This is a genomic window from Nocardioides sp. (genome assembly GCF_024509035.1).
Lineage (GTDB): Bacteria > Actinomycetota > Actinomycetes > Propionibacteriales > Nocardioidaceae > Nocardioides.
Genome location: NZ_JANINT010000093.1, coordinates 994 through 44,766, shown reverse-complemented (window position 1 = coordinate 44,766; position 43,773 = coordinate 994). Strand labels below are relative to the sequence as shown.

At 71.9% G+C, this 43,773-nt stretch carries 41 protein-coding genes and 1 tRNA gene; 29 read left to right on the top strand and 13 right to left on the bottom strand.

What is annotated here, in order from left to right; genetic code table 11:
* Nucleotides 1–96: 96 nt before the first annotated feature.
* From Q0L15_RS07885 to Q0L15_RS07830, 12 genes are all read left to right on the top strand, one after another.
* Nucleotides 97–1,476, top strand: a complete 1,380-nt coding sequence (locus Q0L15_RS07885; RefSeq protein ID WP_296603449.1) for a UTP--glucose-1-phosphate uridylyltransferase — start codon at nucleotides 97–99, stop codon at nucleotides 1,474–1,476.
* Nucleotides 1,469–2,707 (top strand): gephyrin-like molybdotransferase Glp, encoded by a 1,239-nt coding sequence (gene glp, locus Q0L15_RS07880; RefSeq protein WP_296603448.1) that lies wholly within the window; start codon nucleotides 1,469–1,471, stop codon nucleotides 2,705–2,707. Before Q0L15_RS07885 ends, glp begins: the two co-directional genes overlap by 8 nt.
* Nucleotides 2,708–2,709: 2 nt before the next feature.
* Nucleotides 2,710–3,192, top strand: a complete 483-nt coding sequence (moaC, locus tag Q0L15_RS07875; protein ID WP_296603446.1) for a cyclic pyranopterin monophosphate synthase MoaC — start codon at nucleotides 2,710–2,712, stop codon at nucleotides 3,190–3,192.
* Between the two features lie 2 nt (nucleotides 3,193–3,194).
* The gene (locus Q0L15_RS07870; RefSeq protein ID WP_296603453.1) at nucleotides 3,195–3,665 is read left to right on the top strand and encodes a MogA/MoaB family molybdenum cofactor biosynthesis protein; all 471 of its coding nucleotides are present in this window, start codon (nucleotides 3,195–3,197) and stop codon (nucleotides 3,663–3,665) included.
* A gap of 22 nt (nucleotides 3,666–3,687) precedes the next feature.
* Entirely contained in the window at nucleotides 3,688–4,287 is a 600-nt protein-coding gene (locus Q0L15_RS07865; RefSeq protein WP_296603444.1) for a GNAT family protein, read from the top strand.
* Nucleotides 4,288–4,348: 61 nt separating this feature from the next.
* Nucleotides 4,349–5,230, top strand: coding sequence for a hypothetical protein (locus tag Q0L15_RS07860; RefSeq protein WP_296603442.1), 882 nt, complete (start codon nucleotides 4,349–4,351; stop codon nucleotides 5,228–5,230).
* A 105-nt stretch (nucleotides 5,231–5,335) separates the two neighbouring features.
* Nucleotides 5,336–5,411, top strand: a tRNA-Ala gene (locus tag Q0L15_RS07855).
* A gap of 403 nt (nucleotides 5,412–5,814) precedes the next feature.
* Nucleotides 5,815–6,162: a VOC family protein gene (locus tag Q0L15_RS07850; protein WP_296603441.1), complete on the top strand. Its 348-nt coding sequence runs from the start codon at nucleotides 5,815–5,817 to the stop codon at nucleotides 6,160–6,162.
* A gap of 54 nt (nucleotides 6,163–6,216) precedes the next feature.
* Entirely contained in the window at nucleotides 6,217–6,645 is a 429-nt protein-coding gene (locus tag Q0L15_RS07845) for a Fur family transcriptional regulator (RefSeq protein ID WP_296603440.1), read from the top strand.
* Nucleotides 6,646–6,674: 29 nt separating this feature from the next.
* Entirely contained in the window at nucleotides 6,675–8,966 is a 2,292-nt protein-coding gene (katG, locus tag Q0L15_RS07840; RefSeq protein WP_296603439.1) for a catalase/peroxidase HPI, read from the top strand.
* 360 nt (nucleotides 8,967–9,326) lie between these two features.
* Nucleotides 9,327–10,790 (top strand): sucrose phosphorylase, encoded by a 1,464-nt coding sequence (gene gtfA / locus Q0L15_RS07835; RefSeq protein WP_296603438.1) that lies wholly within the window; start codon nucleotides 9,327–9,329, stop codon nucleotides 10,788–10,790.
* 8 nt (nucleotides 10,791–10,798) lie between these two features.
* Nucleotides 10,799–12,208, top strand: a complete 1,410-nt coding sequence (locus Q0L15_RS07830) for an FGGY family carbohydrate kinase (protein WP_296603436.1) — start codon at nucleotides 10,799–10,801, stop codon at nucleotides 12,206–12,208.
* Here Q0L15_RS07830 and Q0L15_RS07825 read toward each other — a convergent pair.
* From Q0L15_RS07825 to Q0L15_RS07810, 4 genes are read right to left on the bottom strand one after another with little or no spacing between them, the layout of a single operon-like run.
* The gene (locus tag Q0L15_RS07825; protein WP_366939555.1) at nucleotides 12,147–12,911 is read right to left on the bottom strand and encodes an amino acid ABC transporter ATP-binding protein; all 765 of its coding nucleotides are present in this window, start codon (nucleotides 12,909–12,911) and stop codon (nucleotides 12,147–12,149) included. The genes Q0L15_RS07830 and Q0L15_RS07825 overlap by 62 nt on opposite strands.
* 8 nt (nucleotides 12,912–12,919) lie before the next feature.
* Complete coding sequence (locus tag Q0L15_RS07820; protein ID WP_296603434.1) at nucleotides 12,920–14,395, bottom strand: ABC transporter substrate-binding protein/permease; 1,476 nt, start codon at nucleotides 14,393–14,395, stop codon at nucleotides 12,920–12,922.
* A 46-nt stretch (nucleotides 14,396–14,441) separates the two neighbouring features.
* Nucleotides 14,442–14,606: a hypothetical protein gene (locus Q0L15_RS07815; RefSeq protein WP_296603433.1), complete on the bottom strand. Its 165-nt coding sequence runs from the start codon at nucleotides 14,604–14,606 to the stop codon at nucleotides 14,442–14,444.
* A gap of 44 nt (nucleotides 14,607–14,650) precedes the next feature.
* Nucleotides 14,651–15,070, bottom strand: a complete 420-nt coding sequence (locus Q0L15_RS07810) for a TIGR03618 family F420-dependent PPOX class oxidoreductase (protein ID WP_296603431.1) — start codon at nucleotides 15,068–15,070, stop codon at nucleotides 14,651–14,653.
* A 40-nt stretch (nucleotides 15,071–15,110) separates the two neighbouring features.
* On the opposite strand from Q0L15_RS07810, the gene mgrA reads away from it, so the two are divergent.
* Entirely contained in the window at nucleotides 15,111–16,169 is a 1,059-nt protein-coding gene (gene mgrA / locus Q0L15_RS07805) for an L-glyceraldehyde 3-phosphate reductase (protein ID WP_296603429.1), read from the top strand.
* Here the strand turns inward: mgrA and Q0L15_RS07800 are convergent.
* Nucleotides 16,138–17,127 (bottom strand): phosphatase PAP2 family protein, encoded by a 990-nt coding sequence (locus Q0L15_RS07800; protein WP_296603427.1) that lies wholly within the window; start codon nucleotides 17,125–17,127, stop codon nucleotides 16,138–16,140. The two genes, mgrA and Q0L15_RS07800, sit on opposite strands and share 32 nt — an antisense overlap.
* 22 nt (nucleotides 17,128–17,149) lie before the next feature.
* On the bottom strand, nucleotides 17,150–18,289 hold the full coding sequence (locus tag Q0L15_RS07795; RefSeq protein WP_296603426.1) for a dienelactone hydrolase family protein: 1,140 nt from the start codon (nucleotides 18,287–18,289) through the stop codon (nucleotides 17,150–17,152).
* A 126-nt stretch (nucleotides 18,290–18,415) separates the two neighbouring features.
* Here Q0L15_RS07795 and Q0L15_RS07790 point away from each other — a divergent pair, with 126 nt between their 5' ends.
* Nucleotides 18,416–20,101: an ATP-binding cassette domain-containing protein gene (locus Q0L15_RS07790; RefSeq protein ID WP_296603424.1), complete on the top strand. Its 1,686-nt coding sequence runs from the start codon at nucleotides 18,416–18,418 to the stop codon at nucleotides 20,099–20,101.
* The gene (locus Q0L15_RS07785; RefSeq protein ID WP_296603423.1) at nucleotides 20,098–21,120 is read left to right on the top strand and encodes a GNAT family N-acetyltransferase; all 1,023 of its coding nucleotides are present in this window, start codon (nucleotides 20,098–20,100) and stop codon (nucleotides 21,118–21,120) included. The genes Q0L15_RS07790 and Q0L15_RS07785 overlap by 4 nt, the downstream gene beginning before the upstream one ends.
* A gap of 117 nt (nucleotides 21,121–21,237) precedes the next feature.
* Here the strand turns inward: Q0L15_RS07785 and Q0L15_RS07780 are convergent, their stop codons facing one another.
* The gene (locus tag Q0L15_RS07780) at nucleotides 21,238–22,551 is read right to left on the bottom strand and encodes a trypsin-like peptidase domain-containing protein (protein WP_296603422.1); all 1,314 of its coding nucleotides are present in this window, start codon (nucleotides 22,549–22,551) and stop codon (nucleotides 21,238–21,240) included.
* Nucleotides 22,552–22,628: 77 nt separating this feature from the next.
* Complete coding sequence (locus Q0L15_RS07775; RefSeq protein WP_296603420.1) at nucleotides 22,629–23,156, bottom strand: MarR family transcriptional regulator; 528 nt, start codon at nucleotides 23,154–23,156, stop codon at nucleotides 22,629–22,631.
* Between the two features lie 64 nt (nucleotides 23,157–23,220).
* Here Q0L15_RS07775 and Q0L15_RS07770 point away from each other — a divergent pair, with 64 nt between their 5' ends.
* Nucleotides 23,221–24,447, top strand: coding sequence for an MFS transporter (locus tag Q0L15_RS07770; RefSeq protein ID WP_296603451.1), 1,227 nt, complete (start codon nucleotides 23,221–23,223; stop codon nucleotides 24,445–24,447).
* Between the two features lie 112 nt (nucleotides 24,448–24,559).
* Entirely contained in the window at nucleotides 24,560–27,079 is a 2,520-nt protein-coding gene (locus tag Q0L15_RS07765) for a choice-of-anchor A family protein (RefSeq protein WP_296603419.1), read from the top strand.
* A 12-nt stretch (nucleotides 27,080–27,091) separates the two neighbouring features.
* Here the strand turns inward: Q0L15_RS07765 and Q0L15_RS07760 are convergent, their stop codons facing one another.
* Both Q0L15_RS07760 and Q0L15_RS07755 read right to left on the bottom strand, forming a co-directional pair.
* Nucleotides 27,092–27,715 (bottom strand): HAD family hydrolase, encoded by a 624-nt coding sequence (locus Q0L15_RS07760; protein ID WP_296603418.1) that lies wholly within the window; start codon nucleotides 27,713–27,715, stop codon nucleotides 27,092–27,094.
* A 97-nt stretch (nucleotides 27,716–27,812) separates the two neighbouring features.
* Nucleotides 27,813–29,102: a citrate synthase gene (locus Q0L15_RS07755; RefSeq protein WP_296603417.1), complete on the bottom strand. Its 1,290-nt coding sequence runs from the start codon at nucleotides 29,100–29,102 to the stop codon at nucleotides 27,813–27,815.
* 324 nt (nucleotides 29,103–29,426) lie between these two features.
* Here Q0L15_RS07755 and rplM point away from each other — a divergent pair, with 324 nt between their 5' ends.
* From rplM to Q0L15_RS07725, 6 genes are all read left to right on the top strand, one after another.
* A complete protein-coding gene (rplM, locus tag Q0L15_RS07750; RefSeq protein ID WP_296603416.1) occupies nucleotides 29,427–29,870 on the top strand; it encodes a 50S ribosomal protein L13 in 444 nt (147 codons plus the stop codon).
* Nucleotides 29,871–29,905: 35 nt separating this feature from the next.
* Entirely contained in the window at nucleotides 29,906–30,406 is a 501-nt protein-coding gene (gene rpsI, locus Q0L15_RS07745) for a 30S ribosomal protein S9 (RefSeq protein ID WP_296603414.1), read from the top strand.
* Between the two features lie 8 nt (nucleotides 30,407–30,414).
* Complete coding sequence (glmM, locus tag Q0L15_RS07740) at nucleotides 30,415–31,761, top strand: phosphoglucosamine mutase (protein WP_296603411.1); 1,347 nt, start codon at nucleotides 30,415–30,417, stop codon at nucleotides 31,759–31,761.
* 17 nt (nucleotides 31,762–31,778) lie between these two features.
* Nucleotides 31,779–32,687, top strand: coding sequence for an ATP-binding cassette domain-containing protein (locus tag Q0L15_RS07735; RefSeq protein ID WP_296603410.1), 909 nt, complete (start codon nucleotides 31,779–31,781; stop codon nucleotides 32,685–32,687).
* Nucleotides 32,684–33,487 carry an ABC transporter permease gene (locus tag Q0L15_RS07730; protein WP_296603409.1) on the top strand — a complete coding sequence of 268 codons (804 nt, stop codon included), beginning with the start codon at nucleotides 32,684–32,686 and terminating at the stop codon, nucleotides 33,485–33,487. The genes Q0L15_RS07735 and Q0L15_RS07730 overlap by 4 nt, the downstream gene beginning before the upstream one ends.
* Nucleotides 33,488–33,909: 422 nt before the next feature.
* On the top strand, nucleotides 33,910–34,659 hold the full coding sequence (locus Q0L15_RS07725) for a hypothetical protein (RefSeq protein ID WP_296603407.1): 750 nt from the start codon (nucleotides 33,910–33,912) through the stop codon (nucleotides 34,657–34,659).
* Here the strand turns inward: Q0L15_RS07725 and coaA are convergent.
* The gene (gene coaA / locus Q0L15_RS07720) at nucleotides 34,547–35,536 is read right to left on the bottom strand and encodes a type I pantothenate kinase (RefSeq protein ID WP_296603405.1); all 990 of its coding nucleotides are present in this window, start codon (nucleotides 35,534–35,536) and stop codon (nucleotides 34,547–34,549) included. The two genes, Q0L15_RS07725 and coaA, sit on opposite strands and share 113 nt — an antisense overlap.
* Nucleotides 35,537–35,577: 41 nt before the next feature.
* Between coaA and glmS the strand changes: the two genes are divergently transcribed.
* Both glmS and Q0L15_RS07710 read left to right on the top strand, forming a co-directional pair.
* Nucleotides 35,578–37,422: a glutamine--fructose-6-phosphate transaminase (isomerizing) gene (gene glmS / locus Q0L15_RS07715; protein WP_296603404.1), complete on the top strand. Its 1,845-nt coding sequence runs from the start codon at nucleotides 35,578–35,580 to the stop codon at nucleotides 37,420–37,422.
* Between the two features lie 8 nt (nucleotides 37,423–37,430).
* Complete coding sequence (locus tag Q0L15_RS07710) at nucleotides 37,431–37,781, top strand: holo-ACP synthase (RefSeq protein ID WP_296603402.1); 351 nt, start codon at nucleotides 37,431–37,433, stop codon at nucleotides 37,779–37,781.
* Here the strand turns inward: Q0L15_RS07710 and Q0L15_RS07705 are convergent.
* Nucleotides 37,776–38,741, bottom strand: a complete 966-nt coding sequence (locus Q0L15_RS07705; protein WP_296603401.1) for a hypothetical protein — start codon at nucleotides 38,739–38,741, stop codon at nucleotides 37,776–37,778. The two genes, Q0L15_RS07710 and Q0L15_RS07705, sit on opposite strands and share 6 nt — an antisense overlap.
* A 135-nt stretch (nucleotides 38,742–38,876) precedes the next feature.
* On the opposite strand from Q0L15_RS07705, the gene Q0L15_RS07700 reads away from it, so the two are divergent.
* The 4 genes from Q0L15_RS07700 to tsaE are packed head-to-tail and all read left to right on the top strand — an operon-like array spanning nucleotide 38,877 to nucleotide 43,471.
* Nucleotides 38,877–40,256, top strand: coding sequence for an NAD(P)H-hydrate dehydratase (locus Q0L15_RS07700; RefSeq protein ID WP_296603399.1), 1,380 nt, complete (start codon nucleotides 38,877–38,879; stop codon nucleotides 40,254–40,256).
* 16 nt (nucleotides 40,257–40,272) lie between these two features.
* Nucleotides 40,273–41,412 (top strand): alanine racemase, encoded by a 1,140-nt coding sequence (alr, locus tag Q0L15_RS07695; RefSeq protein ID WP_296603397.1) that lies wholly within the window; start codon nucleotides 40,273–40,275, stop codon nucleotides 41,410–41,412.
* Nucleotides 41,409–42,446, top strand: a complete 1,038-nt coding sequence (locus Q0L15_RS07690) for an alpha/beta hydrolase (protein ID WP_296603395.1) — start codon at nucleotides 41,409–41,411, stop codon at nucleotides 42,444–42,446. Before alr ends, Q0L15_RS07690 begins: the two co-directional genes overlap by 4 nt.
* Complete coding sequence (tsaE, locus tag Q0L15_RS07685) at nucleotides 42,443–43,471, top strand: tRNA (adenosine(37)-N6)-threonylcarbamoyltransferase complex ATPase subunit type 1 TsaE (protein ID WP_296603394.1); 1,029 nt, start codon at nucleotides 42,443–42,445, stop codon at nucleotides 43,469–43,471. Before Q0L15_RS07690 ends, tsaE begins: the two co-directional genes overlap by 4 nt.
* Here tsaE and Q0L15_RS07680 read toward each other — a convergent pair.
* Nucleotides 43,429–43,773 (bottom strand): stealth conserved region 3 domain-containing protein (locus Q0L15_RS07680; RefSeq protein ID WP_296603392.1); only part of this gene is annotated, 345 nt, incomplete at its 5' end. The genes tsaE and Q0L15_RS07680 overlap by 43 nt on opposite strands.

Here is a 43,773-nt window from a genome sequence, read left to right as displayed (position 1 = left end):
TGGCGGGTGACCCGGTGGGTGGTTGCCCGGGTGATTGCCCGGGTGATTGCCCGGGTGATTGGGAGCCGGTCACAGGGGAAGCCTACGATCGTGAGCATGGGAAGCCCTGCCTTGAAACGGGCGCGCGACAAGATGGTCGCGGCCGGTGTGGACGAGGTCGCGATCGAGACGTTCGCCCACTACTTCCGACTGCTCGAGCACGGCGAGACCGGCATGATCCCGGAGTCGTCGATCGAGCCGGTCGACATGGAGTCGCTCGCGTCGGTGGAGGTCGCCGACGACGTCGCCTCCGCCGCGATCCGCAGGACCGCGGTGATCAAGCTCAACGGCGGCCTCGGCACGTCGATGGGCATGGACCGCGCCAAGTCGCTGCTCTGCGTGCGCCGGGGGCTGTCGTTCCTCGACATCATCGCGCGCCAGGTGCTGCACCTGCGCAAGCACTACGACGCCACCTTGCCGCTGATCTTCATGAACAGCTTCCGCACGTCCTCGGACACGATGGCCGCGCTCGCGCGCTACGAGGACCTGCCGGTCGAGGGCCTGCCGCTGGAGTTCCTGCAGAACAAGGAGCCCAAGCTGCTGGCCAAGGACCTCTCGCCGGCGAGCTGGCCCAAGGACCCCGACCTCGAGTGGTGCCCGCCGGGTCACGGTGACCTCTACACCGCGCTGCGCGGCACGGGCCTGCTGGAGCGGCTGATCGAGCAGGGCTACGAGCGGGTCTTCGTCTCCAACTCCGACAACCTCGGTGCGGTCCCCGACGCCCGGGTCGCCGGCTGGTTCGCCGCCTCCGGCGCGCCGTTCGCGATCGAGGCCGTCCGGCGCACCCCGTCCGACCGCAAGGGCGGCCACTTCGCCCGCCGCAAGATCGACGGCCGGATCGTGCTGCGCGAGACCGCTCAGACGCCCGACCAGGACAAGGACGCGCTGGCCGATCTCGACCGCCACAAGTTCTGCTCCACCAACAACCTGTGGTTCGACCTCGCCGCGATGAAGCAGGCGCTCGACGTGCGCCAGGGCATCCTCGGGCTGCCGCTGATCCGCAACGTCAAGACCCTCGACCCCGGCGACCCGGCGACCCCCGAGGTGATCCAGGTCGAGACCGCGATGGGCGCCGCGATCGAGGTCTTCGAGGGTTCCCGGCTCATCGAGGTGGGCCGCGAGCGGTTCGTGCCCGTCAAGACCACCAACGACCTGCTGGTGCTGCGCTCGGACGTCTACGACATCGGCCAGGACTTCGTGCTCGACCAGACCGCTCCGGAGCTGCCGTTCGTCGACCTCGACACCGACTACTACAAGCTCGTCGGGGAGTTCGACAAGCGCTTCCCCGACGGTGCGCCGTCGATGAAGCGGGCCAGCTCCCTGCGCATCGAGGGCGACTGGACCTTCGCCCACGGTGTCGAGGTCGTCGGAGACGTCTCCCTGGAGGCGACGTCGGCCCAGCGCGTCGAGGCCGGCACCGTCCTCGCCGATGGCTGACCCGGCTGGGCAGTCCGAGGCGCTGATCTCGGTCGACGACCACGTCGCGCGGATCCTCGAGGCCATCGAGCCGCTGCCGGACTTCCCGCAGCCGCTCATGGACGCGCTCGGGCTCGCCGTGGCGGAGGACGTGGTCGCGCCGATCGGGCTGCCGTCGTTCGACAACTCCGCGATGGACGGCTACGCCGTACGCCACGAGGACGTCGTGAGCGCTGCCGAGGACAGCCCGGTCCACCTCCCGGTGGTGGGGGAGATCGGCGCCGGCCAGGCGCAGCTGCTCGCGATGTCGCCCGGCACCGCCGTCAAGATCATGACGGGTGCCCCGATGCCCGCCGGCGCGGACAGCGTGGTGCCCTACGAGTGGACCGACCGCGGCGTCGCGCGGGTGCGCATCGAGCGCGCCCCGTCACCGCGCCAGCACGTGCGGCCGGCGGGGGAGGACGTCTCGGCCGGCGACGTCGTGGTCTCCTACGGCACCGTGCTGGGTCCGCGTCACCTCGGCCTGCTGGCCTCGGTCGGCCGCGCGGCGGTCCGGGCGCGGCCCCGCCCGCGGGTCGTGGTGATCTCGACCGGGTCGGAGCTGCGTGAGCCGGGCACCGAGCTCGGCCACGACTCGATCTACGACGGCAACTCCTTCCTGCTCGCCGCCGCCGCTCGCGCCGCCGGCGCGATCGCGTACCGGGTCGGGATCGTGCCCGACGAGCCGCGTGCCTTCCTCGACGCGCTCCACGACCAGCTGGTCCGCGCGGACATCGTCGTCACCAGCGGCGGGGTGTCGCAGGGCGACTTCGACGTCGTGAAGGAGGCGTTGCGTCCGCTCGGGACCGTGTGGTTCGGAGGCGTCGCGATGCAGCCCGGCAAGCCGCAGGGGTTCGGCCACGTGGGCGAGGACCGCACGCCGGTCTTCACGCTGCCGGGCAACCCGGTCTCGTCGTACATCTCCTTCCAGCAGTTCGTGCTGCCCGCGATCCGCAAGCTGATGGGCCGTGCGCCGTACGCCCGGCCGACGGTCACGGCGCGCCTCACGCACGCGATCGGGTCGCCGCTGGGCAGGCGCCAGTTCGTGCGCGCGGAGTGCGGCGGCGGCTCGGTGACGCCGGTGGGCGGACACGGTTCCCACCTGATCGGCGATCTGGCATCGTCCGACGCACTGGTCGTGGTGCCGGAGGAGGTCGTCTCCCTCCAGGCGGGCGAGCTGGTCCAGGTCCTGAGGCTCGACGAGGAGTTCTAGTGATGGCCGAGCGGCTCACGCACGTCGACGAGTCCGGCGCCGCCCGCATGGTCGACGTCTCCGGCAAGGACGTCACCGCGCGGACGGCGACCGCGTCGGGCCGGGTGCTGGTCTCGCCGGAGGTCGTCGCGCTGCTGCGCGGCGACGGCGTGCCGAAGGGCGACGCCCTGGCCGTCGCCCGGATCGCGGGGATCATGGGCGCCAAGCGGACGCCCGACCTGGTCCCGCTGTGCCACCCACTGGCGATCTCGGGCGTCACCGTCGACCTCTCCGTGACCGACCATCCTCAGCCAGCGGTGGAGATCGCCGCCACGGTGCGCACCACCGACCGCACCGGTGTCGAGATGGAGGCGCTCACCGCCGTCTCGGTGGCGGCGCTCACGGTGGTCGACATGGTCAAGGCGGTCGACAAGGGCGCGGTGATCACCGACGTGCGCGTGGAGACCAAGACCGGGGGCAAGTCCGGCGACTGGAGCCGCTCGTGACCATGCGCGCCGAGGTCGTCGTCGCCTCCAACCGCGCCGCGGCGGGCGTCTACGAGGACGCCACCGGGCCGCTGATCGTGGAGGCCCTCCGTGAGCTCGGCTTCGCCGTCGGCGCGCCGGTCGTCGTGCCGGACGGCGAGCCCGTCGGCGCTGCGATCGCCGCGGCCGCCGAGGGAGGCGCGCGGGTCGTGCTGACCACGGGTGGCACCGGGCTGACGCCGACCGACCGGACCCCCGAGGTGACCCGTCCACTGCTCGACCGTGAGGTTCCCGGCATCGCCGAGGCGATCCGGGCGTACGGCGTGGCGCAGGGCGTCCCGACCGCGATGCTCTCCCGCGGCCTCGCCGGAGTCGTCGGCAGCTGCCTGGTGGTCAACCTGCCCGGCTCGCGCGGGGGAGTGCAGGACGGGCTCGCCGTGCTGCGGCCGGTCCTCGTGCACGCGGCCGAGCAGGTCGTGGGGAGCGACCATTGAGGCGGAGCGTCGGGAGCGACCATTGAGCGGGTGGCCGGCACGGCTGAGCTCTGAGGAGATCACCGTCCGGCCGTTGGCGGCGTCGGACGCGCGGGCCTGGCGCGACGCCCGCCGGCGCAACGCCGCGTGGCTGCGGCCGTGGGACGCCACCGTGCCTCCGGGCTCGGACTCCCGGCCCTCGACGTTCGGCCAGCTGGTCCGGCGGCTGCACCGGCAGGCCCGCGCCGGCACGACGTACCCGTTCGCGGTCGAGGTCGACGGCCGGTTCGCCGGCCAGGTGACGGTCAACAACATCGTGCGCGGCTCCGCGCAGTTCGCCTCGGTCGGCTACTGGCTCGATCGCGAGTACGCCGGGCGCGGGGTGATGCCGCGGGCGGTGGCGATGGTCATCGACCACTGCTTCGCCAGCGCCGGGCTCCACCGCATCGAGATCGCGATCCGCCCGGAGAACTCCAACTCCCTGCGGGTGGTGGAGAAGCTGGGCCTGCGCGAGGTCGGCTGCGCCCCGAAGTACCTGCACATCGACGGTGCCTGGCGCGACCACCGGCTCTACGCCGTGACCGCCGAGGAGTGTCCCGACGGGCTGCTTGCCCGAGTCAGATCACAGGAGTCACACGAGTGAATTTGCGACACACCTGTGGACATCCGAGGTCGGCTGCGCTATCGCTCCTACCCTCTGACCTGTGGACCTGAGCGCTCTGATCTTCGTCGCCCTCGCCGTGGCGTGGGCCGTCTATCTCGTCCCGAAGGCGCTCCGTCACCATGAGGACGTGGCGCGCAGCCGGTCGGTCGACCGGTTCTCCCACACCATGCGCGTGCTGGCGCGCCGCGAGCCGGTGGACACGCGCAGCGCCCGGCTCGTGACGCCCGGCCGTCCCGCCGCCGAGGCCACGCCCGCCGACAAGCCCGCCGACAAGCCGGCCGACAAGCCGGCCGACAAGCGCAGCGAGGCCGCGCCCGTCCAGCTCACCCCCGCCCAGCTGCGGGCCAAGCGCGCAGCGGCCAAGCGCGCCACCAAGCGCCGTCGCAACGTGCTCGCGCTCATCCTGGTCGCCATCCTCGCGGTGGTCGCAGTCGCGGCCTTCGGGGTGATCTCCTGGTGGTACGTCGCGATCCCCGTCGGCCTGCTGGTCGCCTGGCTGGTCGCCTGCCGGGTCATGGTCAAGGGCGAGCGCAGGATCCTGGTCCCGGCCGCCCGGATGCCGATCGACGTGCCCGCCGAGCGACCGGTCGACGGAGAGCCGGTCGAGGCCCCCGCGAGCCGGACCCTCACCGAGGATGGCGATGGCGCCGAGGTGGACCCGCTCGCCGACACGTCGGCCGGCATGGCCGCCATCGTCGACCCGGCCCTGTGGGACCCGGTGCCGGTCACGCTCCCGACGTACGTCAACAAGCCGGCCGCCGCGCGCCGCACCGTGCGCACCATCGCCCTCGACGACACCGGCGTGTGGACCTCCGGCCGCACGGACGCCGACGCCCAGCTGGCCCGCGAGGCCGACGAGGCCGAGCGCGCCGCCCGCCAGGCCCGCACCGACGGCGACGAGCACCGCGCCGTCGGCTCCTGACCGTTCATTCGGGAGTTCTGCCCGTTGAGTCGGGAGTTGTGGGAGCCGATTCGGTGCACCCGTGAGGCTGGTGCTAACGTTTCCCACCGCGTCGTAGGACGCACTGGGGCTGTGGCGCAGTTGGTAGCGCGTCTCGTTCGCAATGAGAAGGTCAGGGGTTCGAATCCCCTCAGCTCCACCAAGAGTTGGGCCGGTTCGCAGCGCAGAGCGCTGGGAGCCGGCCCTTCGAGCGTGTGGACCGAACCACCGAGTCGGGCTCTTCTGACTGATGTGTGGGTGCCCTGGGGTGGGTCGGCGGCCTCCCGGTGCTCGATCGTCCGTCCCGGCCGGTGCCGCCCGGAACTGGAAGGACGCACCTGTCGGGATGCCGCCGAGGTGTGGTCGCAGGACGTCATACGTCCCGGGCAGGCGGCTGCTCCATCCGCATGACGTCCCGTGAAGGCGACCACAGGCCGGCGACCACGGCGTGCGTCGGGCGCACCTGCAGACGCGCCGACTCGGCGGGGGTGGCACCTGCAGACGCGCCGGCTCGGCGTGGGAGGGTGCAGTCGGACGACCGACACCGACCAGCTGAGGAGACGCCGATGAGCGGCCACGAGGTGCGCCAGATCGTGCTGAGCACCGAGGATCTCGACGAGTCGATCCGGTTCTACACCGAGACCCTCGGGTTCACGCTGAAGTTCCGCGACGGCACCCACTACGCCGCACTCGACGGGGGCTCGATCACCGTCGCGCTGGCCACGGCGCTCGACCACCCGCTCCCGGGCAAGACCGTCGTCGCCGTCCGCACCGACGACGTCGACGCGCTGGCGCGCTCGATCGAGGAGAGCGGCGGGGCGATCGTGACCCCGCCGTACGACGACGCCCACGAACGCCGCGCCGTCGTCTACGACAACCAGGGCAACGGCCTGGTGCTCTACAAGGCCCGCTGAGGATTCACCTACCGTTTCTTGACTCGTTCAAGAAAAGCGAGCAGGATGCGGGGCATGCCCACGCCACCGGACTACCCGCAGATGCTGCGGGGGGCGGAGCTGCGCGTGACCCGGCCGCGAGTGGCCGTGCTGGGTGCCGTGCACGCCCACCCGCACGCCGACACCGAGTCGATCATCGGCGCCGTGCGCGAGGACCTGCCCGAGGTGTCCCACCAGGCCGTCTACGACTCGTTGCACACCCTGGCGGCCGCCGGGCTCGTACGCCGCATCCAGCCGGCGGGCTCGGTCGCGCGCTACGAGGCGCGCATCGGCGACAACCACCACCACCTCGTGTGCCGCTCGTGCGGCACCGTGGCCGACGTCGACTGCGCGGTCGGCGCGGCCCCCTGCCTGCATGCCTCCGACGACCACGGCTTCACCATCGACGAGGCCGAGGTCGTCTTCTGGGGCCTGTGCCCCGCCTGCTCACCCACCCGTTCGTGACCTGTGAACAACCGCCCGGAAGGAAGATCATGACCGACAGCCAGGACAACGTGACCACCCCCAGCGAGGAGGGCACCAGCCCGCAGGGCGTGGACCGCAAGGCCGAGGGTGGGTGCCCCGTCGCGCACGACAGCGCCACGGCCCAGGGCAGCGAGAGCGAGAACCCCGCGATCGACTCGCCGACCCCCAAGAACGGCGGCCGCCCGCACACCAACAAGGACTGGTGGCCCAACCAGCTCGACCTCTCGCCCCTGCGCACGCAGTCGTCGAAGACCAACCCGCTCGGCTCGGACTACGACTACTCCGAGGAGTTCAAGAAGCTCGATCTCGCCGAGCTGCGCCGCGACGTCGTCCGGGTGCTCAACACCTCGCAGGACTGGTGGCCGGCCGACTTCGGGCACTACGGCGGCCTGATGATCCGGCTGAGCTGGCACGCCGCCGGCACCTACCGCATCTACGACGGTCGCGGTGGCGCCGGTGACGGCAGCCAGCGCTTCGCGCCGCTCAACAGCTGGCCCGACAACGCCAACCTCGACAAGGCCCGGCGCCTGCTGTGGCCCGTCAAGCAGAAGCACGGCAGCAAGATCTCGTGGGCCGACCTGCTCGTCTACGCCGGCACCGTCGCGCTGGAGGACATGGGCTTCCAGACCTTCGGCTTCGGCTTCGGTCGCGAGGACATCTGGGAGCCCGAGGAGGTCATCTGGGGTCCGGAGGACACCTGGCTGGGCGACGAGCGGTACGCCGAGGAGCGCACGCTCGACGAGATGCTCGGCGCGGTCCAGATGGGCCTGATCTACGTCAACCCCGAGGGCCCCAACGGCAACCCCGACCCGATCGCGTCGGCCAAGGACATCCGTGACACCTTCGCCCGGATGGCGATGAACGACGAGGAGACCGTCGCCCTCATCGCCGGTGGCCACACCTTCGGCAAGACCCACGGCGCCGGTGACGCCGACCTGGTCGGCCCCGAGCCGGAGGCAGCACCGCTCGAGCAGCAGGGCCTGGGCTGGAAGAGCTCCTACGGCTCCGGCAAGGGCGCCGACACCATCACCTCGGGCCTCGAGGTCACCTGGACCACCACGCCCACGCGGTGGAGCAACGACTACTTCAAGATCCTGTTCGGCTACGAGTGGGAGCTCACGAAGAGCCCGGCCGGTGCCCACCAGTGGGTCGCCAAGGACGCCGAGGACATCATCCCCGGCCCGACGCCGGACTCGCCGAAGCGCAAGCCCACGATGCTGACCAGCGACCTGGCGCTGCGCTTCGACCCCGAGTACGAGAAGGTCTCGCGCCGCTTCCTGGAGAACCCCAACGAGTTCGCGATCGCGTTCGCCAAGGCCTGGTACAAGCTGCTGCACCGTGACATGGGCCCGGTGTCGCGCTTCCTCGGCCCGTGGGTGCCCGAGCCGCAGCCGTGGCAGGACCCGGTCCCGGCGCACGAGGGCGAGCTGATCGGCGACGCCGACATCGCGACGCTGAAGTCCCGGGTGCTCGAGTCCGGCCTCACGGTCTCCGAGCTCGTGTCCACCGCGTGGGCCTCGGCAGCGACGTTCCGCTCCACCGACAAGCGCGGCGGTGCCAACGGTGCCCGGATCCGCCTGGAGCCGCAGCGCAGCTGGGCGGTCAACCAGCCCGAGCAGCTCGCTGCCGTGCTCGACAAGCTCGAGGCGGTCCGCTCGGAGTTCAACGCGGCCGGCGGTGCCCAGGTCTCCCTGGCCGACCTGATCGTCCTCGCGGGCAGCGCGGCGGTCGAGAAGGCCGCCCAGGACGCCGGCGTCGACATCACGGTCCCGTTCCACGCCGGGCGCACCGACGCCTCGCAGGAGCAGACCGACGTCGACTCCTTCCGCGTCCTCGAGCCGCGGGCCGACGGGTTCCGCAACTACCTGCGCTCCGGTGACAAGCTGCAGCCGGAGAAGCAGCTGGTCGAGCGCGCCTACCTCCTGGGCCTGACGGCCCCGGAGATGACCGCCCTGGTCGGCGGCATGCGTGCGCTCGGCACGAACGTGGGCGGCACCGCCCACGGCGTCCTCACCGACCGCACCGGCGTGCTGAGCAACGACTTCTTCGTCAACCTGCTCTCGCCCGGCACGGTGTGGAAGGCCTCGGAGTCGGAGGAGAGCGTCTACGAGATCCGCGACTACGCCACCGGCGACCTCTTGTGGACCGCCACCGCGGTCGACCTGGTGTTCGGCTCCAACTCCGAGCTGCGGGCGCTGGCCGAGGTCTACGCCAGCGAGGACGCCCGCGAGAAGTTCGTGCGCGACTTCGTCGCCGCGTGGGTGAAGGTCATGGAGGCCGACCGCTTCGACCTCGCCTGAGCCACTCGGCACTGCCGTACGACGGCGCGCCACGTCCCGGTCGGCCCTCGGGGTCGGCCGGGACGTGCTGTGTCAGGAGGCGGCGCGCAGCGCTGCGGCGATCGCCAGCACGATCAGCACGAGATAGACGGCGTTCCAGCTCATGGGTGAGCCAATCGATGATGCGAGATGGGGACGGGACAGGGCAGCCGCCCCCCGGTGCCACCTGGTCCGAGGCTAGACCTCCGACAGCCCGCGCCGCCGCCTCCGGCTCGACCGGTCCAGACGAGTCCGTGAGGACCTGCGGTGCCGTCGCGCCGCCGCGAGTGCCATCGTGGACTCCGACGGCCGGCCGGTCGTCAGGTGATCGAGGAGGACACGGTGGAGGAGCCCGCAGAGGGACGTCGCAACGGCGTGCACCTGCTGACCTATGCGGACCGGTTCGGCGGCGACCTCGCGGGGCTGCGGCGGCTGCTGACCGAGGGGCCGCTGGCCGTGTTCGCCGGCGTGCACATCCTGCCGTTCTTCACGCCCTACGACGGCGACGACGCCGGGTTCGACCCCGTCGACCACGCCACGGTCGACCCGCGCCTGGGTGACTGGTCCGACGTCGTCGCGCTGCGCGAGGCCGGGCTCGAGGTCACCGCCGACGTGATCGTCAACCACGTCTCGGCCGACTCCGCCGAGTTCCGCGACTGGCTGGCCCACGGCGAGGAGTCGGCGTACGCCGGCATGTTCCTCACCTTCGACACCGTCTTCCCCGATGGCGGCACCGAGGCCGGCATCACCGCGATCTACCGGCCGCGTGCCGGGCTGCCGTTCACGCCGTACGGGATGGCCGACGGCACCCGCCGCCTGGTGTGGACGACGTTCATGCCCTCGCAGGTCGACCTCGACGTCGCCCACCCGGTGGCCCGCGACTACCTCAGCCGGGTGATGCGCACGCTGGCCGACGGTGGTGTGCGGACGGTGCGTCTCGACGCGGTGGGGTACGCCGTCAAGACGGCCGGGACCGACAGCTTCATGACCGACCAGACGCTGGAGTTCGTCAGCGAGGTCACCGACCTCGCGCACGCCGAGGGCCTCGAGGTTCTCGTCGAGGTGCACGCCCACCACAGCCAGCAGCGGGCGGTCGCGGCGGTGACCGACCTCGTCTACGACTTCGCGCTCCCGCCCCTGCTCCTGCAGGCGCTCGAGACCGGTCGGACGGACCGGCTCGCGGAGTGGCTGGAGATCCGGCCGGCCAACGCGATCACCGTGCTCGACACCCACGACGGCATCGGCGTGATCGACGCCGGGCCGGCGCGGGAGTGGCCCGGGCTGATGGATCACGACGAGATGGCCGCGGTCTTCGAGGCGGCCGCCCGGCGAACCCGGGGCGAGTCGGCCCGGTTCTCGACGCCCGTGGCGTGGGCCGCGCTGCCGCACCAGGTCAACTCGACGTTCTACAGCGTCCTCGGCGAGGACGACGACGCCTACCTCACCGCGCGCGCCTTCCAGCTGTTCACGCCCGGGCGGCCCCAGGTCTACTACGTCGGCCTGCTCGCCGGCAGCAACGACGTGGCGCTCGCCGAGCAGACCGGGGTGGGTCGCGAGATCAACCGGCACCGCTACACCGCCGAGGAGATCGAGGCCGCGCTGGAGCGCCCGGTGGTCCGGACGCAGCTCGAGCTCATCCGCCTGCGTGCCGCCCACCCGGCGTTCGACGGCGAGTTCACCTGCGCCCATGAGGAGGACGGTGTCCTCGTGCTCACCTGGACCCACGGCGAGCACCGGGCCGAGCTGCGAGCGGATCTCGCATCCCGCACCCACACGGTGTCGGCCACCGACCACTCCGGCAGCTGAGGCCCGGCGTGCGCGTCCTGGGCCTCGACATCGGGACGTCGTACGTCAAGGCGGTCTGCGTCGAGCTGCGCCCCGGCGCGGATCGCCCGGTGACGCTCGCCGGGCTGCGCCGGAAGCCGACTCCGAGCAGCGCGCACGAGCTCGTCGACCTCGCGCGCCTTCTGCTCGACGAGGTGGGCGCCCACGGTGCGGTGGCGGCGATCGGGATCGCCTCGATGGCCGAGACCGGGGTCCCGCTCGACCACTCCGGCGAGGCGTTGACCCCGCTGCTCACCTGGGACGGCGCGCGCGCACGGAGTGCCCTGCTCGACGGCCTCGACCCGGGCCCGCTGTTCGCCCGCACCGGAGTGCGGCTCTCGCCCAAGGTGCCGCTGGCCACCTGGGCCTGGCTGGCCGAGGCGCACCCGGAGGTGCACGAGCGCCTGCACCGCTGGGCCGGGGCCGCCGACCTCGTCGCGCTCGCGCTCACCGGGCGGCTCGTCACCGACCACACCCTCGCCGGGCGCACCGGCGCGTACCTCCTCGACCGGGACGGCTGGGCGGACGACCTGCTCGACCTGGTGGGGCTGCGTGCCGGCGTGCTGCCAGAGGTAGCCGCCCTCGACGAGGTCGCCGGCCACGCCGGCGGGGCGCCGGTGGTCGTCGCCGGCCACGACCATCAGGTCGGTGCGCACGCGTGCGGGGTCCGCCGGCCCGGCGACACCGCCGACTCGCTCGGCACGACCGAGGTGCTGCTGCGCGTGCTGGACGGCGATCCCGATCGCGAGGGCGTGCGCGTGGCCGGGATGAGCCTGGTCCGCACCGTCGGCGGCCGCGCGCGGGCCCTCGTCGCCGGCAACAGCGCCGCCGGCTCGGCGTACGCCACGTGGATGGAGGAGCACCCCGCGGTCGACGACCTGCCGGCTGGGCCGACCCAGCTGCTCGTCCTGCCCTACGTGCGCGGACGCCAGTCACCCGAGCCCGACCCCGACGCGACGATGCGCGTGGTCGGCGACGTCGACGGGGCAACGCCCGGCGCGCTGACCAAGGCGGTGCTCGAGGGCCTGTCCCTGCAGGCGCGCTGGATGTACGACGTCCAGCGGCGCCTGGATCCCGGCCACGCCGACGGCCCGGTCGTGCTCCTGGGTGGCGCCGGGGTCCGCAACACGGCCTGGACCCGGGTCAAGGCCGAGGTGTTGCCCCGCCCGTTGCACGTCGTCCACCAGGACGAGACCGTCGCGGTGGGCGCGGCCATCGTCGCGGCCGAGCGCGCCGGACTCGTCGAGCCGGGCTCCGTCGTGCTCCCTGCGTCACCGGTCGCGCGGCACGCGGGCGATCCCTACCGCGAGCTCTACGCCGCGTTCGTGCGCGAGGCGGTCAGCCCGCGTCCAGCACCCGCTGCAGGAAGCGGCGGGTCCGCTCCTCGCGCGGATCGGTGAGCACCTCGGCGCCGCCGCGCTCGGCGACGACACCCTCGTCGAGGAACAGGGCCTGGTCGGCGACGTCCCGCGCGAACCGCACCTCGTGGGTGACGATCACCAGCGTCTGACCCTCCGCGGCCAGGTCGCGGATCACCGCCAGCACCTCGCCGACCAGCTCGGGGTCGAGCGCCGAGGTCGGCTCGTCGAGAAGCAGCACCTCGGGCCGCAGGGCGAGCGCGCGAGCGATGCCGACCCGCTGCTGCTGGCCACCGGAGAGCTGACCGGGGTAGGCGTCCTCGCGGCCGGCCAGCCCGACCTGCGCGAGCAGCTCGCGCGCCGCGCTCATGGCCTCCTCCGGGTCGCGGCCCTGCACCTGCACCGGTCCCTCGACGAGGTTGCCCAGCACGGTCTTGTGGGGGAACAGGTTGTGGGCCTGGAAGACCATGCCGCTGCGCATCCGCAGCGCCTTCACCGCGCGGCGGTACGCCGACTTGTCGGCCGGCGGGTCGGAGAAGTCGATGCTCGCGTCGCTGATCCGCACCAGGCCGGCGTCGGGTGTCTCCAGCACGTTGAGCGAGCGCAGCACGGTCGTCTTGCCGGAGCCCGACGGGCCGAGCAGGACGGTGACGGTGCCGGCCGCCGCCGTGAAGTCGACTCCCTTCAACACCCGGTGCTCGCCGAAGGACTTCGTCAGTCCGCGGACCTCGATCAGATCACTCATGGGGGTGTTCATGCCAGGTGCCTGCTCAGTCGTCGTTCGAGGGGCCCCTGCGCCAGGCTGACGAGGTAGCACAGCACCCAGTAGTAGAGGGCCGCCATCGTGTAGAGAGGGAGGTACTCGAAGGTGTTGGCCGCCGTGATCTGCGCCTCGCGGAACAGCTCGGGCACCAGCACCAGGGAGGCCAGGGCGGAGTCCTTGATCAGGGACAGCAGCGTGTTGGACAGCGGGGGCACGGCGATGCGCGTGGCCTGCGGCAGCACGATGCGGCGCATCGACTGCCAGTAGTCCATGCCGATGCTGGTGGCCGCCTCGTACTGGCCGCGGGGGACCGAGAGGATCGAGGCGCGCACGATCTCGGCGGCGTACCCGCCCACGTTCAGGCTGAACGCGATGCACGCGGCGACGAACGGGTCGAGCTTGATGCCGATCTGCCCGAGCCCGAAGAACACGATGAACAGCTGCACGAGCAAGGGCGTGCCGCGGATGATCGAGATGTAGACCCGGGCCAGCCAGTCCAGCGGCCGGATCGAGGAGAGCCGGGCGAGCGCGGCCGCCACCGCGATCACCAACCCGGCGGCGAAGCTGACGAGGGTGAGCGGGATGGTTCCCTTCAGCATGCCCCGGAACATCGGCCAGGCCGTGTCCTGCAGGACCTCCCAGCGGCTCCGCGCGTCGGAGGCCCCGACCGCGACGTCCGTCGAGCCCTCGCGCTGGGTGACGTCGGCGCCGAAGTACTTCTCCGAGATCCTCGCCAGCGTCCCGTCGTCGGTGAGCCGCTGGATCGCCGCGTCCGCCTCGTCGCGCAGCTCCGGCTCGTCCTTCGTGAACGCCAGCGCTTGCTCCAGTACTTCGTCCCCGGCGTCGCCCGCGATCTTCACCTGGTCGTTGCCGGACGTCGCGAGGTAGTCGAGGACCGCGATGTTGTCGTTGACGATCGCGTCGACGCGCCCCTGCGCCACCAGAGCCACACCAGGGCCGAAGTCCTGGACGTACTTGACCTTGGCGCCCGCGTCCTTGGCCACCTGGGCCCAGTTGCTGCTGGCGGTCTGGGCGGCGGTGCGGCCCTTCAGGTCGGCGAGCGTGGTGATGTCGTCGGTGTCGACGGCGGTGACGATCACGCCGTGCGAGTAGGTGTACGGCGTGCTGAAGAGGTACCGCGCCTTGCGCTCGTCGTTGATCGTCACCTGGTTGGCGATCACGTCGAGCCGCCCGGAGTCCAGTGCGGGGAACAGCGAGTCGAACGGCGCCTCGACGAACTGCACGTCCCAGCCGGCCTCCTCGCCGATCGCTCGCACCACCTCGACGTCGAAGCCGGTCAGCTCATTGGTGTCGGGGTCGCGATAGGTGAACGGCGGATAGACGCCCTCGGTGCCGACCCGGACCACCCGCTCGCTGTCGGCTCGCGCCGGCTCTGCGACCGGGCCGAAGAGGCCGAGGAGCACGCCGCAGGCCGCGGCGAGGAGGAGCAGCCGGGACGCGCGCACGCCGATGCGGTACCCCGACGCATCCCGGGCACGCCCCGTCGCGCCCTCACGGGGTCGGCGCATCGTCCTCGCCCTGGTTGGACGGGCACTCGGGGTTCGTGCACACCCGGTCGTCGACGGTGTCGTCCGGCTCGTTCAGCACGAGGCGTTCGTGCGGGCGCAGCTCGACTGCGGCGCCACAGACATCGCACGGCCGGTTGTCCGAGTACATGCCCGCCACGCTAGACGACGCCGGGTGGGCCACCCGGTCGCGTCTCAGGCGACTTCGACGTCGCCCCAGACGTTGCCGACGAACCTGTCGACCTCGATGCGGATCGCCACGCGGGCCGGGTTGGGCCGCGGCTGGCGGTAGCGCAGCGCATAGCGCTCGACCGCGCGAGCGACGGACGCCTCGTCCTCGCGGACCTCGCCGCGGCCCTCGAGTGTCGACCAGCGGCGCCCGTCGACCTGGCAGGCAGCAAGCACCGGGTTGCTGCGCAGCTGCCGCACCTTGACCGACGTGCCGGAGGTGATCACCCAGGCGCAGCGCTCCTCGACGTCGACGGTGACGCCGACCGGGACCACGTGCGGGGTGCCGTCGGCGCGCAGCGTCGTCAGCGTGCACAGGTGCCGCTCGGTCCAGAAGTCGAGCAGCTGCTGGGAGAACGCTTCCCAGCCCGGTCGCCATGAGGTCACCGGCCGATCCTGTCACGGGGTGCGGTGGCAGGATCGGGGCATGACCTACACGGCAGCCGACCACCGCTACGACACCGAGGCCACGGGCATGCGCTACCGGTTCACCGGTCGCAGCGGCCTGCAGCTGCCGGTGATCTCGCTCGGCCTGTGGCAGAACTTCGGTGAGGACCGGCCCGAGGAGACCCAGGGCGCGATCCTGCGCCGCGCCTTCGACCGCGGCGTGACGCACTTCGACCTGGCGAACAACTACGGCCCGCCGTACGGCCGGGCGGAGGAGAACTTCGGGCGCTACCTGCGCGAGGACTTCGCGGCCTACCGCGACGAGCTGATCATCTCGACCAAGGCCGGCTACGACATGTGGCCCGGTCCGTACGGCCAGGGCGGCGGCTCGCGGAAGTACGTGCTGGCCTCGCTCGACCAGTCGCTGGGGCGGATGGGCCTCGACTACGTCGACATCTTCTACAGCCACCGCTTCGACCCCGAGACGCCGATCGAGGAGACGATGATGGCGCTCGACCACGCCGTGCGGCAGGGCAAGGCGTTGTACGCCGGCATCTCGTCGTACTCCGCCGCGAAGACCAACGAGGCCGCCGCGATCGCCCGCGACCTCGGCACGCCGCTGCTGATCCACCAGCCCTCGTACTCCATGCTCAACCGCTGGATCGAGGCCCCTGATGGTGGGCAGAGTCTCCTCGACGAGCTCGAGGAGCAGGGGATGGGCTGCATCGTCTTCTCGCCGCTGGCCCAGGGGCTGCTGACCGACCGCTACCTCGACGGTGTCCCGGCCGACTCGCGGGCCGCGCGGCAGGGCTCCTCGCTCCCGGGCGACCACCTCGACGAGAGCACGCTCACCCACGTGCGCCGGCTCAACGACCTCGCCCAGGCACGCGGCCAGAAGCTCGCCCAGCTCGCGCTGCAGTGGGCCGTGCGCGACCCGCGGGTGACATCGGCGGTCATCGGCGCGAGCTCGGTCGAGCAGCTGGACGCCAACCTCGACGCGCTGAGCTTCCCCGACCTCACGGCCGAGGAGCTGAACGCCATCGACGACCATGCCGTCGAGGCGGGCATCAACCTGTGGTCGCGCTCGACCGCGGAGTGACCGCGCGGTCGCGGCTGTTCTCCCACCGCTGACAGCCGACCAGCACCACGGCCGCCAGCACGCCGCCGGCGAGGATGTCGATGACGTAGTGCTCGGCGTTGTAGACCAGCGCCGTCGACATCGCGAGCGGGTAGAGCGCGAGCAGCCACCGCCAGCGGCTGCGCAGGCGCTGGATGCCGTAGAGCGCGATGAGGAACGTGATGCCGGCGTGCAGGGAGGGCATCGCCGCGACGGGGTTGCCGACGCCCTGGAGGATCAGGTCGACGCGGCCCAGGCCGATGTCGTGCCAGCCGCGGGCGGTGATGCGGGTGACGTCGGCGTCGAGCCAGCCCTCCTCGGAGGCCATCCACGGCGGCGCCATCGGGTAGGCGATGTAGATCGCGAGCGCCCCGAAGTTGATCACCAGGTAGCGACGCATCCACTTGATCCACTCGGCACGCTGCCGCACCCACAGCACCGCCGCGATCGTCAGGCCGGTGAGGAAGTGGGTGGCGTAGACGGTGGTGAAGAGCAGGTCGTACCAGCGCGGCTCGCTGTCCTTGAGGCACGGGGTCCCGCACCACGCCTCCTGGAGCCGGGCGGTCGGGATCTCGCCGTCGGCCAGCCAGGAGTCGGCGTGGATCGGCATCATCGTGTGCACGGGCAGGCCGAGCTCGTCGGTCAGGCCCCGGCTGTAGAAGTAGATGACGAGGCCGACGACCGGCAGCCACCAGTCCTTGAGGAAGTTCAGGTGGTAGCTGGGGCGGGCCTCGATGTTCCACGCGATCGTCCCGAGCCAGAGCCACAAGAAGACCTGGACGGTGTCGTTGGGGATGCCGAGCAGCTCTGACCAGGCAGTCAGCGCACCGGCGTACGCCGCCATCGCGAGCGCGCGCACCCGTCGACGGGTGCCGGGGTAGGGGGCGGGACGGAGGGTGATGGAGACGGAGGTCTCCGGCTCCTCCACGCCCCGTGTCATGGGGCCGAGTCTAGGCCGCCCTCTATCCGTCGCTCCGGCTGTCGGTGACGACACCGGGGTAGGCCTCGACCAGGCCGTCGAGGGCTGCGTCCGTGCGGTCGATGCCGAAGACCGAGCGCAGGTGGGCGACGACGACGTGCTCGATCGCCGGCCAGGCCTGGGTCGCGGGCAGCACCGGGTCGATGCACCCGTCGGTCGCGAGCGGGACGAGCGACGCCGGGATCGGCACACCGAGCAGCTCCGCGAGAGCGATCAGCCCGCCGTCGGACGCGCCCACCTCGCACAGGTCGCTGAAGGCGAGGTGCCCGGCGCCGCCGAGCAGCACGAGGCGCTTGGGCGCGGACATGGCGGCGTACGCCTGCTCCATGCGGTCGAGGGTGACGATCGTGTCCGCGGTCCCGGCCATCAGCAGCCCGGGCTTGTCCGGCACGGCCGGAGCCGCGTCGTCGAGCGCACCGACGGAAGCGCCGGCCAACCCGACGAATGTGTCGACGCGACGGTCGACGGCCGCGAGGTTCTCCACCGCCCGGCCTCCAGCGGAGTGGCCGACGGCGCCGATGTGGCGCAGGTCGAGGCGGTCGTGGAGCCAGCTGCGTCGGGGGGCGTTGCGCTTGGCGAGCAGGGTGATCGTGGCCTGCAGGTCCTGCACGTCCGTGGTCTGGCCCGCGGGTCCGCCGAGGACCTTGGTGAGGTTGCGGCTCGGGTGGTCGGGCGCGGCGACCACGAACCCCCACGACGCCAGCGCCGAGGTCAGGAACGTCGACTGGTCGCGGAATCCGGCGAAGCCGTGGCTGAAGACGACCAGGGGGAACTGCTTCCGCACGACGGGTACGGCGCGCACCCCACCGCTCGGGTAGGCGACCGAGGCGCCCTCGGGGACCAGCTGGGCGAGGAGGTCCGGCAGCCAGTCGACGACGTCGTAGGTGCCGACCGGCTGACCGGCGACCGCTGCCTTGCGCGCGGGGTACCAGACCTCGACCCGCGCGCCGGAGGGCAGCTTGAGGGTGCGCTCGCCGACGCCGTACGGTCCGGGGTGCGCGTAGGACGTCGGGCCCGGGTCGGCCGCACGGTGCGCCGACGCGGGTGCGGCGAGACCGGTGGCGGTGAGGGCCAGGACGGCGAGCAGGAGGACGGCGGCCCTGAGGCGTGTGAGGTCGGTCACGAAGGCGACGCTAGACGTCCGGTGTGGTGCGCGCTGGCGAAACCGGTCAGGTCGCGCCGGTGGTCCACGCCGCCGGCGCGCTAAACCGGATGCCCCGCGCATCGCGATGGCGGAGAATCGTCCCCTGTGGGACACGTGGACGTGGCCGGGGTGCGCTATGAGCTGCCCGACGGGCGAGTGCTGCTGGACGACGTGTCGTTCCGGGTCGGCGAGGGGGCGAAGGTCGCGCTGGTCGGCGCGAACGGCGCGGGCAAGACGACCCTGCTGCGCATCATCACCGGCGACCTGACCCCGCACGCGGGCGTCGTGACGCGCTCGGGCGGATTGGGCGTGATGCGGCAGATGGTGGGTGCGGGGCTCGGCGAGGCACCGACCGTCGCCGACCTGCTGCTCAGCGTGGCGCCGGCCCGGGTCCGCGCGGCGGCGTACGACGTCGACGCCTGCGAGCGGGCGCTGATGGACACCGACGACGAGAAGTCGCAGATGGCCTACGCGCACGCGCTCTCGGAGTACGCCGACGCCGGTGGCTACGACCTCGAGGTCACCTGGGACGTGTGCGCGACCGCGGCGCTGGGGGTGTCCTTCGACCGGGTGAAGTACCGCGAGCTCAGCACGCTGTCGGGCGGCGAGCAGAAGCGGCTGGTGCTGGAGTACCTGCTCCGCGGGCCCGAGGAGGTGCTGCTGCTCGACGAGCCCGACAACTTCCTCGACGTGCCCGGCAAGATCTGGCTCGAGGAGCGCATCCGCGAGTCGGCCAAGACCGTCCTGATGATCAGCCACGACCGCGAGCTGCTCAACAACACCGCCACGCGTGTGGTGACCGTCGAGCTCGGCTCGGCCGGCAACACCGTGTGGACGCACCCCGGGGGCTTCGCGTCCTACCACCAGGCCCGCGCCGACCGCTTCGCGCGCTTCGAGGAGCTGCGCCGCCGCTGGGACGAGGAGCACGCCAAGCTCAAGCAGCTGGTGCTGCACTACAAGATCAAGTCCGAGTACAACGACGGCATGGCCTCGCAGTACCGCGCGGCCCAGACCCGGCTGCGCAAGTTCGAGGAGGCCGGCCCGCCGATCGAGCAGCCCCGCGAGCAGCAGGTCACGATGCGCCTCAAGGGCGGACGCACCGGCAAACGTGCCGTGGTCTGCGAGCAGCTCGAGCTCACCGGTCTGATGAAGCCCTTCGACCTCGAGGTCTGGTACGGCGAGCGCGTGGCCGTGCTCGGCTCCAACGGGTCGGGCAAGTCGCACTTCCTGCGCCTGCTCGCCGCGGGCGGCACCCGGCCCGACAAGGAGCACGAGCCGGTCGGCGACGTGGAGATCAAGCCGGTCCCGCACCGGGGCCTGGCCAAGCTCGGCGCGCGGGTGCGCCCCGGGTGGTTCGTGCAGACCCACGAGCACCCGGAGCTGGTCGGCCGCACGCTGCTGGAGATCCTGCACCGCGGCGACGAGCGCCGCGACGGCATGGGCCGCGAGCAGGCGAGCCGGGTGCTCGACCGCTACGAGCTCGCCCACGCCGGCGAGCAGCGGTTCGAGTCGCTGAGCGGCGGGCAGCAGGCGCGCTTCCAGATCCTGCTCCTCGAGCTCTCCGGCGCGTCGCTGCTGCTGCTCGACGAGCCGACCGACAACCTCGACGTCCAGTCCGCGGAGGCGCTGGAGGAGGGGCTCGAGGCGTTCGAGGGCACGGTGCTGGCGGTCACCCACGACCGCTGGTTCGCCCGGGGCTTCGACCGCTTCCTCGTCTACGGCGCGGACGGCGAGGTCTACGAGTCCGACGGTCCCGTGTGGGACGAGGGAAGGGTGCAGCGCGTCCGATGAGCGAGCAGCAGATCATCGAGGTCGACCCGTTCGACCCCGGCCGGTTCGACCCGTGGCACCACGCCTACCTGATCGCCGAGCTCGCGGCGCCACCGGGTGTGACGTCGCCGTGGCAGCTCGAGGAGGTGCGGGCGATGATGCAGGACCAGGGCACCCGCCACCGGCTGATCGGCTACGCAGGAGTGGTCGACGGGCGCGTGGTGACGTCGGGGTTCCTGCGTCTGCCGCAGCTCGACAACACCGACGCCGCCGAGCTCATGGTGCACGTGGTGCCCGACGCCCGTCGCCGTGGCTACGGCTCCGCGATGCTGGCCCACCTCGAGCAGGTGGCGAGCGAGCACGGCCGCAGCGTGCTGCAGGCCGAGTCGTCGTGGCCGTACGACGCCGGGCACGACGGCGCCGGCGAGCCGGGGCCGTCGTTCGCGGCCGCTCGGGGCTACGCCCTGGCGCTCGGCGACGTGAAGCGGGTGCTCCACCTGCCGGTGCGTGCCGAGCTCCTCGACACCCTGGCGGCCGAGGCAGCCGAGCGGCACGAGGGTTTCACGCTGCGGTCGTGGGCGGGCCCGGTGCCCGACGAGCTGGCCGAGGGCTGGGTGCGACTGACGTCCACGCTCGGCGTCGAGGCGCCGACGGGGGAGATGCACCGCGAGGCCGAGGCGGCCGACGTGGCTGTTCTGCGTGAGGCCGAGGCCAACCAGGCCGAGCAGGGCAGGACGAAATACAACACCGTGGCGCTCGACGCGGCAGGGGAGGTCGTCGCCTACACCGACGTCGCAACCACGATCCACGAGCCCGGCAAGGCCTACCAGTGGGGCACGCTCGTGCGCCCTGACGTCCGGGGGCACCGGCTCGGGCTGGCGGTCAAGGTCGCGAACCTGCAGCTGCTGCAGGCCGAGCGGCCCGACATCGAGCTGCTGACGACGTACAACGCCGAGGTCAATGCGCACATGGTCGCGGTCAACGATCGGCTCGGTTTCACGCCGATCGGCCGCCTCGGTGAGTTCCAGAAGAGGCTGTGACGCCAGCAGCCCGGGCATGAAGCAGGGCCCCACCGGCATGACGGGAGACGGACCTGCTGGCCGGTGGGGCCCTGTTCCCTTCTCGGGCGGAGAAGGGGCCTGGGTGGGCTGAGCGCCCTAGGAGTTCGACGTCTGCGCGTCCGAGTCCAGCTTCAAGGTGACGGTCTTGGTGTCGCCGTCGCGGACGTAGGTGACCGTGACCTGGTCGCCGGGCCGGTAGGACCGGATCGTGGCCACGAGCGAGTCGGCGCTGCTGATCAGGTGGTCGTCGACCTTGGTGATCACGTCACCCTTGGCCAGACCGGCGTTGTCGGCGGTGGAGCCGGTGTTGACCTGCTGGATCTCCGCGCCCTGCGAGACGTCCGGCGTCACCTGGGCGCCGGGCTGGCTCGCCACGGGCGCCACGGAGATGCCCAGTCGCGCATGGGTCGGGGTCTCGCCGTTGCGCATCTGCTCGACGATCGGCATCACCTCGTCCATCGGGATCGCGAAGCCGAGCCCGATGGATCCGGCCTCGCCCTGGGAGGAGCTCGCGGTGCGGATCGAGGAGTTGATGCCGACGACGTTGCCGTCGAGGTCGACCAGCGCGCCGCCGCTGTTGCCGGGGTTGATCGCCGCGTCGGTCTGGATCGCCGGGTACGTCGTGCTGTTGCCCTGGCCGTCGGAGCCGACGTCCACGGGTCGGTCCAGGGCGCTCACGATGCCGCTGGTCACGGTCGAGTCGAGGCCGAACGGCGAGCCGATCGCCACCACGCTCTCGCCCACCTTGAGGTCGCCGGACTTGCCGATCGTCGCGGGCGTCAGCCCCGACACGTCCTGGGCCTTGATGACGGCGGTGTCGGTGAGCGGGTCGGTGCCGAGGACCTCCGCCTTGGCCGTCGTCCCGTCGTTGAACGAGACGCTGATGGATCCACCGTCGCCGGCCAGCTCGACGACGTGGTTGTTGGTGAGGATCTCACCGTCGGAGCTGAGGATGATGCCCGACCCCGACCCGGCGCCCTGGGCGCCGGAGACGTCGATCTTGACGACCGACGGGAGCACCTTCGCGGCGACCTGCTCGACCGAGCCGGCCGGTGCCTCGGTGTCGGGGGTGTCCACGACCTGCGACGTCGTGCGGGTGTCGGGGCTGCCCGCGCTCGAGGATCCCTCGTCGTCGAACGCGCTCCAGGCGGCCGCGCCGCCGACACCCGCCGCGCCGCCCACCACGAGCGCGGTCGCGACGACCGCGGCGGCGAGGCCGGCGCGGCGAGGGCGACGCTGACCCGGCTGCGGCGCCGGCTCGGGGAACATCTGCGTCGTCGCCGCGGCCGGCGGACCCTCCGGGGGCGGACCCAGCGGTCCGGTGCCCTGGGGGAAGGGACCCTGCGGGTCGGGGGAGCCGAAGTACGGGTTCTGCGGTCCCGGAGGAGGAGTGGGAGGCTGGTCGTTCATGCCTCCACGATGCGAGGGCAGCCTGTGACGTTGCTGAGACGGCGCTGGGGCCGTGCGAAGAATGAGCGGCCCGAGGCTCAGCTCCGGGGGGCCTCGCCGTCGCCCTCGGCCTCGACCGCCAGCGTCATCTTCTTCAGCAGCCGGGCCAGCGTCGCCCGCTCGGTCGGGGAGAGCACGTGCACGACGTCGTCCTCGGCGCGGCCACGCAGCTCCATCGCCCGGCGCCAGACGCGGGCGCCGCTGCGCGTGATCTCGACCTCGACCCGGCGCCGGTCGTCGGCGTGGGCCCGTCGCTGGATCCACCCTGCCTTCTCCAGCGAGTCCAGCCGGCCGGTCATCCCGGCCCCGCTGATGCCGAGATCGGCGGCGAGCGCCGAGGGGCTGGCGTGGCCGGGGGTGTCACGGATCATCAGGTGGTGCAGCGTCTCGTACTCGAAGTCCTGCAGGCCCACGGTCTCGAGCGCCTCGTGGGTCGTGGTGCGGAAGTGCTTCATCAACCGGCCGATGCGCACGACGATCGCCTCGACGTCGTCCTCGAAGTCGACGTCGATCCAGTGGTCGCGCCACCGGGCGACGTGCCGGTCGGCCCAGTCCTCTCGATCCACGGATCTATCCTAGAGATAATTCGTTGACGAATAGTTCGCTGGCTAATTAAATGCTCGAGTGACCATGCGGGACGACTCGGCGCGCGCGGAGCGCGGCAGCCCGTTGCGGCACCGCAACTTCCGCCTCCTCGTCACGGGGGCCGCGACGAGCTCGCTCGGCAACGCGATCGCGCCGGTGGCCCTCGCGTTCGCCGTGCTCGACCTCGGCGGATCAGCGTCCGAGCTCGGGCTGGTCGTGGCGGCGTACGCGCTCGCCGACGTCGTCACCGCGCTCTTCGGCGGCGTCCTCGGCGACCGTGTCGCACGCCAGCTGCTGATGGAAGGTTCCAACGCCGCCTGTGCGGTCAGCCAGGCCGCGGTGGCGGTGCTGGTCATCGGCGGGTGGGCGAGCGTCCCGATCCTCGCGGTGCTCGGCGCGGTCAACGGCGCCCTCGGAGCGTTGAGCGGGCCGTCGTCCTCCGCGATGACGCGGATGACCGTGCCCAGCGACCTGCTCGGCTCGGCGGTCGCGCTGCGCGGCCTGCTCCAGACGAGCGCCGCGGTCGTGGGGTACGCCCTGGGCGGGGTCCTGGTCGCCGGCACGAGCCCGGGCTGGGCGATCGGCGTCGACGCGCTGACGTTCGCGGTGGCGGCCGTCTGCTTCGGTCGCCTCGACGTCCCGCATACGCGGCACGAGGGGACCCGCCCGTCCCTGACGAGCGACATGGCCGAGGGGCTGCGCGAGGTCCTGCGGCACACGTGGCTGTGGCTGCTCATCGGGCAGGCGCTGCTCTACCACCTGTTCTACGGCGGCGCCCAGGCGGTCGTGGGCCCGATCGTGATGGGCGACGAGTTCGGACGGTCCAGCTGGGGCCTCGCCCTCGGCGTGCTGATGGCGGGCTTCGTCGTCGGCGGCCTGGTCTGCCTGCGCTGGCGGCCGAGCCGGATGCTCTCCATCGGCACCGTGCTGCTCTCGTTGACCGCGGCGTTCCCCTTGGCGATGGCGCTCTCCGACCACCTCTGGCCGATCCTCGTCGGCGCCTTCCTCCATGGCCTCGGCCTGCAGATCTTCGACGTGTTCTGGCAGCTGGCGATCCAGGAGAACATCACCGAGGACAAGCTCGCCCGGGTCTACTCCTTCGACCTGGTCGGCTCGTTCATCGCCCGCCCCATCGGTCTCGCGGCGACCGGCCCCGTTGCCGAGGCGGTCGGGTTCGACCGGTGGTTGGTCGTCGTCGGCTGCGTGATGGGTGGCTCGGCGCTGCTGTCCCTGCTCTCCCCGGACGTCCGCCGGCTGCGCCGCCGGAGCTGAGCGCCGGGCCGCCGGTCCAGTCCGCCAGGACACAATCTGTCGGATTCCCGCCCGCACCCCCCCGGTCTTCTGGCACCGTCGAGCCTGAGGACCTACTGGGGGGTTGGTTTACATGAGCACGTCCATGCTGTCGCGCGCCCGTCGCGCCGTCCATCTGCCGTACGTCGCGGCACTCGCCGCCGGGGTGCTGACCCTGGGGGGCCTGCAGGCGCTCGCCGTGGATCGCGCCGACGCGACCACCAATCCGGCCTGCGTGGTGACGTCCAACCCGTTGGGCGCAGCCACCGGCTGGACCGAGTTCGTCGAGACCGATGGGTCCCGGATGTCCGAGTCCGAGGGCTCGATGGCGTACGGCGGCAACCTCGTCTCGTCCTCGATGACCGTTGCGAAGAACCTCGTCCTCCCGGACGTGAGCACCCCGACGTTCGTGGTCGCGGGCACGCACAGTGACGAGTGGTACAACCTCAAGGCCGGCAGCGCCTACCTCACCCCACAGACCAAGGTGAACTTCAACGGTGGCGGCCACTTCCTTGCCAGCAACCCGATCGACTTCGGTGCTGCCTTCACTGAGTTGAGGGCGCTCTCGACGTCCTGGGGCGCCGCGCCCGTGACAGGGACGGTGAGCACGATTGATCCCGGCCCGAACGCGGTGCTCGTCCTGAAGGGCACCAACAGCGACCTGAACGTCTTCTCGATCGGTCAGAGCGAGATCGACTCGGGCAAGGGCGCGATCCGTATCGACGTCCCGGCGAACTCCACCACGATCATCAACGTCACCGGAACGACGATCACCTTCGGACCGAGCAGCCAGAAGATCCAGGTCGGCGCCGGCAGCCAGCTCTCGGACGGCACGGTAGGTCCGTACACCGGTGTGATCTGGAACTTCCCGACGGCCACGACGGTCAACCTCGACAGCGGCGGGGCGTTCGGTCCCTCGGTGCTCGCGCCGAACGCGCACGTCAAGGTGACGGCTGCGCACACGATCGGCCAGATGATCGCGAAGCGGTTCAGCTCCGATCGGGAGACCCACCTGCCGCTGTTCAAGACCGGCGCTTGCGTGCCCGGCACGCCCCCGCCCCCGGGCGACTCAGACGTGAGGATCACCAAGTCGGCCTCGATCGCCAGCCCGCACGGCGGTGACTCGGTCGCCTACAGCCTCCTGGTCGAGAACGTCGGTGACAGCCCGGCCACGGGCGTGACCGTGACCGACACCCTGCCGGCCGGCGTGACGTTCGTGAGTGCGACGAGCCCTTGCACCGTCGCGTCCGGCACCGTGACCTGTGCTGTCGGAACCCTGACGGCGCACGCCTCCACGACGCTGACGATCAACGTCGTCGCGAACCCGGTCGCGGGCGCCGGCCCGTCGTCCCACCCCCAGGCGCATCACTGGCTGACGCCGTACCACTCCGAGGTCCAGGTGGACCTCGAGCCCGGCGAGCAGAAGAGCGTCACGCTCAGCTGCAGCCCCGGCGACATCCTCGCCGACGGACAGTTCCGCATCGACCACGTCGACCAGGACACCGGCACGATCGCGGGCTCGGTGAAGGTGCTCAGCTCGCAGTACACCGGCCTCGGTGTCGGGTCGTGGAAGGGCGTCATCCGCAACGATGCCACCGGACGCGCCCAGGCGAAGGCGTTCGTCGTCTGCCTGCCGGCGTACACGGACGCGGCCACGCGGCAGACCGGTTACGACGACAACCACAAGCACCCGCTGTCGGTCGACCCGACCGCGGTGACCAGCACGGCGACGTACCCCGTGGGCCGGAGCACGGCGACGCTGACGTGCCCGGTCGGGACCGTCCCGGTGGCGCCGGGCTTCGACGCACCGGCGGGCGGCGTGGTGCTGGCGGGGTCGGAGTACGACCAGACCGCCCACCCGCGCGACTGGACCTTCACGCTGGACGCGGCCGCGCCGACGACCGTGACGCTCAGCGCTCGCTGCCTGCGCACGACGGTCGGGCCGGTCTACGGGCACACCCACGACCTGCTCTTCACCCACCTCGTGCAGACGGTGACCGTCACTGGTCACACTGCGAAGGAGGGGGATGAGTTCCAGGTGATCTGCCCCGACGACGCCAAGGGCATCGTCGCGACGTGGGACCTGCCGCCCGGCGTGCGGCACTTCGGCAACGACCCGCGGCTCAAGACCCGCGCGTTCCGGCTGTTCAACGACACGGGAACCGCCAAGCAGGCCACGGTCGACCTGCTCTGCATGCGCGACCGCACCTCCATCGAGGGCATGGGCACGACCGATCCGGTCGTCGTCACCAACACCGCCACGGTGACCTCCGTCTCGGTCGATGCCAACCCGCACAACAACAGCTCGTCGGCGTCGATCACCGTGCAGCCGGGCTCGTCGACCACCGGTCTGGCCGGCAAGCTGTTGGTGTCGGGCGCGGCGTCGCTGCGGGTGGTGTCCTCGATGCCGGGGAAGGCCGCGCTGAGCGTCCGCTCGAAGGGATCGCTGCTGGCGCGAGGGACGGTCGGGCTGCGGCCCGGCGGGGCCGTCACGGCCAAGCTGAAGCTCACGCCCGCGGGCAAGCGCCAGCTGCGCAAGCTCGACCGGGTGACGGTCAGCGTCGACCCGACGCGGGGCAAGACGGTCAAGCAGAGCGTGGCCGTCCAGCGGTAGGAGTGATCCTGGTCAGACCGGCAGGCCGCGGCTGCGCAGCTCGGTGCGCAGCGCGGCCGCGTCGGTGAACAGGACCGCCTGCATGCCGAGGGCGGCCGCGGCGTCGACGTTCGCCTGCTTGTCGTCGACGAAGACCAGCTGCTCGAGCGGCAGCCCGCTGCGCTCGGCCAGGACCGCGAAGACCCGGGGGTCGGGCTTGGCGACCTTCTCGGTGCCGGAGACGACCACGTCCTCGAAGAGACCGAGCACCTCGAAGTTCTCCGGCGCATGTGGGTAGAGCTCGTGCGACCAGTTGGTCAGCGCGAACAGGCGCACGCCCGCGGCGTGCAGGTCGCGCACCACGTCGCCGGTCCCCGGCACCTCGCCGAGCAGTGACTCGAGGAAGTGGGCGCGGTAGGCCAGGGCGTGGTCGGCCCAGTGCGGGTGGTTGCGGCGTACGGCGTCCTCGGCCGCGGCCCAGGTGTCCCCGGAGTCGGGTCCGTGGTTCCACGCCATGAAGTCGAAGTCCTCGGCCTCGAGGAAGCGCCGAGCCTCCTCGGGTCCCACGCCGGCGGCGATCGCGGGGAAGGGGTCCCAATCGATGAGCACGTTCCCCAGGTCGAACACGACCGCGGCCGGCGGGTTGCTCGACCCCACGCGCCCCACCGATGTCAAGGAACTCGCTCCTGGCCCAGGATGTTTCACGACAGGAGAACGAGATTCACCGCCGAGGCGGTGAATCTCGCTCCGCCGCTCAGGCCCAGCGCTCGGCAGCGGGCACGAACTCCAGCCCGCGCTGGCCGGTGTAGATCTGCTTGGGGCGCGCGATCTTCTGCTCCTTGTCCTGCACCAGCTCGAGCCACTGGGCCAGCCAGCCCGGCGTACGGCCGATGGCGAACAGGACCGTGAACATCTCCGGCGGGAACTGGAAGGCCTCGTAGATCAGGCCGGAGTAGAAGTCCACGTTGGGGTAGAGCTTGCGCTTGACGAAGTACTCGTCCTCGAGCGCGATCTTCTCCAGCTCCTGGGCGATCTCGAGCAGCGGGTTGACCCCGGTGACCTCGAAGACGTCGTCGCAGGCCTTCTTGATGATCTTCGCGCGCGGGTCGTAGTTCTTGTAGACGCGGTGGCCGAAGCCCATCAGGCGCTCGTTGCCGTCCTTCACGCCCTGGATGAAGGACGGGATGTTCGACTTGGTGCCGATGCGACGCAGCATCCGCAGGACGGCCTCGTTGGCGCCACCGTGCAGCGGGCCGTAGAGCGCGCCCACGCCGGCCGCGACCGAGGAGTACGGGTCGACCTGGGTCGAGCCGACCGAGCGGACGGCGTTGGTGGACGCGTTCTGCTCGTGGTCGGCGTGCAGGATGAACAGCACGTCGAGGGCCTTGACGAGTCGCTCGTCTGCCTCGAAGCGGTGCTCGCTCATCTTGAACAGCATCGAGAGGAAGTTCGCGGTGTAGCCGAGCTCGTTGTCGGGGTAGACGAACGGCTTGCCCTGCGCGTGGCGGAACGACCAGGCGCCGAGCGTCGGCATCTTCGCGATCATCCGCACGATCTGCATGTGCCGGTTGTCGGCGTCGCTGATGTTGCGCGCGTCGGGGTAGAACGTCGAGAGGGCCCCGACCGACGCCATCAGCATCCCCATGGGGTGCGCGTCGTAGCGGAAGCCCTGCATGAACTCCTTGACGTTCTCGTGCACGAACGTGTGGTAGGTGATCTCGTGCACCCAGGCTTCGTACTCGGCCTTGGTCGGCAGGCTGCCGTGGATGAGGAGGTAGGCGACCTCGAGGAAGCTCGACCCCTCGGCCAGCTGCTCGATGGGGTAGCCGCGGTACTCGAGGATGCCCTTGTCGCCGTCGATGAACGTGACGGAGCTGCGGCACGAGGCGGTGTTGACGAAGCCCGGGTCGTAGACGGCCAGGCCCGGCGCGTCCTCCTCGGACTTGATCTGCCCCAGATCGGCGGCCTTGATGGTGCCGTCGGTGATCGGGACCTCGTACTCCTGCCCGGTGCGGTTGTCGCGGACGGTGAGGGATTCAGTCACGCCCTCCAACTTAGTCTGCGGCGTGGCGCCATGCGAAACCCGGTGTCCGTGGGTGGACAATGAGCAGTTGTCCAGAGTGCCTCTCGAGCGCGCCACAGTGTTTTGACCTGCACGTCGGGCGCCCCGTAGTCTTGTCAGTCGCGCCTCCTGCCGCGTCCGCTCCGATTGGTGTCCATGGATCCCGTGTGGATCTCCGTGCCACGGGGAGCGGGTGCAGATCCGGACCTCGCCTGCGAGGAGCCGGGCCGTGTTCGTCAGAAGGCGTGGCTCCACCACCCGGGAGCAGCAGCTCTCCGGGCCCGACGAACGAAGAAGGAAACTCCCGTGCGCACGTACAGTCCCAAGCCCGGCGACATCCAGCGCGAGTGGCTCGTCATCGACGCCACCGACGTGGTCCTCGGCCGGCTCGCCGTCCAGACCGCGAACCTCCTGCGCGGCAAGCACAAGGCGATGTTCGCCCCCCACGTGGACACCGGTGACTTCGTCATCATCGTCAACGCGGAGAAGGTCGCCCTGTCCGGCGACAAGAAGACCACCAAGATGGCGTACCGGCACTCCGGCTACCCGGGTGGTCTCTCCGCCACGCCGATCGGCGAGGTCCTGGAGAAGGACGCCCGCAAGGCCATCGAGAAGGCCGTGTGGGGCATGCTCCCGAAGAACAAGCTCGGCCGTCAGATGCTGAAGAAGCTGAAGGTCTACTCCGGGCCCAACCACCCGCACCAGGCCCAGAAGGCCACGCCGTTCGAGATCAAGCAGATCTCCCAGTAATCCGTCTGTACGAGCACCGAGAAAGCCTGAGGAACATGAGCGACACCACCAGCGAGGTCGAGGAGACCTACGAGGCTGACGAGCAGGGCATCGCCTACAGCTCCGAGAGCGCCCCGTCCGCCGACGCGCCCCAGCGTCCCGCCACCATCGCCCCCGCGAGCGCCACCGGCCGCCGCAAGGAGGCCGTGGCCCGCGTGCGGATCGTCCCCGGCACCGGCCAGTGGACCGTCAACGGTCGCACCCTGGACTCCTACTTCCCCAACAAGCTGCACCAGCAGGTCGTGAACGAGCCGTTCGCGAACCTCCAGCTCGAGGGCCGCTTCGACGTCATCGCCCGCATCCACGGCGGCGGCATCACCGGCCAGGCCGGCGCGCTGCGCCTCGGTGTGGCCCGCTGCCTCAACGCCATCGACGTCGAGGCCAACCGCCCCTCGCTCAAGAAGGCCGGGCTGCTCACGCGCGACGCCCGCGTCATCGAGCGCAAGAAGGCCGGTCTGAAGAAGGCCCGCAAGGCTCCCCAGTTCAGCAAGCGCTAATCGCGCGGATGCCGCGCATCTTCGGCACGGACGGGGTCCGGGGCCTGGCGAACGGTCACCTGACCGCAGAGCTGGCCCTGGACCTCTCCGTCGCCGCTGCCCGTGTCCTGGCCGACCGGGGCGAGTTCGAGGGTCACCGCCCGCTCGCCGTCGTCGGCCGGGACACTCGCATCTCCGGCCAGTTCCTCGAGCACGCCGTCGTGGCCGGGCTCGCCTCGGCCGGGGTCGACGTGCTCCGGCTGCGGGTGCTGCCCACGCCTGCGGTCGCCTACATGACCGAGGCGCTCGGCGCCGACCTCGGCGTGGTCATCAGTGCCTCGCACAACCCGATGCCCGACAACGGCGTCAAGTTCCTCGCCCGCGGCGGGCTCAAGCTCGACGACGCGGTCGAGAAGCTCATCGAGCAGCGCCTCGCCGAGGAGTGGGACCGACCCCTGGGCGGCGACGTCGGTCGGGTCACGCCGTACGCCACCCCGGTGGAGGAGTACGTCGGCCACCTGGTCGGCACGATCTCCCGCCCGCTCGAGGGCATCAAGGTCGTGCTCGACTGCGCCCACGGCGCGGCGCACGAGGCCGGGCCCCACGCGCTGCGCGCCGCCGGCGCCGAGGTCATCGCGATCGGCGTCGAGCCCGACGGCCTCAACATCAACGACGGCTGCGGCTCCACGCACCTCGGACCGCTGCAGGCCGCGGTCGTCGAGCACGGCGCTGACGCCGGCTTCGCGCTCGACGGGGACGCCGACCGCTGCCTGGCCGTCGACCACGAGGGCAACACCGTCGACGGCGACCAGATCCTCGCGATCCTCGCGCTCGGCATGGCCGAGTCCGGCCACCTCGCCAAGAACACCGTCGTGGCGACCGTGATGAGCAACCTGGGGTTCGTCCAGGCCATGCGCGCCGCAGGTGTCGGCGTCCGCCAGACCAAGGTCGGCGACCGCTACGTGCTCGAGGCCATGCGCGTGCAGGGCTTCTCCCTCGGCGGCGAGCAGTCGGGCCACGTGATCATGAGCGAGTACGCCACCACCGGCGACGGCATCCTCACCGCCCTCCACGTGCTCGAGCGGATGGCCGTGACCGGCCAGAGCCTGCAGACGCTCGCCTCGGTGGTCACCCGCCTGCCGCAGGTGCTCGTGAACGTCCCCGACGTCGACAAGAGTCGCGCCGACGAGGACCCCGTGCTCGCGGCCGCGATCGCGGAGGAGGAGGCTGCTCTCGGCGACACCGGCCGGGTGCTGCTGCGGCCCTCGGGGACCGAGCAGCTGGTGCGGGTGATGGTCGAGGCCGCCACCCAGGACGAGGCCGAGGCCGTGGCGGCGCGCCTGGCCGACGTCGTGAAGCGACAGCTCGGGTTCTAGGCTGTACCCCTGTGGGGATGACAGATCCGGCCGGCCCCCCGCTGGCCGTGGAGGGACTGGGCAAGACGTTCGGCGCGATCCGCGCTGTCGACGACCTGAGCTTCCGGGTGCGTCCCGGTGCGGTGACCGGGTTCCTCGGGCCCAACGGCGCCGGGAAGACCACGACGCTGCGGATGCTGCTCGGCCTCACGACGCCGAGCGCCGGCCGGGCGCTCGTCGGGGACCGACCGTACGCCGAGCACCCCACGCCCGCGCGCGTGGTCGGCGCCGCCATCGAGTCCTCGGGATTCCACCCGGGCCGCACCGGCCTGAACCACCTCGAGGCGTACGCCCCGCAGGCAGGAGTCGGCCGGGCGCGGTGCCGTGAGCTGATCGAGTTCGTCGGCCTCGCAGCCGCCGCGGACCGACGCGTGGGCGGCTACTCCATGGGCATGCGGCAGCGACTCGCCCTCGCCACGGCGCTGCTCGGCGACCCGCCGGCGATCGTCCTCGACGAGCCCGCCAACGGCCTGGACCCCGAGGGCATCGTGTGGCTGCGGCAGCTGCTGCGCTCCTTCGCCGCGCAGGGCCGCACCGTGCTCGTCTCGAGCCACGTGCTGGCCGAGGTGCAGCACACCGTGGACGACGTCGTGATCATCGCCGAGGGCCGGCTGGTGCACGCCTCCTCGCTCGCCGAGCTCGCCGGGCTCGCCACCCCCGAGACCTACGTCGAGTCGCCGTCCGGCGAGGCGCTCGCCGCGCTGTGCCGCGACCGTGGCTGGACCGCCCGCCCGGACGGCTCCGGGCTCGTCCTGGTCGATGTCCCGGCCGCCGAGGTCGGCGCTGCGGCGTACGCCGCCGGCCTCGAGCTGCACCAGCTGGCCAGCCGCGGCGTGGGGCTCGAGGACGTCTTCCTGCGCCTCACGGCGAGCGAGAGGCAGCCATGAGGGCCGCACTGGTCGCGGAGTACCGCAAGCTCGTCAGCACCCGCATGTGGTGGCTGCTCCTGCTCGTGCTCGCCGGTTACCTGGTCTTCATCGGCATCGTGATGGCCGCGTCGTTCGTCTTCGCGCCCGAGGACCCTGACAGCGGTCAGGTGACGCTGCACGGCGTCGAGGCCGCGCGGGCCATCTACAGCGTGACCAACGGTGTCGGGTACGTGTTCCCCCTCGTGATCGGGAGCCTGGCGATCACCGGCGAGTTCCGCCACCACACGATCACCCAGACGCTGCTGGTCGAGCCGCGGCGCGGCGTGCTGCTCGGCGCCAAGCTGCTGGCAACCGTGCCCGTCGGTCTGCTCTACGGCGTGGTGGCGGCGCTCGCGGTCGTCGGCGCCAGCGCGCCGCTGCTGGCCGGCTGGGGTGACGGCGCCTACCTCACCGACGGGTCCGTGCTGACCCTGCTCGCCCTGGGCGTGCTCGTCACCGCCCTCTGGGCGATGATCGGGGTCGCGTTCGGCAGCGTGGTGCCCAACCAGGTGGCAGCGATCGTGGTGATCCTCGCGTTCACCCAGTTCGTCGAGCCCATCGCCCGGCTCGCGCTCGGCTCCTTCGACGGCACCGAGGGGGTCGCGAAGTTCCTGCCCGGCGCCGCGGCCGACGGGGTGATCGGGTCCAGCCTGTTCGGTGAGCTCGGGGGAGGCGCCGAGCTGCTCTCGCGCCCCGTCGCGCTCGTCGTGCTGCTCGCGTACGCCGCCGCGCTGGCGCTCATCGGCCGCTTCACCACCCTGCGCCGCGACATCGCCTGACGCCGAGTCGCGCCGACTCGGGGGTCTCCTGCTGAAGGTGTGGGTGGGTCGGTGTCCTCCCGGTGGCGCCATTGTTCGTCCTCCACCAGACGGGTCAAGGGTCCCCTGCGGCGGCTTCGCCGCCCTTGACCCGACCGGCTCCGGACGAGTTGGCGCCTATCGGGAGGACGCCGACTTGTGGTCACCGCGGGACGTCATACGTTCTGGTCGCCAGGACACCCATGTCGTATGACGTCCCCGGGCGGTGCGCAGGACGTCATACGACGTGGTGGCTACGACGCCCATGTCGTATGACGTCCCCGGGAGGCCGTCGACACTCACGCGGCGACCCACACCTACGGCAGGAGGGCCCGACTCGGCGTTGTCCACAGGGGCGACGGAGGTCGGTGCGGGTGGGGAGCGGTGTCGGGTAGACACGGGGCATGAGCCGGGTGCGGATCGCGCAGGTGCTGGGCGTGCTGGCGGCGCTCTCGGTGCTGGGCACCGGTGGGGTCGCGGCCAGTCAGTGGGCCGAGGACGACGACACGCGGTCGGGAGACGCAGCGCAGCGACCGGAGCCGGTGACCGTGCGCGACCAGCGGACCGGTGCGACGTTCGAGGTCCCTGCGGGTGGGTGGCGGGTGGCCGACCCCGAGGTGCGCGTCTACTACGCCGACGACGCCGGCCGCGCGACCGCCGTGGTGCGCGGCCCGGCGCTCTACCGCAGTGGCTACTGCGAGGCCGACCCGCAGGACTCCAACCGGGCCTTCGTGGGCTTCACCCGTCAGGGTTTCGACGACTGGGTCGACGGGGTCGTCGACGGTCGCAGCACCTGGAGCACCGGCGTCGCCCACGAGACGGTCCGGCTCGCCGACGGCACCCGTGGCCGGCTCTCATGGGTCGGGCTCGCCCTCGACCGGGGCGGTCCGTGCAGCGCTCCGGGGGTCGAGGTCGCGATGGTCGAGGCGGGCGGCGTACGCCTGGTCCTGCTGCGTGACACGACCGTCGACGACGAGCTGCCGCACGAGCAGGTCGAGGAGATCCTGACCAGTCTGCGGCTCGGCTCGTCGCGCCCCAGCCTCAGATCTTGCGCAGCCGCACGTAGCGGACGGAGTGGTCGCGGTCCTTGCGCAGCACGAGGGTGGCGCGCGAGCGCGTCGGCAGCACGTTCTGGGTCAGGTTGGGGCCGTTGATCGTGTCCCAGATGCGGCCAGCCTCGGCGACGGCCTCGTCGGTCGACAGCGTGGCGTACTTGGCGAAGTAGGACCCCGTGTCCTGGAACGCCGTCTCGCGCAGCCGCAGGAACCGCGAGACGTACCAGTCGCGGATCGTGCTGGTCGCGGCGTCGACGTAGACGCTGAAGTCGAAGAAGTCGCTCAGTGTCAGGCCGGTGCGACCGTCCTCGCGGGCGCGCGCGGGCTGGAGCACGTTGAGGCCCTCGACGATGACGATGTCGGGCCGCCGGATCACGACCTTCTCGTCGGGCACCACGTCGTAGACCAGGTGGGAGTACGTCGGTGCGAGCACCTCGTCCTTGCCGGACTTGATGTCCACCACGAACCGCAGGAGCGCGCGCCGGTCGTAGGACTCCGGGAAGCCCTTGCGCTGCAGGAGCCCACGGCGCTCGAGCTCGGCGTTGGGGTACAGGAAGCCGTCGGTGGTCACCAGGGCGACGTTGGGGTGCTGGGGCCAGTGGGCCAGCATCTGCTGCAGCACGCGCGCGGTGGTGGACTTGCCGACCGCCACCGACCCCGCCAGGCCGATGACGAACGGCGTGCGCGGGGGCTGGTCCTGGTGGAGGAACTCCTCCTGGCGCCGGTAGAGGCTGCTCGCGGACTCGACGTACAGGCTCAGCAGCTTCGACAGCGGCAGGTAGATCTGGCGCACCTCGTCGAGGTCGAGCTGGTCGCCGAGGCCGCGCAGCCGCCGGATCTCCTCGGCGGTGAGCGGGCTCTCGACCTCGCTGGCCAGGGCGGCCCAGGCGGAGCGGTCCAGTTCGAGGTAGGGAGAGGACTCCCGTGCGGCGTCGGCGGGCGTCACCTCGCCGTGGGCAGCGCCGTGAGAGGGCATGCTGGCGATTGTTGCAAAGGCCCGCCGTTACAGTGACACCCGTGTGCGGGATCGTGGGTTACGTCGGTCACCAGGCGGCGCAGGACGTCGTGGTGGAGGGGCTGCGGAGGCTGGAGTACCGCGGCTACGACTCCGCCGGCATCGCGCTGGTCGCCGACGGTGCGCTCGCGACCGACAAGCGTGCCGGCAAGCTCGCCAACCTCGAGAAGGCGATCCAGACCACGCCGCTGCCGTCCTCGACCACCGGCATCGGCCACACCCGCTGGGCCACCCACGGCGCACCCAACGACGTCAACGCCCACCCGCACACCGGCCCCCAGCGCCGCGTGGGACTGGTCCACAACGGCATCATCGAGAACTTCGCGGAGCTGCGCGACGAGCTCGAGGCCGCCGGCGGCCGGCTGCTCTCGGAGACCGACACCGAGGTCGCGGCGTACCTCCTCGAGGCCGAGGTGGCCACGGGCGCTGACCTGACCGAGGCCATGCAGCGCGTCGTACGCCGGCTCGAGGGCGCGTTCACCCTCGTCGCGGTCGACTCCCTGGACCCGGCCCGCGTGGTCGCCGCCCGCCGCAACTCGCCGCTGGTCGTCGGCCTCGGCGACGGGGAGAACTTCCTCGGCTCGGACGTCGCGGCGTTCATCGAGCACACCCGCGAGGCGATGGAGCTCGGCCAGGACCAGGTCGTCACGATCACCCGCGAGGGCGTGTCGGTGACCGGGTTCGACGGCAGCCCGGCCGAGGGCCGCCGCTACCACGTCGACTGGGACCTGTCGGCGGCCGAGAAGGACGGCCACGACTGGTTCATGCGCAAGGAGATCTACGAGCAGCCGCGCGCGGTCGCCGACTCGCTGCTGGGCCGCCGCACCCCCGAGGGCCACCTGCACCTCGACGAGATGCGACTCTCGGACCAGGAGCTGCGCGACGTCGACAAGATCATCATCATCGCGGCCGGCACGTCGTTCTACGCCGGCATGGTCGCGAAGTACGCGATCGAGCACTGGTGCCGGATCCCGGTGGAGGTCGAGCTGTCCTCGGAGTTCCGCTACCGCGACCCGATCCTCGACTACTCCACGCTGGTCGTCGCGATCAGCCAGTCGGGCGAGACCGCCGACACGCTGCAGGCGATCCGGCACGCCCGCACCCAGCGCTCCAAGGTGCTGGCGATCTGCAACACCAACGGCTCGACGATCCCGCGCGAGTCCGACGCGGTGATCTACACCCACGCCGGCCCCGAGATCGGGGTCGCGTCGACCAAGGGCTTCTTGACCCAGCTGGTCGCCTGCTACCTGCTCGCGCTCTACCTCGCCCAGGTCAAGGGCACGCGGTACGGCGACGAGATCGACCAGGTGATGCGCCAGCTCGAGGCGATGCCGGCCCTGATCCAGCGGGTCCTCGACGCCGACCACGAGGTCTACGAGCTCGCCCGCGAGCACGGCGACGCGACGTCGGTGCTCTTCCTCGGCCGGCACGCGGGCTACCCGGTCGCGCTCGAGGGGGCGCTCAAGCTCAAGGAGCTGGCCTACCTGCACGCGGAGGGCTTCGCGGCCGGTGAGCTCAAGCACGGCCCGATCGCGCTGATCGACCAGGGGCTGCCGGTGTTCTGCGTCGTGCCCCCGGCCGGACGCGACCAGCTGCGCGACAAGATGGTCAGCGGCATCCAGGAGGTCCGCGCGCGCGGCGCTCGCACGATCTGCCTGGTCGAGGACGGCGACGAGGCGATCACGCCGTACGCCGACACGATCATCCGGCTCCCGCGGGTACCGGTGCTCCTGCAGCCGCTGGTGGCGGTCGTGCCCCTGCAGCTGTTCGCCTGCGAGCTGGCCACGGTCATGGGTCACGACGTCGACCAGCCGCGCAACCTCGCCAAGTCCGTCACGGTCGAGTAGGGCCGGTCGTGATCGTCGGGGTCGGCATCGACGTGGTGGACGTCGAGCGGTTCGAGCTGTCGCTGGAGCGCACGCCGGGTCTCGCCGCTCGGCTGTTCACCCCGGCCGAGGCGGACCGGCCGGTGGCGTCCCTCGCTGCCCGCTTCGCCGCCAAGGAGGCGCTCGCCAAGGCCCTCGGCGCCCCGGTGGGCATGGCCTGGCACGACGCGGAGGTGGTGTCCGAGGACTCCGGACGCCCGCTGCTCGAGATGCGCGGCTCGGTGCTCGCCCGGGCCACCGAGCTCGGGGTCGCCTCCGTGCACGTCTCGCTCTCCCACGACGCCGGCATCGCCTCGGCCGTGGTGGTGCTCGAGTCATGAGAGACGGCGACGGGTCGTGTGCCCGAGCACGCGCTGTGCCGCGTCCTGGGGCACACGACCCGGCAGGCCCGGGGCGATGAGGTCCGCGGCGATCTCCTCAGGCTCGTGGCGCACCTCGTACGCCGAGCACCGCACGACCATCCGGCTCAGGGTCGTGAGCCGCCGCGACCGTCGGTGGTCCTCCATCGTCTGAAGCACGTCCGCGTGGGACGAGCCGTCGACCTCGAGCACGAGGACGCTCCCGTTCGCGAGCCGCCACTCGCAGTCGGTCCACCGCCGTCGGCCTGAGCTGTCGGTCCGCGCGCGTTGACCGTCCGGCAGGGGGATGCTGAAGCGCCGGCACATCCGGCGCACATCGAGCTCGGCCCCGGAGTGTGCACCGCCGGCGATGTCGCCCAGCGTGCGCTTGAACGGCTTGGACCACCGCAGTGGCCGCAAGGTGTCGACCCACTCGACCATGCGCTCGACGGTGGTCAGCCGCTGCTGGACGGTCGCGGCGATCACACCGTGCGCGGGTCGTGGCGTCGTCTGGTAAGCGGCGAAGAGGAGCACCGCCGGCTCCACGCGGCACAGCGGGATGCCGGGCCGTGGATGTCGGAGAAGGTCGACCGGTCGCCGGCTGCGGAAGAATCGGATGCCGTCCACGGGCTCGAAGCTGAGCTCGTCGTCGACGTACACGGTCACGACATCGCGATCCCATCCCGTCAACCCGTGCCGCGCGGCGGCGCTCAGGCCACCGAGCATGCTCCGCTCACCGGCATGGAGCACCGCCAGCCACTCGCGCTGCGACCGCGTGAGCTCGCCCGTGACCGTGCTGATCACCCGGGGCGTGCGCTCGACCCAGCGCCTGGCCGCGCCGTGATCGCGTACACGGTCCCAGTCGACGCCGTGGCGGGTGAGCTGCCTGCGCGCGACCATGCCGTCCTGGGAGGTGATGAGTGCCTCGAGGATGTCGTTCATGCCGAGACGCTTCCCCTGATCGAGCTCGCCGGGGATCGGTTGTCCACAGGTCTTGGGTCGTGTGCCTGAGCACGCGCTCTGGCGCGTGCTCAGGCACACGACCCAAGACTCGCCCGGGCGGCTAGCGTGAGGGGCATGAGGTGCGCGCACACGGTCGCCCAGGTGCGAGCGGCCGAGGGCGAGCTGCTGGCGCGGCTGCCAGAGGGTGCTCTGATGCAGCGGGCCGCGGCCGGACTGGCCTATGCCGTGCTCGACCTGCTCGGCGCGGCGTACGGCCGCCGCGTGCTGCTGCTGGTCGGCTCCGGCGACAACGGCGGCGACGCGCTGTACGCCGGCGCGCTGCTCGCCCGGCGCGGCGTCCAGGTCGAGGCCTGGCTGCTGTCCGAGCGCGCGCACGCCGGAGGCGTCGCGGCCCTGCGCGCCGCCGGCGGCCGGATGATCACCGGCGAGCCAGGGCGGCCCGACCTCGTGGTGGACGGGATCGTCGGCATCGGCGGTCAGGGCGGCCTGCGCGACGACGCGGTCGCCGCCCTCGCCACGGTCGCCGGAGTCCCGGTGGTGGCCGTGGACACACCCTCGGGCGTCGGCGTCGACACCGGTGAGCTCGACGGTCCGCACGTGACCGCCGCCGTGACCGTCACGTTCGGCACCCACAAGGTCGCGCACCTGGTCGACCCCGCCGCCTCGGCCTGCGGCGTGGTGCAGCTGGTCGACATCGGCCTCGACCTGCCGGAGGCGCCGGTCGAGTCGCTCCAGCCCGAGGACGTGGCGGACCTGCTGCCCCGGCCGGCCGGCGAGGTGCAGAAGTACCAGCGCGGCGTCGTCGGCGTGCGCGCCGGCTCCGCGCAGTACCCCGGCGCCGCCCTGCTCAGCGTCTCCGGCGCCTCCAGCGGCCTGTGCGGGATGGTGCGCTACGTCGGCGACGACGCGGTCGCCGACCGGGTGCGCCAGGCCCACCCCGAGGTGGTCGGCGACGGCCAGGTGCAGGCGTGGGTCGTCGGCTCCGGCGGGGGAGAGCGCGCCGGAGAGGAGCTCGCCGCAGCCCTGGCCGACGGCGTCCCGGTGCTCGTCGACGCCGACGCGCTCGGCCACGTCGAGGGGCCGCTGCCGGCTCCGGCCGTGCTCACCCCGCACGCCGGTGAGCTGGCGCGGATGCTCGGCGTCGAGCGCTCGGTCGTCGAGGCGCGACCCCTGGAGCACGTCCGGCACGCAGCGGCGACGTACGGCTGCGTCGTGCTGCTCAAGGGCCGGCACACGCTCGTGGCCACCCCCGAGGGCCGGGTGCGTGTCACCACCACCGGCACACCGTGGCTCGCGACCGCCGGAGCCGGCGACGTGCTCGGGGGGCTGATCGGCGCGCTGCTCGCCGCCGGCCTCGAGCCGTGGGACGCCGCGTCGGTCGGCTCCTGGCTGCACGGGGCGGCGGCGACGCTGGCCGCGAACGGCGGGCCGCTGGTCGCCGCCGACGTCGCCCGGTCCGTCCCGGCGGCCGTCCGCAGCGTCCTCGAGGCGTGATGGGACAATCGTCTGCATGAGCCACGTGCCGGCCGCGCCTCCTGAGATCGTCGTCGATCTCGCGGCGCTGCGGCACAACGTACGGCGGCTGCGAGAGGTCGCCGGCGTGCCGACGATGACGGTGGTCAAGGCCGATGCCTACGGCCACGGCATGGTCGAGGTCGCGCGGGCGGCTCGCGAGGCGGGCGCGGAGTGGCTCGGAGTCGCCACCGTCGACGAGGCGGTGGCGCTGCGTGCGGCCGGTGACGACGGTCGCGTGCTGTGCTGGTTGCACGCGCCCGACCAGGTCTTCGTGCCCGCCGTCGCCGCGGACGTCGAGGTGACCGCGTCCACGCTCGACGAGCTCGAGCGCATCGCCCGCGCCGCGGCAGAGGCCGGGAGGGTCGCCGCGGTGCAGCTCAAGATCGACACGGGGCTCTCCCGCAACGGCGCCACCGCCGACGCCTGGCCCGGGCTGGTGGACCGCGCCCGCGCAGGCGAGGTCGACGGCAGCTGGAGGATCACCGGCATCTGGTCCCACTTCGCGTGCAGCGACGAGCCCGAGCACCCGGCCAACGACGCCCAGGAGCAGGCGTTCCTCGACGCGCTGGCGATCGCCGAGGCCGCCGGGTTGCGACCCGAGGTCCGCCACCTCGCCAACTCCGCCGCGGGCATCCTGCGCCCGAGCAGTCGCTTCGACCTGGTCCGGTTCGGCCTGGCGTCGTACGGCCTGGACCCGGCTCCCGGCCACACACCCGACCTGGGCCTGGTCCCGGCCATGACCCTGCGAGCCCCACTGGTCAGCGCCAAGCCGGTCCACGCCGGCGCTGGCGTGTCCTACGGACACACCTGGATCGCCGACACGGCCACCACCGTGGGCCTCGTCCCGCTGGGCTACGGTGACGGCATCCCGCGCCACGCCAGCAGCAGGGCCCAGGTCCTCGTCGACGGCAAGAAGAGGACGATGCGTGGTCGCGTGTGCATGGACCAGTTCGTGATCGACCTCGACGGCGACCTCCCGGGTGCCGGCACCGATGTCGTGTTGTTCGGCCCGGGCACGGCTGGCGAGCCGACCGCGCAGGAGTGGGCCGACGCCGCCGACACGATCTCCTACGAGATCGTGACTCGCGTCGGCGGCCGGATGACCCGCATGAGCAGGAGGTACGTCGACTCGTGAGGCTCCGCACCCACCTCCTCGGCGCCGCAGCCACCGCAGGGCTCGCGGCGGCCGGCGCTCGCGTCGGTGTCGCGCGCCAGCGCCGGGCGATCACCCGGCGCCCGGCCGACACCCACCCGGCGTTCGGCTCGCTGCGCGCCGAGCCGGTCACGGTCGTCGCCGACGACGGCACCCCGCTGCACGTCGAGGTCGACGAGTGTGACGACTCGCCCCTGACCGTGGTGTTCTGCCACGGCTACGCCCTCAACCTCGACTGCTGGCACTTCCAGCGCGAGCACTACCGCGGCCGGGTGCGCGCGGTCTACTACGACCAGCGCTCCCACGGCCGCTCCGGCCGCTCGCCGATCGGCAACGCGACCATCGACCAGCTCGGCCGCGACCTGCTGAGCGTCCTCGACGCGGTGGCACCCGACGGGCCGGTGGTCGTCGTCGGGCACTCCATGGGCGGGATGACGATCGTCGCGCTGGCCGACGAGCACCCCGAGCTCTTCGGCGACCGCATCGTCGGCGCCGCCCTGCTCTCCACGACCGCGGGAGGGCTGGATCCCACCCGGGTGCTGCTGCCGATCGCGCCGCCGTGGGCGGGCGCCGGCTTCCACCGCGGTGTCGCCGCGCTCGCGCGCGGCCACCGGGCGGTCGACATGGTGCGTCGGATCGGCCGGGACGTCGCCCTGGTCGCCACCGACCAGCTCGCCTTCGGCGACCCGGTCCCCGAGAGCTACGTCGGGTTCGTCGACCAGATGCTCTCCGCCACCCCCTTCGAGGTGGTCGCGGAGTTCTTCCCCGGCTTCGGCAGCCTCGACAAGTTCCACGCCGTCGGTGTGCTCGGCAAGGTGCCGACGGCGATCGCCTGCGGCACCGAGGACCGGCTCACCTCGATCGGGCACAGCCGCAAGCTGCACTCGCTGATCCCCGGCTCGACGCTCCTGGAGTGCCTCGGCGCCGGCCACATGGTGATCCTCGAGCGCTCCGACGAGATCAACGGCGAGCTCGACAAGATGCTCGACGCCACCGGCGAGATGGAGGGCCGGTGACCGATCAGCCTCTCGTGGTCCGCCGCGTCGGAGCGGAGTCGGCCGCGCAGGTGCTCGCCGTCGTGCGCGCCGCGTTCGAGGCCCGCCCACCGCTCGACCCGCCCGCCGCCGCGCTCGGTGAGACCGAGGAGTCGATCCGCCGGCTGCTGTCGGGCCGCGGCGGGCTGCTGGCCTGCCTGGGCGAGGAGCCGGTCGGTGCCCTGGTGCTCGACCCGGTCGGCAGCACGACGTACCTGCGCCGGTTCGGCGTCACGCCCGCGGCCCAGGGTCACGGCGTCGCGGCGGCGCTGATCGAGGCGGCCGTCGAGGCGGTGCTCGACGACCCGGACGGCACCGGCGTCCCCGACGACCTCACGGTGGTGGCCCGCGAGGAGCTGCCGGCCACGATCCGGTTCTGGGAGCGGCAGGGCTTCCGTGAGATCCGCCGCGAGTCGCCGAACGTCGAGCTGCGTCGGCCGTTGCACACGCACGTCGTGCAGGCTCCCGACCCCGAGTCGATGCGCGCCCTGGGCCGGTCGCTGGCCCGCCAGCTCGCCGCGGGCGACCTGATCGTGCTCAGCGGTGAGCTCGGGGCCGGCAAGACGACGTTCACCCAGGGGCTCGGAGCCGGGCTCGGCGTCCGCGGCGACGTCACCTCGCCGACGTTCGTGATCGCCCGCGTGCACCCCTCGCTGGCCGGCGGTCCCGACCTCGTGCACGTGGACGCCTACCGGCTCGGAGGGCTCGACGAGCTCGACGACCTCGACCTCGACACCTCCTTCGACGAGGCCGTGACCGTCGTCGAGTGGGGCGAGGGCCTGGCCGAGGGACTCTCGGAGTCGCGACTCGAGGTCGTGATCAGGCGCAGCGAGGGGGAGGAGACCGTCGACTCCCACGAGGAGGAGGACGGGCTCGACCCACGCCGCGTCGAGCTCACGCCGGTCGGACCGCGGTGGAACCGGGTGTCCTTCGGACGCCTCGGGCGGCCGGTGACGCTGCCGGCTCAGCGACCGGGCAGCTCCCACGGCGCCCGCACCGGGAAGTAGGCCTCGAGCGCCTCGGCCAGCAGCGTGGCCACCCGGTCGGGTGGCAGCGCGAACTCGTGGTCGTCGGCCAGGCAGAAGAAGTCGTACTCGCGCCGCAGCATCAGCCGCAGCAGCCGTGGCAGCTCGCGGTGGCCGATGTTGATGTAGTCGTGCTGGGCCTGGGCACGGTAGGCCTGCCCGGTGAGCAGGCCGTAGTGCTGGGCGAAGTTCGACAGCAGCGAGATGTCGCTCGGTGAGCGGAACGGCGCCCGCGCGGTGGTGGCGACCGCGTCGGCGAACCGCTCCTCGATCTCGGCCAGGAC

What these genes read in the sequence shown, in the direction of transcription:
- coaA (WP_296603405.1), bottom strand. Translation starts at nt 35,536, where the DNA reads ATGCCCTCTCACGGCGCTGCCCACGGCGAGGTGACGCCCGCCGACGCC.
- rpsI (WP_296603414.1), top strand. Translation starts at nt 29,906, where the DNA reads ATGAGCGACACCACCAGCGAGGTCGAGGAGACCTACGAGGCTGACGAG.
- Q0L15_RS07765 (WP_296603419.1), top strand. Translation starts at nt 24,560, where the DNA reads ATGAGCACGTCCATGCTGTCGCGCGCCCGTCGCGCCGTCCATCTGCCG.
- Q0L15_RS07730 (WP_296603409.1), top strand. Translation starts at nt 32,684, where the DNA reads ATGAGGGCCGCACTGGTCGCGGAGTACCGCAAGCTCGTCAGCACCCGC.
- glmM (WP_296603411.1), top strand. Translation starts at nt 30,415, where the DNA reads ATGCCGCGCATCTTCGGCACGGACGGGGTCCGGGGCCTGGCGAACGGT.
- Q0L15_RS07870 (WP_296603453.1), top strand. Translation starts at nt 3,195, where the DNA reads ATGCGCGCCGAGGTCGTCGTCGCCTCCAACCGCGCCGCGGCGGGCGTC.
- Q0L15_RS07845 (WP_296603440.1), top strand. Translation starts at nt 6,217, where the DNA reads ATGCCCACGCCACCGGACTACCCGCAGATGCTGCGGGGGGCGGAGCTG.
- Q0L15_RS07885 (WP_296603449.1), top strand. Translation starts at nt 97, where the DNA reads ATGGGAAGCCCTGCCTTGAAACGGGCGCGCGACAAGATGGTCGCGGCC.
- Q0L15_RS07705 (WP_296603401.1), bottom strand. Translation starts at nt 38,741, where the DNA reads ATGAACGACATCCTCGAGGCACTCATCACCTCCCAGGACGGCATGGTC.
- Q0L15_RS07780 (WP_296603422.1), bottom strand. Translation starts at nt 22,551, where the DNA reads ATGAACGACCAGCCTCCCACTCCTCCTCCGGGACCGCAGAACCCGTAC.
- moaC (WP_296603446.1), top strand. Translation starts at nt 2,710, where the DNA reads ATGGCCGAGCGGCTCACGCACGTCGACGAGTCCGGCGCCGCCCGCATG.
- mgrA (WP_296603429.1), top strand. Translation starts at nt 15,111, where the DNA reads ATGACCTACACGGCAGCCGACCACCGCTACGACACCGAGGCCACGGGC.
- Q0L15_RS07825 (WP_366939555.1), bottom strand. Translation starts at nt 12,911, where the DNA reads ATGAGTGATCTGATCGAGGTCCGCGGACTGACGAAGTCCTTCGGCGAG.
- Q0L15_RS07725 (WP_296603407.1), top strand. Translation starts at nt 33,910, where the DNA reads ATGAGCCGGGTGCGGATCGCGCAGGTGCTGGGCGTGCTGGCGGCGCTC.
- Q0L15_RS07815 (WP_296603433.1), bottom strand. Translation starts at nt 14,606, where the DNA reads ATGTACTCGGACAACCGGCCGTGCGATGTCTGTGGCGCCGCAGTCGAG.
- Q0L15_RS07770 (WP_296603451.1), top strand. Translation starts at nt 23,221, where the DNA reads ATGCGGGACGACTCGGCGCGCGCGGAGCGCGGCAGCCCGTTGCGGCAC.
- Q0L15_RS07850 (WP_296603441.1), top strand. Translation starts at nt 5,815, where the DNA reads ATGAGCGGCCACGAGGTGCGCCAGATCGTGCTGAGCACCGAGGATCTC.
- Q0L15_RS07700 (WP_296603399.1), top strand. Translation starts at nt 38,877, where the DNA reads ATGAGGTGCGCGCACACGGTCGCCCAGGTGCGAGCGGCCGAGGGCGAG.
- Q0L15_RS07735 (WP_296603410.1), top strand. Translation starts at nt 31,779, where the DNA reads ATGACAGATCCGGCCGGCCCCCCGCTGGCCGTGGAGGGACTGGGCAAG.
- Q0L15_RS07785 (WP_296603423.1), top strand. Translation starts at nt 20,098, where the DNA reads ATGAGCGAGCAGCAGATCATCGAGGTCGACCCGTTCGACCCCGGCCGG.
- Q0L15_RS07800 (WP_296603427.1), bottom strand. Translation starts at nt 17,127, where the DNA reads ATGACACGGGGCGTGGAGGAGCCGGAGACCTCCGTCTCCATCACCCTC.
- glp (WP_296603448.1), top strand. Translation starts at nt 1,469, where the DNA reads ATGGCTGACCCGGCTGGGCAGTCCGAGGCGCTGATCTCGGTCGACGAC.
- alr (WP_296603397.1), top strand. Translation starts at nt 40,273, where the DNA reads ATGAGCCACGTGCCGGCCGCGCCTCCTGAGATCGTCGTCGATCTCGCG.
- katG (WP_296603439.1), top strand. Translation starts at nt 6,675, where the DNA reads ATGACCGACAGCCAGGACAACGTGACCACCCCCAGCGAGGAGGGCACC.